Annotated in this window: 61 protein-coding genes, 1 tRNA gene and 1 other annotated feature (1 of these 63 only partly in view); of the genes, 51 read left to right on the forward strand and 11 right to left on the reverse strand. The window is 42.3% G+C overall.

The window, feature by feature from the left end:
- Nucleotides 1–9 precede the first annotated feature (9 nt).
- Nucleotides 10–83 (forward strand) — tRNA-Pro (locus HMPREF1195_RS00005).
- 97 nt (nt 84–180) lie between these two features.
- Here the strand turns inward: HMPREF1195_RS00005 and ntdP are convergent.
- Nucleotides 181–714: a nucleoside tri-diphosphate phosphatase gene (gene ntdP, locus HMPREF1195_RS00010; protein WP_003005798.1), complete on the reverse strand. Its 534-nt coding sequence runs from the start codon at nt 712–714 to the stop codon at nt 181–183.
- Between the two features lie 95 nt (nt 715–809).
- Nucleotides 810–1592 carry a recombination regulator RecX gene (gene recX / locus HMPREF1195_RS00015; protein WP_023917371.1) on the reverse strand — a complete coding sequence of 261 codons (783 nt, stop codon included), beginning with the start codon at nt 1590–1592 and terminating at the stop codon, nt 810–812.
- 37 nt (nt 1593–1629) lie between these two features.
- Here recX and rlmD point away from each other — a divergent pair, with 37 nt between their 5' ends.
- From rlmD to HMPREF1195_RS00070, 11 genes are all read left to right on the forward strand, one after another.
- Complete coding sequence (gene rlmD, locus HMPREF1195_RS00020) at nt 1630–2982, forward strand: 23S rRNA (uracil(1939)-C(5))-methyltransferase RlmD (protein ID WP_023917373.1); 1353 nt, start codon at nt 1630–1632, stop codon at nt 2980–2982.
- Between the two features lie 10 nt (nt 2983–2992).
- Nucleotides 2993–3430 (forward strand): cytidine deaminase family protein, encoded by a 438-nt coding sequence (locus HMPREF1195_RS00025; RefSeq protein WP_023917375.1) that lies wholly within the window; start codon nt 2993–2995, stop codon nt 3428–3430.
- A 17-nt stretch (nt 3431–3447) separates the two neighbouring features.
- Nucleotides 3448–3684, forward strand: coding sequence for a DUF1858 domain-containing protein (locus HMPREF1195_RS00030; protein WP_003014300.1), 237 nt, complete (start codon nt 3448–3450; stop codon nt 3682–3684).
- Nucleotides 3681–5027 (forward strand): DUF438 domain-containing protein, encoded by a 1347-nt coding sequence (locus HMPREF1195_RS00035; protein ID WP_023917377.1) that lies wholly within the window; start codon nt 3681–3683, stop codon nt 5025–5027. Before HMPREF1195_RS00030 ends, HMPREF1195_RS00035 begins: the two co-directional genes overlap by 4 nt.
- 2 nt (nt 5028–5029) lie before the next feature.
- Nucleotides 5030–5284: a DUF1912 family protein gene (locus HMPREF1195_RS00040; protein ID WP_013903179.1), complete on the forward strand. Its 255-nt coding sequence runs from the start codon at nt 5030–5032 to the stop codon at nt 5282–5284.
- A 180-nt stretch (nt 5285–5464) separates the two neighbouring features.
- Nucleotides 5465–5812 carry a helix-hairpin-helix domain-containing protein gene (locus tag HMPREF1195_RS00045; RefSeq protein WP_003011968.1) on the forward strand — a complete coding sequence of 116 codons (348 nt, stop codon included), beginning with the start codon at nt 5465–5467 and terminating at the stop codon, nt 5810–5812.
- Between the two features lie 257 nt (nt 5813–6069).
- Nucleotides 6070–6639, forward strand: coding sequence for a GNAT family N-acetyltransferase (locus HMPREF1195_RS00050; RefSeq protein ID WP_023917379.1), 570 nt, complete (start codon nt 6070–6072; stop codon nt 6637–6639).
- A 28-nt stretch (nt 6640–6667) separates the two neighbouring features.
- The gene (locus tag HMPREF1195_RS00055; protein WP_023917381.1) at nt 6668–9319 is read left to right on the forward strand and encodes a valine--tRNA ligase; all 2652 of its coding nucleotides are present in this window, start codon (nt 6668–6670) and stop codon (nt 9317–9319) included.
- Nucleotides 9320–9390: 71 nt separating this feature from the next.
- Nucleotides 9391–11238 (forward strand): DUF6119 family protein, encoded by a 1848-nt coding sequence (locus tag HMPREF1195_RS10540; RefSeq protein WP_023917383.1) that lies wholly within the window; start codon nt 9391–9393, stop codon nt 11236–11238.
- Nucleotides 11235–12455, forward strand: a complete 1221-nt coding sequence (gene dcm, locus HMPREF1195_RS00065) for a DNA cytosine methyltransferase (protein WP_023917385.1) — start codon at nt 11235–11237, stop codon at nt 12453–12455. The genes HMPREF1195_RS10540 and dcm overlap by 4 nt, the downstream gene beginning before the upstream one ends.
- 77 nt (nt 12456–12532) lie before the next feature.
- Nucleotides 12533–14107 carry a hypothetical protein gene (locus HMPREF1195_RS00070; RefSeq protein WP_023917386.1) on the forward strand — a complete coding sequence of 525 codons (1575 nt, stop codon included), beginning with the start codon at nt 12533–12535 and terminating at the stop codon, nt 14105–14107.
- A 68-nt stretch (nt 14108–14175) separates the two neighbouring features.
- Here HMPREF1195_RS00070 and HMPREF1195_RS00075 read toward each other — a convergent pair whose 3' ends face one another.
- Nucleotides 14176–14790 (reverse strand): TVP38/TMEM64 family protein, encoded by a 615-nt coding sequence (locus tag HMPREF1195_RS00075; RefSeq protein WP_023917388.1) that lies wholly within the window; start codon nt 14788–14790, stop codon nt 14176–14178.
- 182 nt (nt 14791–14972) lie between these two features.
- Here HMPREF1195_RS00075 and HMPREF1195_RS00080 point away from each other — a divergent pair, with 182 nt between their 5' ends.
- The 10 genes from HMPREF1195_RS00080 (at nt 14973) to HMPREF1195_RS00125 (ending at nt 22263) form a co-directional block, all read left to right on the forward strand.
- Nucleotides 14973–15500, forward strand: coding sequence for a YqeG family HAD IIIA-type phosphatase (locus tag HMPREF1195_RS00080; RefSeq protein ID WP_155246332.1), 528 nt, complete (start codon nt 14973–14975; stop codon nt 15498–15500).
- 2 nt (nt 15501–15502) lie between these two features.
- Nucleotides 15503–16609, forward strand: a complete 1107-nt coding sequence (yqeH, locus tag HMPREF1195_RS00085; protein ID WP_023917392.1) for a ribosome biogenesis GTPase YqeH — start codon at nt 15503–15505, stop codon at nt 16607–16609.
- A 222-nt stretch (nt 16610–16831) separates the two neighbouring features.
- Nucleotides 16832–17143 (forward strand): ribosome assembly RNA-binding protein YhbY, encoded by a 312-nt coding sequence (gene yhbY / locus HMPREF1195_RS00090; RefSeq protein WP_003005853.1) that lies wholly within the window; start codon nt 16832–16834, stop codon nt 17141–17143.
- Nucleotides 17144–17164: 21 nt separating this feature from the next.
- Complete coding sequence (locus tag HMPREF1195_RS00095; RefSeq protein ID WP_023917394.1) at nt 17165–17797, forward strand: nicotinate-nucleotide adenylyltransferase; 633 nt, start codon at nt 17165–17167, stop codon at nt 17795–17797.
- Entirely contained in the window at nt 17794–18390 is a 597-nt protein-coding gene (gene yqeK / locus HMPREF1195_RS00100) for a bis(5'-nucleosyl)-tetraphosphatase (symmetrical) YqeK (RefSeq protein ID WP_023917396.1), read from the forward strand. The genes HMPREF1195_RS00095 and yqeK overlap by 4 nt, the downstream gene beginning before the upstream one ends.
- On the forward strand, nt 18391–18891 hold the full coding sequence (locus tag HMPREF1195_RS00105; RefSeq protein WP_023917398.1) for a cysteine hydrolase family protein: 501 nt from the start codon (nt 18391–18393) through the stop codon (nt 18889–18891).
- A gap of 14 nt (nt 18892–18905) precedes the next feature.
- A complete protein-coding gene (rsfS, locus tag HMPREF1195_RS00110) occupies nt 18906–19259 on the forward strand; it encodes a ribosome silencing factor (RefSeq protein WP_023917399.1) in 354 nt (117 codons plus the stop codon).
- 322 nt (nt 19260–19581) lie between these two features.
- On the forward strand, nt 19582–20322 hold the full coding sequence (locus HMPREF1195_RS00115) for a class I SAM-dependent DNA methyltransferase (RefSeq protein WP_329601245.1): 741 nt from the start codon (nt 19582–19584) through the stop codon (nt 20320–20322).
- A gap of 6 nt (nt 20323–20328) precedes the next feature.
- Nucleotides 20329–21426, forward strand: coding sequence for a nucleotidyltransferase (locus HMPREF1195_RS00120; RefSeq protein WP_023917403.1), 1098 nt, complete (start codon nt 20329–20331; stop codon nt 21424–21426).
- 120 nt (nt 21427–21546) lie between these two features.
- A complete protein-coding gene (locus tag HMPREF1195_RS00125; protein ID WP_003005873.1) occupies nt 21547–22263 on the forward strand; it encodes a YebC/PmpR family DNA-binding transcriptional regulator in 717 nt (238 codons plus the stop codon).
- Nucleotides 22264–22314: 51 nt separating this feature from the next.
- Here the strand turns inward: HMPREF1195_RS00125 and HMPREF1195_RS00130 are convergent, their stop codons facing one another.
- Genes HMPREF1195_RS00130 through HMPREF1195_RS00145 form a run of 4 tightly spaced genes read right to left on the reverse strand, consistent with a single transcriptional unit; the run spans nt 22315 to nt 25082 of the window.
- On the reverse strand, nt 22315–22641 hold the full coding sequence (locus HMPREF1195_RS00130; RefSeq protein WP_023917406.1) for a DUF5960 family protein: 327 nt from the start codon (nt 22639–22641) through the stop codon (nt 22315–22317).
- A complete protein-coding gene (locus tag HMPREF1195_RS00135) occupies nt 22622–22993 on the reverse strand; it encodes a hypothetical protein (RefSeq protein ID WP_023917408.1) in 372 nt (123 codons plus the stop codon). Before HMPREF1195_RS00135 ends, HMPREF1195_RS00130 begins: the two co-directional genes overlap by 20 nt.
- The gene (locus tag HMPREF1195_RS00140; RefSeq protein ID WP_023917410.1) at nt 22990–24402 is read right to left on the reverse strand and encodes a Y-family DNA polymerase; all 1413 of its coding nucleotides are present in this window, start codon (nt 24400–24402) and stop codon (nt 22990–22992) included. Before HMPREF1195_RS00140 ends, HMPREF1195_RS00135 begins: the two co-directional genes overlap by 4 nt.
- A gap of 2 nt (nt 24403–24404) precedes the next feature.
- Nucleotides 24405–25082: a helix-turn-helix domain-containing protein gene (locus HMPREF1195_RS00145; RefSeq protein ID WP_023917411.1), complete on the reverse strand. Its 678-nt coding sequence runs from the start codon at nt 25080–25082 to the stop codon at nt 24405–24407.
- A gap of 159 nt (nt 25083–25241) precedes the next feature.
- Here HMPREF1195_RS00145 and asnA point away from each other — a divergent pair, with 159 nt between their 5' ends.
- The 14 genes from asnA to trpB all read left to right on the forward strand — a co-directional run bounded on the left by asnA (nt 25242) and on the right by trpB (nt 38000).
- Nucleotides 25242–26234: an aspartate--ammonia ligase gene (gene asnA / locus HMPREF1195_RS00150; RefSeq protein WP_003005888.1), complete on the forward strand. Its 993-nt coding sequence runs from the start codon at nt 25242–25244 to the stop codon at nt 26232–26234.
- Nucleotides 26235–26482: 248 nt separating this feature from the next.
- Entirely contained in the window at nt 26483–27022 is a 540-nt protein-coding gene (gene rsmD / locus HMPREF1195_RS00155) for a 16S rRNA (guanine(966)-N(2))-methyltransferase RsmD (protein WP_037599242.1), read from the forward strand.
- Nucleotides 27012–27500, forward strand: a complete 489-nt coding sequence (coaD, locus tag HMPREF1195_RS00160) for a pantetheine-phosphate adenylyltransferase (RefSeq protein WP_023917414.1) — start codon at nt 27012–27014, stop codon at nt 27498–27500. Before rsmD ends, coaD begins: the two co-directional genes overlap by 11 nt.
- Nucleotides 27484–28566 (forward strand): SepM family pheromone-processing serine protease, encoded by a 1083-nt coding sequence (locus HMPREF1195_RS00165; protein WP_023917416.1) that lies wholly within the window; start codon nt 27484–27486, stop codon nt 28564–28566. The genes coaD and HMPREF1195_RS00165 overlap by 17 nt, the downstream gene beginning before the upstream one ends.
- Nucleotides 28567–28728: 162 nt before the next feature.
- On the forward strand, nt 28729–29439 hold the full coding sequence (ccdA2, locus tag HMPREF1195_RS00170) for a thiol-disulfide oxidoreductase-associated membrane protein CcdA2 (RefSeq protein WP_023917418.1): 711 nt from the start codon (nt 28729–28731) through the stop codon (nt 29437–29439).
- Between the two features lie 26 nt (nt 29440–29465).
- A complete protein-coding gene (locus tag HMPREF1195_RS00175) occupies nt 29466–29804 on the forward strand; it encodes a hypothetical protein (RefSeq protein WP_023917420.1) in 339 nt (112 codons plus the stop codon).
- Nucleotides 29805–29860: 56 nt separating this feature from the next.
- Nucleotides 29861–30421, forward strand: coding sequence for a redoxin family protein (locus HMPREF1195_RS00180; protein ID WP_037599416.1), 561 nt, complete (start codon nt 29861–29863; stop codon nt 30419–30421).
- An 11-nt stretch (nt 30422–30432) separates the two neighbouring features.
- Nucleotides 30433–31554, forward strand: coding sequence for a peptide-methionine (R)-S-oxide reductase MsrB (msrB, locus tag HMPREF1195_RS00185; RefSeq protein WP_023917424.1), 1122 nt, complete (start codon nt 30433–30435; stop codon nt 31552–31554).
- A 58-nt stretch (nt 31555–31612) separates the two neighbouring features.
- Nucleotides 31613–32347, forward strand: a complete 735-nt coding sequence (locus HMPREF1195_RS00190) for a response regulator transcription factor (protein ID WP_023917426.1) — start codon at nt 31613–31615, stop codon at nt 32345–32347.
- Complete coding sequence (locus tag HMPREF1195_RS00195; RefSeq protein ID WP_023917428.1) at nt 32344–34056, forward strand: cache domain-containing sensor histidine kinase; 1713 nt, start codon at nt 32344–32346, stop codon at nt 34054–34056. Before HMPREF1195_RS00190 ends, HMPREF1195_RS00195 begins: the two co-directional genes overlap by 4 nt.
- Before the next feature lie 147 nt (nt 34057–34203).
- Nucleotides 34204–34779 (forward strand): YutD family protein, encoded by a 576-nt coding sequence (locus tag HMPREF1195_RS00200; protein WP_023917430.1) that lies wholly within the window; start codon nt 34204–34206, stop codon nt 34777–34779.
- Between the two features lie 6 nt (nt 34780–34785).
- Entirely contained in the window at nt 34786–35874 is a 1089-nt protein-coding gene (gene rlmN / locus HMPREF1195_RS00205; RefSeq protein WP_023917432.1) for a dual-specificity RNA methyltransferase RlmN, read from the forward strand.
- Nucleotides 35861–36388 carry a VanZ family protein gene (locus tag HMPREF1195_RS00210; RefSeq protein WP_037599244.1) on the forward strand — a complete coding sequence of 176 codons (528 nt, stop codon included), beginning with the start codon at nt 35861–35863 and terminating at the stop codon, nt 36386–36388. The genes rlmN and HMPREF1195_RS00210 overlap by 14 nt, the downstream gene beginning before the upstream one ends.
- Before the next feature lie 67 nt (nt 36389–36455).
- Nucleotides 36456–36691 (forward strand) — a binding site (T-box leader).
- A gap of 121 nt (nt 36692–36812) precedes the next feature.
- Entirely contained in the window at nt 36813–38000 is a 1188-nt protein-coding gene (gene trpB, locus HMPREF1195_RS00215) for a tryptophan synthase subunit beta (protein WP_023917437.1), read from the forward strand.
- 7 nt (nt 38001–38007) lie between these two features.
- Here trpB and HMPREF1195_RS00220 read toward each other — a convergent pair whose 3' ends face one another.
- Nucleotides 38008–38667 (reverse strand): prepilin peptidase, encoded by a 660-nt coding sequence (locus tag HMPREF1195_RS00220; protein ID WP_023917439.1) that lies wholly within the window; start codon nt 38665–38667, stop codon nt 38008–38010.
- Between the two features lie 87 nt (nt 38668–38754).
- On the opposite strand from HMPREF1195_RS00220, the gene HMPREF1195_RS00225 reads away from it, so the two are divergent.
- Complete coding sequence (locus HMPREF1195_RS00225; RefSeq protein ID WP_037599246.1) at nt 38755–38973, forward strand: YqgQ family protein; 219 nt, start codon at nt 38755–38757, stop codon at nt 38971–38973.
- Nucleotides 38973–39356, forward strand: a complete 384-nt coding sequence (locus tag HMPREF1195_RS00230; protein WP_023917445.1) for a rhodanese-like domain-containing protein — start codon at nt 38973–38975, stop codon at nt 39354–39356. The genes HMPREF1195_RS00225 and HMPREF1195_RS00230 overlap by 1 nt, the downstream gene beginning before the upstream one ends.
- Before the next feature lie 158 nt (nt 39357–39514).
- On the opposite strand, the gene HMPREF1195_RS00235 is transcribed toward HMPREF1195_RS00230, so the two are convergent.
- On the reverse strand, nt 39515–40261 hold the full coding sequence (locus HMPREF1195_RS00235) for a 16S rRNA pseudouridine(516) synthase (RefSeq protein WP_023917447.1): 747 nt from the start codon (nt 40259–40261) through the stop codon (nt 39515–39517).
- Between the two features lie 178 nt (nt 40262–40439).
- Here HMPREF1195_RS00235 and typA point away from each other — a divergent pair, with 178 nt between their 5' ends.
- From typA to ileS, 13 genes are all read left to right on the forward strand, one after another.
- Entirely contained in the window at nt 40440–42287 is a 1848-nt protein-coding gene (gene typA, locus HMPREF1195_RS00240) for a translational GTPase TypA (protein ID WP_003011633.1), read from the forward strand.
- A gap of 23 nt (nt 42288–42310) precedes the next feature.
- Complete coding sequence (locus HMPREF1195_RS00245; RefSeq protein ID WP_003017963.1) at nt 42311–42565, forward strand: DUF3165 family protein; 255 nt, start codon at nt 42311–42313, stop codon at nt 42563–42565.
- An 83-nt stretch (nt 42566–42648) separates the two neighbouring features.
- The gene (murD, locus tag HMPREF1195_RS00250) at nt 42649–43998 is read left to right on the forward strand and encodes a UDP-N-acetylmuramoyl-L-alanine--D-glutamate ligase (protein WP_023917448.1); all 1350 of its coding nucleotides are present in this window, start codon (nt 42649–42651) and stop codon (nt 43996–43998) included.
- Between the two features lies 1 nt (nt 43999).
- Nucleotides 44000–45082 carry a UDP-N-acetylglucosamine--N-acetylmuramyl-(pentapeptide) pyrophosphoryl-undecaprenol N-acetylglucosamine transferase gene (locus tag HMPREF1195_RS00255; protein WP_023917450.1) on the forward strand — a complete coding sequence of 361 codons (1083 nt, stop codon included), beginning with the start codon at nt 44000–44002 and terminating at the stop codon, nt 45080–45082.
- Nucleotides 45066–46292, forward strand: a complete 1227-nt coding sequence (locus HMPREF1195_RS00260; RefSeq protein WP_023917452.1) for a cell division protein FtsQ/DivIB — start codon at nt 45066–45068, stop codon at nt 46290–46292. The genes HMPREF1195_RS00255 and HMPREF1195_RS00260 overlap by 17 nt, the downstream gene beginning before the upstream one ends.
- A 142-nt stretch (nt 46293–46434) precedes the next feature.
- Complete coding sequence (gene ftsA, locus HMPREF1195_RS00265) at nt 46435–47823, forward strand: cell division protein FtsA (protein WP_023917454.1); 1389 nt, start codon at nt 46435–46437, stop codon at nt 47821–47823.
- 15 nt (nt 47824–47838) lie between these two features.
- Entirely contained in the window at nt 47839–49104 is a 1266-nt protein-coding gene (ftsZ, locus tag HMPREF1195_RS00270; protein ID WP_003017936.1) for a cell division protein FtsZ, read from the forward strand.
- 2 nt (nt 49105–49106) lie between these two features.
- Nucleotides 49107–49775 (forward strand): YggS family pyridoxal phosphate-dependent enzyme, encoded by a 669-nt coding sequence (locus tag HMPREF1195_RS00275; RefSeq protein ID WP_003017950.1) that lies wholly within the window; start codon nt 49107–49109, stop codon nt 49773–49775.
- A gap of 9 nt (nt 49776–49784) precedes the next feature.
- Entirely contained in the window at nt 49785–50414 is a 630-nt protein-coding gene (locus HMPREF1195_RS00280) for a cell division protein SepF (RefSeq protein WP_003005962.1), read from the forward strand.
- Nucleotide 50415: 1 nt separating this feature from the next.
- Nucleotides 50416–50679, forward strand: coding sequence for a YggT family protein (locus HMPREF1195_RS00285; RefSeq protein ID WP_023917456.1), 264 nt, complete (start codon nt 50416–50418; stop codon nt 50677–50679).
- Nucleotides 50680–50685: 6 nt separating this feature from the next.
- The gene (locus tag HMPREF1195_RS00290) at nt 50686–51477 is read left to right on the forward strand and encodes a YlmH family RNA-binding protein (protein ID WP_003017919.1); all 792 of its coding nucleotides are present in this window, start codon (nt 50686–50688) and stop codon (nt 51475–51477) included.
- A 9-nt stretch (nt 51478–51486) separates the two neighbouring features.
- Entirely contained in the window at nt 51487–52305 is an 819-nt protein-coding gene (locus HMPREF1195_RS00295; protein WP_014712981.1) for a DivIVA domain-containing protein, read from the forward strand.
- Between the two features lie 252 nt (nt 52306–52557).
- Nucleotides 52558–55350 (forward strand): isoleucine--tRNA ligase, encoded by a 2793-nt coding sequence (gene ileS / locus HMPREF1195_RS00300; RefSeq protein ID WP_023917459.1) that lies wholly within the window; start codon nt 52558–52560, stop codon nt 55348–55350.
- 242 nt (nt 55351–55592) lie between these two features.
- Here the strand turns inward: ileS and HMPREF1195_RS00305 are convergent, their stop codons facing one another.
- Both HMPREF1195_RS00305 and HMPREF1195_RS00310 read right to left on the reverse strand, forming a co-directional pair.
- On the reverse strand, nt 55593–55895 hold the full coding sequence (locus HMPREF1195_RS00305; protein WP_003012157.1) for a DUF1827 family protein: 303 nt from the start codon (nt 55893–55895) through the stop codon (nt 55593–55595).
- Nucleotides 55896–55962: 67 nt separating this feature from the next.
- Nucleotides 55963–56085, reverse strand: partial view of an NUDIX hydrolase gene (locus tag HMPREF1195_RS00310; RefSeq protein WP_023917461.1) — the 3' end only. It continues 327 nt past the right edge of the window; only the last 123 of its 450 coding nucleotides appear in the window; its start codon lies off the right edge, out of view — the gene reads right to left on this strand; it ends in the stop codon at nt 55963–55965.

A 56085-nucleotide genomic window follows, 5' to 3' on the forward strand; every position in this document is an offset into this window, starting at 1 on the left:
GCTTTAGATCGGGAAGTAGCTCAGCTTGGTAGAGTACTTGGTTTGGGACCAAGGTGTCGCAGGTTCGAATCCTGTCTTCCCGATAGTGTATCGAAAAAGTCTAATGGTTGTCATTAGACTTTTTTTGTAGTTATTTTTTTATTAATTTACAAGAAAAAAGAGCTTGCGCTCTTTCCAACTTTATTTATTTCGCAGTTCAACATAACGGTTATACCAAATTTTGATATATTCCTCAGAAAAGGGTCCTTTGTTTTGGTTTATCCAATCTACTAGAACCTTAACATTTTCCTTTAAAATAAAGTCGATGTCATCTGAATAGTGCATTTTTTCTTTATGCTGTTCATATTCTTCAACATCTAACAATTTTTTTTCACCATTGGTAAAGACTTTGACATCGAGATCATAGTCGATATATTTTAAGGCTTCTTGGTCAATGTGAAAAGGACTTGCTAGGTTACAGTAGTAAGACACACCATTGTCACGGATCATGGCGATGATGTTAAACCAATATTTTTTATGGAAATATACGATCGCTGGTTCACGTGTAATCCAACGTCTACCATCACTTTCAGTAACTAGTGTATGATCATTTACTCCAATAATTGCATTTTCGGTTATCTTTAATACCATGGTGTCACGCCATGTTCGGTGTAAACTGCCATCATGTTTATAACTTTGAATTGTAATAAAGTCGCCTTCTTTAGGTAGTTTCATAACTTACCAACTTTCTACAATCTAAGTATATCCTCTATATTGTATCATATTTTTTCAAATTTTTTCTTATTTTTCTATTTAATTTTCAATTTGGTTTATGAATCTAAGTATTCTCTTATGGCTGACGTTATATCACTATAGTCGTAGCCTTTTCTGGCTAGTGCCTGAGTCAAGCGTTGTTTGAGGTCATAGCCTTCATATTTTTTACTGTATTTACGGTATTGTTTTTCTAACTCTTTTAGAATGAGCTCATTGGTTGTTTCTTCATCTGTTTCGAGCTCGAGATTTTGGAATGCTATCTTTGCTTGATTGTAAGCAAAACCTTTTGAAATGAGTGCTTGGATGATTTTCGTTTCAATGGCTTTTAACGGATATTTTCCTTGGTATTTTTTTAGGAGTTTTATTGCGGTACGGTCGATCACTTCTGAAAAATCATAGTCTGCAAGAATTTCTTGAAGGATAGATTTTGGGACCCCTTTTTGTTGAATTTTTTGTTGTAATAAGAGAGGGCCCTTATCGCCACTGAGAAGGTTGGCCTCTATCATGTTTCTTGCATATTGACGATCATCTAACCACTTGTCTTCTTTTAGGTGTTGGACCACTTTATCAATAATGCCACTTTCAATCTCATACTTTGTCAGGTAGTCTCTGACTTCTTTTGTTGTCCGAGCTTTAAAAGAAAGATGGTAAAGGGCCAGGTTTTTACCATAGGAGTATTGAGCAAACTCTTGGATTTCCTTTAGTTCTTCTTCACTAATTTCTTTATCTTTGGAAAGGAAATATTTGACGATGGTGTCTTCTGTAATATAAAGTTTTTGATCATTGTCTAATTCCAGGAGGTAGAGTCTTTTTTTCTTTTCTAGTTTTGTAATTTTCATGTTTTTATTATACCGAAAAATGTGTTAAGATAGGGATATGAACGTTAAAGTAAAACAAAAAATTCCTTTGAAAATTAAACGAATGGGAATTAACGGAGAAGGGATTGGCTTTTATAAAAAAACACTTGTCTTTGTGCCAGGCGCTTTGAAGGGAGAAGATATCTTCTGTCAAATTACAAGTGTCAAGAAAAATTTTGCGGAAGCCAAACTCCTATCTGTGAATAAGGCGTCTAAGTTTCGTGTGACGCCCATGTGTGATATCTATGAGACCTGTGGTGGCTGTCAAATCATGCATTTGAAGTATGATAAGCAGCTGGAGTTTAAGACAGATTTATTACAACAGGCCTTGAAGAAGTTCTCACCTGAAGGATTTGAACAGTATGATATTCGGCCGACAATCGGAATGCAGGAGCCTCTTTACTATCGTGCAAAATTGCAATTTCAAACTAGGAAATTCAAGGGCCAGGTGAAGGCGGGCCTCTATGCTCAAAATTCACATTATTTGGTGGAATTAAAGGATTGTTTGGTTCAAGACCCGGTTATTCAAGCTATCGCCAACGATCTAACGGATTTATTGACCTATTATCAGATTCCGATTGCTGATGAGCGTAAAGAACTGGGTGTCAGAACCATGATGGTTCGACGGGCGCGGAAGTCTGGTCAAGTTCAGATCATTGTGGTCACTAGTCGTCAGGTTAATCTAAACAATTTGGTGCAAGACTTGGTCACGAAACACCCTGAGATTGTCACAGTTGCTGTTAACAAAAATACGTCTCGTTCCAGTGAGATTTATGGTGAACAAACGCAGATTATTTGGGGAGAAGAGGCCATTTTGGAAGGTGTTTTGGATTATGAATTCTCCCTATCTCCTCGAGCCTTTTACCAGTTGAATCCGGAACAAACTGAAGTATTGTATAGTGAGGCGGTCAAGGCTCTAGATGTTTCTTCAGAGGATCATCTAATTGATGCCTACTGTGGGGTTGGAACGATTGGGTTTGCTTTTGCTAATAGAGTGAAAAGTGTTCGGGGGATGGATATCATTCCTGAAGCGATTGAAGATGCCAAATACAATGCTAAACGGATGGGATTTGAGAATACCCACTATGAGGCTGGTACAGCCGAAGAGATCATTCCTCGCTGGTACCAAGAAGGCTATCGGGCTAATGCTGTGATCGTGGATCCACCTCGTACGGGCTTGGGTACAAAATTAATCGAGACCTTGTTGCAGTATGCACCTGAAAAGATGGTCTATGTCTCTTGTAATGTCTCTACTTTGGCACGGGATCTAGTAGCTTTGACGAAGGTTTATCAGGTTGAATACATTCAATCAGTGGATATGTTTCCCCATACTGCACGGACAGAAGCAGTTGTGAAATTAGTGAAGAAGTGAAAGAAGAAGAATGGATATTTGGGAAAAACTTTATCTTGAGGCGAAAGCTCTTTATGCGCCTCAAGAGGTTTCAGATTTTGTCTATGCTCGACATGTGGTTGCTGCTGTTGAGGCTGCAGATGGTCAGATTTTTACGGGCTTTTGTATGGAAGGAACCTGTGGCGTCTTTCATTTATGTGCCGAACGAGCAGCACTCTTCAACATGTATCAACAATCAGGCCAGACCAAGGTCAAGCGCATTATTGCTTTTCGAGACAAGCCTCCTTATGGAGAAGGCTCAGGGATGCCTTGTGGAGCCTGTCGTGAATTTCTCCTTGAGCTAAATGCAGAGAATCGTCATCTAGAATTTATGGTGGATTATGAGAGCCGCAAGACCATTACTTTAGGTGAATTGATGCCTCTTTGGTGGGGCGAAGAACGGGCTCGTCAGAGAGAAAAAAGGGAATAAGTAGAGGAAATAAATAAATGGACAATGTTATTGATGTATCAATTCCAGTTGCTCAAGTTATTGATCAACATCCGGAAGTATTGGATTTGTTGGTGGAGTTGGGCTTTAAACCCTTAGCCAATCCGATCATGCGCAATACAGTTGGGCGCAAGGTTTCCTTGAAACAAGGATCAAAATTAGAAGGTACTCCTATGGAGAAGATTGTGAGAACACTAGAGGCTAATGGCTATGAAGTAGTGGGGCTAGACCAATGAGTGATGAACGAATTCACGTCTTAAGAGATATCTTATTAGAGCTTCATCATGGAGCTTCTCCTGAGTCTGTTCAGGAGCGCTTTGATGCGACCTTTGCAGGGGTTTCTGCGATTGAGATCTCTCTTATGGAGCATGAACTAATGAATTCAGATGCAGGTGTTACTTTTGAAGATGTGATGGAGCTTTGTGATGTCCATGCCAATCTCTTTAAGAATGCTGTTCAAGGGGTCGAAGTAGCAGATACCGACCATCCAGGTCATCCGGTTCAAATCTTTAAACAGGAGAACTTAGCCCTTCGTGCAGCTATGATGCGGGTACGCCGCTTGCTAGATAATTATGAGACGACTGAGGATCCTGAGATGATTCAGGAGATTCATAAGGGCTTGTTACGTCAGCTGGGCTTGGTGGGTCAATTTGACCGGCATTACCGTCGTAAGGAAGAGTTGATGTTTCCGATTATGGAAAAATATGGGCATGATTCCCCGCCAAAAGTGATGTGGGGAGTGGATGACCAGATTCGGGAACTCTTTGCGAAAGTTTTGGATGCGGCCAAGAAATTACCGGATTCTAGTATCTTAGAAGTCAAAGAGCTCTTTGAAGCCTTTGCGCAAGAGTTTGAGGGCATGATCTTCAAGGAAGAGTCGATCCTCTTGATGATTTTGCTGGAGGCCTTTACCCAGGATGACTGGCTCTCCATTGCAGAAGAAAGTGATGCTTATGGTTATGCCATTATTCTCCCAAGTGAGAAATGGGTGCCGAAACGCGTGGACTTCAAGGAGGAAGCGTCTGAAGAGTCAGAAGGTTCAACTGAATCGATTCCTTCTTTAAAAGGCGATGAGCACCGTCAGGTCATTGAGACTCCTGAGGGGCAGTTGACGATTACTTTCACGCCTAAGAAAAAAGAAGAGAGCTTCGATCGCAAGCAACCTCAACCGTTTGGTAATGGCTATTTGTCAGTGGAGCAAGCGAATTTAATCTTGAACCAGTTACCAATGGAGATCACCTTTGTCAATAAGGATGATATTTTCCAATATTACAATGATGCTGCGCCTTTTGAGGAAATGATTTTTAAGAGGACGCCATCGCAGGTAGGACGCAATGTTGAGCTGTGTCACCCACCGAAATATTTGGATAAGGTCAAAGCCATCATGCAAGGGCTTCGTGAAGGGAAAAAAGACAAGTATGAAATGTGGTTCAAATCAGAATCGCGTGGGAAATTTGTCCATGTCACCTATGCAGCAGTGCGTGATGAAGCTGGAGACTTTCAAGGTGTCTTGGAATATGTTCAGGACATTCAACCTTATCGGGAGATCGATACGGATTTTTATAGAGGAATGGAGTAAAGATGAGTTACGAAACAGAGTTTATGAAGGAGTTTGAGGAGTGGATCAAGACCCAGGTCATGATCAATGAAATGGCTCTCGAAGAGAGTAAGAAGGTTTTTGATGAAGACCAGGATGAGCGAGCTAAAATCGCGATGATTCGCTATGAAAGCCGTTTGGATGCTTATCAGTTCTTGCAAGGGAAGTTTGAAAATTTCCATGCTGGAAAAGGATTTCATGATTTACCAGATGGCCTCTTTGGTGAAAGAAAATATTAAAAATACCTTATTGAAGGCGTTTAACTAGCTAGATTTACCTGAAAATTGAGCAATGACTTGATTTTTTAGGGGATTGTGATACAATAAAAAAGTTGAAATGACATCAACGGATTTTTGAATGGAATGATAGTGATGAAACCTTGTTGCCTTAGGAATTGATCACTGAATTTAGGAGGAAAAATGGCAAAGAAGAACGTAAACCGTGCGAAACAATACAAACATCAAAATAGACATCTTTTGAAAAAAGCTGTCGCAACTGTAACTGCAGCTGTGAAAGAAGCACCTAAAAAGGTTGAGAAAGCTACAAAAGCAGTGGCGAAAGAAGTGAAACAAGCAGCTTCTTCAGTGGAAGAATTTGCTGCAAGTTTGGAAGGTGTGGCACTTGATCGTGCGCAAACATTCTATGATGAAGGTATTCGCTCTGTTGCGGACTTCGCAAACTGGACAGAAAAAGAACTCCTTGCTTTGAAAGGAATCGGTCCAGCTACAATCAAGAAATTGAAAGAACTAGGCGTTAAATTTAAATAATCGCTTTTATGATTTCTTGCTATTTCCAGGAAAACTTGCTAAAATGAACCTGTTAGAGGTGTTTTGAGTCCCACATTTTACAGAAAGTGGCGGTGCTGAGAAGTCCACAAATGTGTCAAAACTGGTTGCTAATGGATGAAAATGAAATAAGTAAAGTTGCGGGCATTGCCCGAAATTGGGTGGTACCGCGGATCAACACATTCGTCCCTGTCAGATTAATGACAGGGACGATTTTTTGTAGAATGCGAGGGAGAAGAATGACAAGAGCTGAACTTCCAGAAAAAATCGAAACGGAGCGACTGGTCTTGCGAGTCCGAACAGTGGCGGATGCTGAGGATATCTTTGACTATGCCAGTTGTCTAGAAGTCTCTTACCCAGCAGGCTTTCCACCCGTCAAGACCTTGGAAGATGAGATTTATTACCTAGAACATATCCTTCCCGAGCGTAATCAAAAGGATAATCTCCCAGCAGGCTACGGAATTATCGTTAAAGGAACCGATACCATCATTGGCTCTGTTGACTTCAACCATCGCCACGAAGACGATGTGCTGGAGATTGGCTATACCTTGCACCCAGACTATTGGGGTCGAGGTTATGTTCCAGAAGCAGCGCGTGCCTTGATTGATTTAGCTTTTAAAGAATTGAACCTACACAAGATTGAATTGTCTTGCTTTGGTTACAACCTTCAAAGTCAACGAGTCGCCGAGAAGCTTGGTTTCACCCTTGAAGCTCGCATAAGGGATCGCAAAGATGCCCAAGGCAATCGCTGTGATGATTTGAGATATGGCTTGCTAAAGAGTGAGTGGGAAGCTCAAAGCCAACATTAAAATAGAAATAACTAGAAAGGACACACACATGTCTAAAGAACTTTCACCTAAATACAATCCAGCCGAGGTTGAGGCTGGTCGTTACCAAAAATGGCTTGACGCGGATGTTTTCAAGCCTTCAGGCGATCAAAAGGCGAAGCCTTATTCAATCGTGATTCCACCTCCAAACGTAACTGGGAAACTCCACCTTGGTCACGCTTGGGATACAACCTTACAGGATATCATCATCCGTCAAAAACGCATGCAAGGTTTTGATACGCTTTGGCTTCCAGGGATGGACCATGCTGGGATTGCCACTCAGGCTAAGGTTGAGGAGCGCTTGCGTGATGAGGGCATTACGCGTTATGACCTGGGTCGTGAGAAATTCCTCGACAAAGTCTGGGAATGGAAAGACGAATATGCCACTACCATCAAGGAACAATGGGGCAAGATGGGGCTCTCTGTAGACTACTCTCGTGAGCGTTTCACTCTTGACGAAGGTTTGTCAAAAGCCGTTCGCAAGGTCTTTGTGGACCTTTACAAGAAAGGCTGGATCTACCGTGGTGAGTTTATCATCAACTGGGACCCAGCAGCTCGCACAGCCCTTTCTGATATCGAAGTGATCCACAAGGACGTCGAAGGTGCCTTCTACCACATGAACTACATGCTAGAAGACGGCTCACGCGCCCTTGAAGTGGCGACAACTCGTCCTGAGACCATGTTTGGGGACGTTGCCGTTGCGGTCAATCCAGAAGATCCCCGCTACAGGGATTTGATTGGTCAAAACGTCATCCTTCCTATCGCTAATAAACTCATCCCAATCGTTGGGGATGAGCACGCAGATCCTGAGTTTGGTACTGGTGTCGTGAAAATCACGCCTGCCCACGATCCAAATGACTTCTTGGTTGGTCAACGTCACAACTTGCCACAAGTCAACGTCATGAACGACGACGGAACCATGAACGACTTGGCCTTCGAATTTGCAGGCATGGACCGTTTCGAAGCTCGTAAGGCAGTCGTTGCTAAGTTGGAAGAAATCGGTGCCCTCGTTAAAATCGAAAAACGTGTCCACAGTGTTGGTCACTCAGAACGTACAGGTGTTGTGGTTGAACCACGCTTGTCAACGCAATGGTTCGTCAAGATGGACCAATTGGCTAAGAACGCTATTGCCAATCAAGAAACAGACGACAAGGTAGAATTCTACCCACCTCGTTTCAACGATACCTTCCTCCAATGGATGGAAAATGTCCACGACTGGGTCATCTCACGTCAGCTCTGGTGGGGGCACCAAATCCCTGCTTGGTATAATGCTGAGGGAGAAATGTACGTCGGTGAAGAAGCTCCTGAAGGTGATGGTTGGACTCAGGACGAAGACGTCTTGGATACTTGGTTCAGTTCTGCCCTTTGGCCATTCTCTACCATGGGCTGGCCTGATGTCGATTCAGAAGATTTCAAACGTTACTTCCCAACTTCAACCTTGGTAACAGGTTACGATATCATCTTCTTCTGGGTGTCTCGTATGATCTTCCAATCATTGGAATTCACAGGACGCCAGCCATTCCAAAACGTTCTTATCCACGGTCTCATTCGTGACGAGCAAGGACGCAAGATGTCTAAATCTCTCGGTAACGGGATTGACCCAATGGATGTTATCGAGAAATATGGTGCCGATGCCCTTCGTTGGTTCCTTTCAAACGGTTCTGCACCAGGTCAAGACGTCCGCTTCTCTTACGAGAAAATGGATGCTTCATGGAACTTCATTAACAAGATCTGGAACATCTCTCGCTACATCCTCATGAACAATGAAGGTTTGACCCTTGAACAAGCAACTGCTAATGTGGAAAAAGTTGTTAACAAGGAAGCTGGAAACGTCACAGATCGCTGGATTCTCCACAACCTCAATGAAACGATCGGAAAAGTCACTGAAAACTTTGACAAGTTTGAGTTTGGTGTGGCTGGACACATCCTCTACAACTTCATCTGGGACGAGTTTGCGGACTGGTACGTTGAGTTGACCAAGGAAGTCCTTTATAGTGATAACGAAGAAGAGAAAGTCATCACACGTTCTGTTCTCCTTTATACTTTGGACAAGATCCTTCGTCTCCTTCACCCAATCATGCCTTTCGTTACAGAGGAAATCTTTGGACAAATCTCAGAAGGCTCTATCGTTACAGCGGAATACCCAACTGTTAACCCAGCCTTTGAAGACCTCGCTGCTCACACTGGTGTAGAAAGCCTTAAAGACTTGATCCGTGCTGTTCGTAATGCGCGTGCGGAAGTAAACGTAGCACCAAGCAAGCCTATCACAATTCTTGTTAAAACCAGTGATAGCGACTTGGAAACTTTCTTTAACAGCAATGTCAACTACATCAAACGCTTCACAAATCCAGAACACTTGGAAATCGCCTCAAACATCCCTGCACCTGAACTTGCTATGTCAAGCGTCATCACAGGAGCAGAAATCTACTTGCCACTCGCTGACCTCCTCAATGTCGAAGAAGAATTGGCTCGTCTCGACAAGGAACTGGCTAAATGGCAAAAAGAACTGGATATGGTAGGTAAGAAACTCTCTAACGAACGCTTCGTAGCCAATGCCAAACCAGAAGTCGTCCAAAAAGAACGCGATAAACAAGCCGACTACCAAGCGAAATACGATGCGACCGTAGCACGTATTGATGAGATGAAGAAGTTGGTGAAATAAACACAGAAACACGGCGGAATGCTGTGTTTTTTTGGTATAATAAAGTGAAATAGATTTTTGAGGAAATATTTATGGCTAAGAATACTGAAAATTATAATTTGCTTTTACATAATACAAATGATTTTGATGAGTGCTTAAAAGATGACTTTAAGGGGAGCCAGTTTCATAAGCTGGATGTAGAAAAACATAATAATTTCAAAGAAGGAAGGATATATATTGCTTCTACGGAAGAAAATACAGTAGAGTGGTTAGATACCCTAAATTTATATACTAAGGATGACTTGGAAGGGGATTTATACAAAAATAAATCTAATAAAGCTGTCTTGATGCTTAAGTTTGAGAAAAGTGATGAAAAGAAAGAATATATATTTAGTCTAGTATATGGTTATGGAAGGACTATGTTAGATGATAGATATATAGTTAAGAATTTTGGATTGAGAACAGCCATCAATCTTATTGAAGAAAGCAATATAAAGAGTTTAAACTCATTAAATATTTCCAGTGACTATATAGACATACAGAGACAAGCTCTTAGCTATGTATCTCATTCTGACTTACAGGTTAATACCAATGCAGATATTTTAAAATCTATTTCTGGTAAAGCTCCTTCTAGTAGTAATTTTTCTTCAATGAGTGGAGCGGATAATCTTCGGTTTTCTGCTAAATCAGATGTAAGTTTATCAGAATTATTGAAGGACATATTAAATGCATATAAGAGTGATAGCTATAAAGAAAAAGGTTTGGAATGGATAGACCATATTCAGACAGTTAGAGATAGCAAAATTATTGCTTCTTTAAATAAAGAGTTGATTGATCATATAAAAAATGATTCTTTAGATAATCCGGTTATTGCACCTAATAAAATCATTTCTTATCTCGACATAGAAGGTTATTTTATATCAGGTATGAATAGTAGTCATAAACTTAAGGAAAATTTTTATGACGATATCCCTTCAGATCAGTTTTGGGAGTTTCTTTCTGAAAAGATAGAAGATAAAATAATATTAGATAAATTAAAAAATTGTTCCTTATATTGTTGGACAAATGATTCTGCACAGAAAGTATCGAGTATTTATGATTCTTTATTTATAGAAATTGAACACGATAATAAAAAGTTTTTTTTAAATAATGGTGATTGGTTTAGAATAGAATCATCCTATTATTCGAAAATTACAAATAAAATTGATAGTATAAAAATATTCAGTGACCCTGTAATTCCTAGCTGTGAGATAAAATGGAGTGAAGGGGAATTTAATGAAAAATTTGTAGCATCTGCTCCTGATCGCTTTAAGCTATTTGATAAGAAAAACTTTCACTCACCGGATTATGGACATAGTAGAATTGAGCCTGCTGATATTATAACAAGAGAAAAACAATTTATTCACGTGAAAAAAGGTGGATCTTCTGCAAATCTAAGCCATTTATTTGCTCAAGGAGTTGTATCTGCTCAGTTATATAAAAATGAGATATTATTTATTAATGAAATCAATAAATTGTTTGAAGAAGGTTATTTCAAACCAGATGATGAGATTGAAGTTATATATGGAGTAATAGATAAAAGGTTTACAAAAAAAGCAAGTGAAATACTTCCATTCTTTTCAATGATTAATTTGTCTCAACACTATGATAATTTATCAAATATGGGTGTTAGATGTTGTCTTTTATTTATTGAGCAAAAAGTACCAGTATATAATAAAAAAGAAGAACAAGTATTAGACAGAGTTTTAGAGGCATTAGGTGACCACGAGAAAACAAGTAGCGAATTATTTGAATCACTGAAAGATTTTCTTATGGAAAATAAGATTGGCACAAATAATACATTTAAAAATAAATATCTTGAAAAATTTGTAAACAATGGTAATCTACAAACTAATTATGCAAGTAGAAATAGAAAATATAGAAAGCAGGTTACTACATGACAAATTCTGTAAGTTCGAACCGCTCTGAGAAGTACAACATTGCAGCCTTCTTCTCAGGTGTTGGGGGAATTGAGTTGGGATTTGAACAGACCAACGAGTTCAGAGTGGTGTATGCCAATGAATTTGATAAGTATGCGCGTCAGACTTATCGTTTAAATTATCCAAATACGCATTTGGATAGTCGTGATATTCACGCTGTTCAGCCAGAGGACATTCCATCTGAGCGCGTGGATGTGATTATGGGAGGTTTTCCTTGCCAAGCCTTTAGTATTGCGGGCTACCGTAAGGGCTTTGATGATGATCGTGGTGATCTTTTCTTCGAAATGCTTCGCATGATTGAGGGATGTAAACCTCGTGCTATCTTCATCGAAAACGTCAAGAACATGGTCGGCCATGACCATGGCAATACCTTCAAGGTTATTCGTGAAGCCTTGACGGAGAACAACTACTTCATCAAGTGGAAAGTTCTCAACGGGAAAGACTATGGGAATATCCCACAAAATCGTGAGCGGATTTACATTGTCGGCTTTGATACCAAGGAAGCCTATGACTTGTTTGAATTCCCAGAGGAAATCAAGCTGGCAACGACTTTGAGTGATGTTATTGATTTTGGTGCCAAGCCAGATGAGGCCTACTATTATCGAGAAGGCAAGCAGAATTTCTACGCTGACCTCAAGGCTAATGTGACCAGTCAAGATACGGTCTACCAGTGGCGTCGTCAATATGTCCGTGAAAATAAAAATGGCGTTGTTCCAACCTTAACAGCCAATATGGGAACAGGTGGGCACAATGTTCCTCTGATCCTGACCGATAGTGGGGAGATTCGTAAGTTAACACCGAAGGAAACCTTCAATGTACAAGGTTATCCAAAGACCTTCAAGTTGCCTGAGGGTGTTTCCAATGGTCAACTCTACAAACAAGCTGGAAATAGTGTGGTTGTGCCTGTGATTAAACGCATTGCAGAGCGGATTGCTTTTGCTCTTAATGAGAGCAATGGGCCGTCTCAACTGGGTCGCTCAGGAAAATTCGCCATTATCTATACCAAGATGAATGGCCAGTTTGAGGGACAGTCTTATGTGAAAGATTTTGTCTCCACTTATGAGGAAGCAGAGAAGAAGGTTGCCTCTTATGAGGATGGTCTTGCCATTTTATCAGATGAAGATTATTTCAGATTGGTAAAAAAACGTGGAAATTTTGAATTTTATAGCATTATTTAACGAATTATATAAGTAAGAGGACTAGTGAAAATCTAGTCTTCTTTTGATATACTTAAATAAGAAGTGAGGATTGAATGATGTGGGAACACCTAAAACAAGAACAGAAAGAGAAATACAAGACTCTCATTACCAACTTTGCTAGTCTGAGTGAGGCCTTTTCTCAAAAAGCAGAAGGTGAAGATTCTGATGATCGTGAGAGCTATGTTGCTCCGATAGTCAATTCAAAATTCCAAGAGACTGTTTTCCAAAAGGCTTTTCATGCGGTTGGTGAGGATATTGCCAATACCTCTTATGATGCTTCAGTTGTCGTTGATGAGCAACATAAGTATTTGGTTGGGATTAAATCCTTTGGTATGGACTCAGGAGATCAAAAGATTGCTCAGTTCAAGAAAAATTCACAGTATTGGAACGAGCTGTTGAGTGAAATTCAATTTCATGCTGAGATTTCACCAGACAAGGAAACGGCTGATAAAGAAAATCGTGCTCGCTATGAAATACTGGCTAGGGAGATTGCGTCTTTACGAAATCAACGGATTGAATCCTCAAAAGCTCTCATTAAGGGATTTCATTCTGATGCTAGTCATGTGGAAGCCGTCTATCATGTCTTGATGCCGACTTCGAAAGGACACAAGCCTCAGATCCATGTAGGAGAGACGACTTATCTGCCGGTTGACCTAGATAATCTCAAAATTCTAGGCTCAACGACTAAGAACAATCCGACAAATTTCCGTTTTACGGACGGCCAGCATGACTACAAGTACACGGCCGCAGATAGTCAGCTCCATATGACCTTTAGGAATAAGGAGATTGTGGTTGATACTTGGGATGTGAATTATGTCGAAGATCCCTTTTATCTCTTTGAACACCTTCACTTATTGACCTCAGAAAAAAGTGATTCGGAGATTCTTGAGACGGTGTCGTGGGTGATCACAGATAAGCGTGGAAATGTAGAAGAAAATTCTGGCTTTAATGCTTTTAATGGTGGATCAAAGTTGGCCAAGAAGGAGCGCTTGCCACGGATTTTAAAGATTCAGGACAAATTTAAAGATAGCCTCGCTCCAGAAGAACTAGCTTTTGTGACCTTCTCTTTAGAAGAAATTCTCTTGAAAAAGTGGTCTACCAAGGAAGAAAAAGCCCAGATGAAGGCTATTCGCGAGGACTTGATTCGTTTTGTACACGAGACGGGGAATGAAAAACTAATCAAAGAAATTGAACAGCTGGTGTATCGTCCAGTCAGTGAAGTGTATATTCCTCTTCCAGACTCCAAACATTTTCATGAGGAGCGTCCGGACTTTTTTGGTAAAGATATTGGAAGGTTTGAGCCAGGTACAAGTAAACTTGTACTCCCAAAAGAAGAACGGACCTTTAAGCTACGATTTTTATCATCAGGTGATGTGATTACGGCCTATATCAACCAAGAAGCTGGGAAGGCCATTCAATCAACTGATAAGCAAGAAATCCTTGGAAATTGGATTCTTCGTGGGGTCTTTCAGTTAAAAGACAGAGAGATCTTAACGGGTAAGAAATTATCTCAGTTAGAAATCAATGGTATCCGTCTTACTAAATTCAAAAACGGTGAAATCGGCATTGATTTCATCTGGATCGATGTGGACAATCCTCCTGCAGACGCGATTGGTTGGGTTGTGAAATAGAGAGTAATAAACTATTCATAGAACTACAAAAACACCACCTCCTAGTCTTTAGGGGGTGGTGTCATGCTTTAGACCATTTTCCAGAAATAATCAATGATATAGGTAAGGCCGTAGGTGTAGATGACCAGGGTGATGGGTTTGCAGAGGATGATGATGGTCATGTAGCGTTTGAAGGTCATCTTAGTCAGACCTGCCAGCATACAGATGAAGTCGGCAGGACTAACTGGCCAGATCATCATGAAGATAAAGAAGCGATCGAATCGCTTGCCTTCATTGAGCCAGCCAATGTACTTGTCATAAGTCTTCTGACTGACCATGGATTGGACGAACTTAGGTCCGTACATTCTCGCGAGGTGGAAGATAATGGCACAGCCAATCACAATGCCAATGTAATTGTAGATGGTCCCGATGATGTGGCCATAGATAAAGACACCAGCGACAGATGTCAGAGCGCCAGGAATAATAGGCACCACTGTCTGGAGGATCTGAAGAAAGATAAAGAGAGGTGGTCCGAAAATTCCAGCTTGGAGAATAAAAGCTGACAAGGTTTCTTTGGATTGAAGGATTCCAGAAAAGTAGGCCCAGATACAAAAGGCCAAGGTCCCAAGAGCTCCAATGATGGACGACCAATTAATGATGCGCTGGAGAAGAGGAGAGACCTCTTTTAAGCTTGTTTGTTTCATAAAAAATTCCGAGTTCTTTTTCTTCTACTATATCATGTTTTTGGAACTTTGTAAGGATTTTGTCTATTTTTTGAGCAGTGAAATTGACCTGATAGGAGTCTGTCGTTGTTTTAGTCGTGAAGCGAGTGCAAAATGGGTCTTTTTATGCTACAATGAAAGGAGTATAAAAAATGGAGAAAAACGTGTCAATCGAAAATTACAAACCAGATTTTGCGGTAGAAGCAGCCTATGATCTCACCGTTACAGACTTGAAAAAACAGGGTATCAAGGCGGTCCTTGTGGATTTGGATAATACCTTGATTGCTTGGAATAATCCGGATGGGACTCCTGAAATGCGCCAGTGGTTGCATGACCTTCGTGATGGAGGGATTCGGGTTATCGTGGTGTCTAATAATAGTCCCAAACGGGTCAAGCGCGCTGTTGAGCAATTTGATATTGACTATGAAGCCTGGTCGCTCAAGCCCTTTACTTTTGGGATTGATCGGGCCCTCAAACGTTTCCACTATGAGAAAAATGAAGTGGTCATGGTGGGTGATCAATTGATGACCGACATTCGAGCAGCTCATCGGGCGGGTATTCGTTCGATTTTGGTCAAGCCTTTGGTCGAGCATGACTCTATCAAGACCCAGATCAACCGGGCGCGTGAACGTCGTGTCATGAAGCAAATGGCCGAAAAATATGGTCCGATTGTATACAAAAAAGGAATTTAAGAATGGAAGAATTATTCTGTATTGGCTGTGGAGCCCCCATTCAGACAGAAAACAAAGAGGGACTAGGCTATACTCCCCAATCAGCTCTTGAAAAGGGCTTGGAAACAGGCGAAGTCTATTGCCAACGCTGTTTCCGTCTGCGTCACTACAATGAAATCACTGATGTGCATCTGACAGATGATGATTTCCTGAAATTGCTACACGAGGTAGGAGATAGCGACGCTCTCGTGGTCAATGTAGTCGATATTTTTGACTTTAATGGATCTGTCATTCCTGGCTTACCGCGCTTTGTAGCAGGAAATGATGTCCTCTTGGTCGGGAACAAAAAAGACATCTTGCCTAAGTCTGTCAAGGATAGCAAGGTGACCCATTGGTTGATGGAGCGGGCCCACGAAGAAGGGATGCGTCCTGTCGATGTGGTCCTCACCTCTGCTCAAAACAAGAGTGCGATCAAGGACTTGATGGAAAAGATTGAGCAGTACCGCAAGGGACGTGATGTCTATGTGGTGGGGGTGACTAACGTTGGGAAATCGACCCTCATCAATGCGATTATCCAAGAAATCACTGGGGATAAGGATATCATCACGACTTCTCGCTTCCCAGGAACGACACTGGACAAGATCGAAATTCCATTGGACGATGGGTCCTACATCTATGATACACCAGGGATTATCCATCGCCACCAGATGGCTCATTACTTGACAGCAAAAAATCTCAAGTATGTCAGCCCTAAAAAGGAAATCAAGCCCAAGACTTATCAGCTCAATCCAGAGCAAACCCTTTTCTTGGGTGGCTTGGGACGTTTTGACTTTATCAAGGGAGAAAAGCAAGGTTTCACTGCCTTCTTTGACAACGAACTCAAGCTTCACCGAACCAAGCTAGAAGGAGCGACGGCCTTTTATGAAAAGCATGTCGGTGGCTTACTAACTCCACCTAACAGCAAGGAAAAAGAAGAGTTCCCATCCTTGGTTTCTCATGAGTTTACCATCAAGGACAAGACAGACCTGGTCATCTCAGGACTCGGCTGGATCCGCGTCAATGGAGAAGCCAAAGTAGCCGTCTGGGCGCCAGAAGGCGTCGCCGTCGTTACCCGCAAAGCTATTATTTAAAAATTTGTAATAGAATGAATTGAAGAGCGCACGAAGTGAGCTCATAAAGAGATCGTTATTGCTGTGGTGTAGTTGTCAATCGTGAGATTGGCAAGGGCAAAATGGAGACCAAGGCTCCATTTTGAGGTGAGGAAATCCATTTTTCAAAGATGAGATCTTTGAAAAATTAGTTCCGGCCGTCCCCACCACTGAAAATAACGATCAAAAAAAGGAAGTAAGAATATGACATTAACATCCAAACAACGGGCTTTCCTCAACAGCCAAGCCCACAGCCTCAAGCCCATTATCCAAATCGGGAAGAATGGGCTCAATGACCAAATCAAAACCAGTGTGCGCCAAGCGCTTGATGCGCGCGAACTGATCAAAGTGACCCTTCTTCAAAATACGGATGAGAATATCCATGAAGTAGCCGAAATCTTGGAAGAGGAAATCGGTGTGGAAACGGTCCAAAAGATTGGTCGGATTCTCATCTTGTTTAAACAATCGAGCAAAAAAGAAAATCGTAAAATTTCAGCGAAGGTAAAAGAAATTTAGGACATCGAGGAGAGCAAACCTATGGCAATTGAACTATTGACTCCCTTTACCAAGGTAGAGTTAGAGCCAGAGATCAAAGACAAGAAACGCAAACAAGTTGGTATTTTGGGTGGAAATTTCAATCCGGTCCACAATGCCCATTTGGTCGTTGCGGATCAAGTGCGCCAACAATTAGGATTAGATAAGGTGCTCTTGATGCCTGAGTATGAGCCACCGCATGTCGATGCCAAGGGGACGATTGCAGAGCACCATCGCCTTAAGATGCTGGAATTAGCCATTGAAGGCATTGAAGGTCTGGAGATCGAGACGATTGAACTCGAGCGGAAAGGGATTTCCTATACCTACGACACCATGCTCTTGCTCAATGAACGGGATCCAGACACAGATTATTACTTCATCATTGGTGCAGATATGGTGGATTATTTACCAAAATGGCACCGCATCGATGAATTGGTGGAGATTGTGCAATTTGTCGGGGTACAGCGACCACGCTATAAGGCAGGGACTTCTTATCCGGTGATCTGGGTGGATGTTCCTCTCATGGACATCTCCTCTAGTATGGTGCGTGATTTTGTAGCCAAGGATCGGACGCCGAATTTTATGTTGCCAAAACCAGTCTTGGACTACATCAAGAAAGAAGGATTGTATCAATGACCTATGAAAACTATCTAGGCTTTTCTCGTGAGGTCTTGCTTGAAAAAATGCGCCAAATCCTGCCAGAAAAGCGGCTTACTCACTGTTTAGGGGTTGAGAAGGCTGCGCGTGACTTGGCCAAACGCTATGGGGCTGACGAAGAGCAGGCTGGCCTAGCAGGTTTGTTACATGACTACGCCAAGAAATTATCGGATCAGGAATTTCTGGACTTGATCGATCGCTATGAGCTGGATCCAGCATTAAAAAACTGGGGTAACAATGTCTGGCATGGGATGGTCGGGATTTACAAGATCCAAGAAGACCTCGGACTGACAGATCCAGCCATTCTTCGCAGTATTGAGATTCACACCGTGGGGAGTGATCAGATGTCAACCTTAGACAAGATTGTCTATGTGGCTGATTACATTGAGCACAACCGGGCCTTTCCAGGGGTAGAGCAAGCACGTGATATCGCTCAAGTTTCTTTGGATCGTGCCGTGGCCTATGAGACGGCTCGCACGGTCGAACACCTAGCCCACCAAGGATTGCCCATTTATCCCCAAACACTTGAAACCTATAACGTCTTTGTGAAGTATTTGAAAGAGGAGCAGTGAGTGAAGACAGCTTTTATCATTATTGATGTACAAAATATCCTAGTTGAAACAGGCTTTGAGACAGAAAAGCTCTTAGAGAAGATCGCTTATTTGCAAGAGCAGGCTAGAAAACAGCAGATTGAAATCATCTACATGCAGCATATTGAAACGCCAGAGGCTTTTACCTCGGAAGATTGGCAATTATCGCCCCTGTTGAAGAGGCAGGCAGATGAGAAGGTGTTTCAGAAGCGATACAATAGCATATTTAAAGAGACAGGATTAAAAGAATACTTGGATCAACAAGGGATTGAACAACTGGTCCTGTGTGGTATGCAGACAGAATATTGTGTCGATACATCCGTCAAAGTGGGGTTTGAATACGGCTACAAGCTGGTCATTCCAGAAGGAGCTGTCACAACCTTTGATGGAGAGGATATTCCGGCAGAAACGCTTAATGAATTTTATGAAAATATTTGGGCAGAACGTTTTGCGGATGTCTTAGATTACAAATCAATTTTTTAAGGAAAGAGGATTACATGAAAGAAAAAGAACTACTTGAATTAGTTGTCAAAGCAGCAGATGAAAAGCGTGCAGAAGACATTGTGGCTTTGGATGTTCAAAGCTTGACCAGCGTGACAGACTACTTTGTCATCGCAAGCTCTATGAACAGCCGCCAATTGGAGGCGATCGCTGAAAATATTCGCGAGAAGGTCGTTGAAGCTGGTGGCAATGCCAGTCACGTCGAAGGTGATTCAGCTGGAGGTTGGGTCCTTCTTGACTTAGGTGGTGTGGTGGTCCATGTCTTCTCACAGGAAATGCGTGCCCACTATAACCTAGAAAAGCTATGGCACGAAGCAAGTGCTGTCGATCTTTCAGCAGCCTTAGCATAAGCAGGTAAACTCAGTTGGCAGCAACTGAGTTTTGTTGGTTAAATTGAAATTCTATGGAAAGAAAGGATGGGGCCTCGTGTTTGGTTGTTTTCTTAATTTAACACGAGCTAAAAGCTGTGAGAAAAAGAGTAACTTCCTTTGTATCTGAGGATACGGCAGAAAGTTTCCTATTTTCTCTTTGCTTTTAAGGCTCTTTGTATCTTAGAAAGGATTTGAACCCGTCCTGTAATCCTCGGAAAATAGATAGCTCTCCTTGGAGCTTAGCTCCATCGTCGTGCTCCTAATTTTCTATCGGATTATGGGCGGACTTGGTATCATGAATATGGCGACTTATGAAACGTTTGCGGCGGTCTATGATGCGGTCATGGATGACAGTCTGTATGACTTATGGACGGATTTTTCTCTCCGGTATCTCCCAAAGACAAAAGATAAGAAAAAATTACTGGAATTGGCTTGTGGGACAGGGATCCAGTCTGTCCGCTTTTCCCAAGCTGGTTTTGATGTGACAGGATTAGACCTGAGTGCGGACATGCTGAAAATTGCTGAAAAAAGAGCTGCTTCAGCCAAGCAGAAGATTGATTTTATCGAGGGCAATATGCTGGACCTTTCGCAAGCAGGCACTTATGATTTCGTGACCTGCTACTCGGATTCTATCTGCTATATGCAAGACGAGGTAGAAGTAGGGGATGTCTTCAGAGAAGTCTACAATGCCCTCAATGAAGGCGGAGTCTTTATTTTTGATGTCCATTCGACCTACCAGACAGATGAGGTCTTCCCAGGATATTCTTACCACGAAAACGCAGAAGACTTTGCCATGCTCTGGGATACCTATGAGGATGCGGCCCCTCACTCGATCGTCCATGAGCTGACCTTCTTTGTCCAAGAAGAGGATGGCTCCTTTAGTCGGCACGATGAAGTTCATGAGGAACGCACCTATGAAGTTTTAACCTATGACATCTTATTGGAGCAGGCTGGCTTTAAATCTTTCAAATTGTACGCTGATTTTGAAGATAAGGAGCCAACAAAGACCAGCAAACGTTGGTTTTTTGTAGCACAGAAGTAGGACATCATGACAGTTACAGGTATTATTGCAGAATTTAATCCCTTTCACAATGGTCACAAGTACCTGCTGGAACAGGCAGAGGGGCTGAAGATTGTGGCCATGTCTGGGAATTTTGTTCAACGTGGCGAACCTGCCATTGTAGACAAATGGATTCGCGCGCAGATGGCTTTGGAAAATGGAGCGGATCTGGTGGTCGAGCTCCCCTTTCTTGTGGCTGTTCAGTCGGCTGATCATTTTGCCAAGGGAGCGGTAGAAATCTTGTCCCGTCTAGGAATCGACCAATTGACCTTTGGGACAGAAGCGGTCTTAGATTACCAAGCGATTGCGACTGTTTATTCGGAGAAAGAAGCAGAAATGGAAGCTTTCCTGCGAAGTCTTCCAGAAGATTTATCCTATCCACAAAAGACCCAAAAAATGTGGGAAACCATTGCTGGAGTGGAGTTTACAGGAGATACTCCCAACCATATCCTGGGCTTGGCCTATGCCAAGGCTTGTGCTGGGAAGAGGATTGCGCTCAAGGCTATCCAACGGCAAGGAGCAGGCTACCATTCAGAAGAAAAAGAGGTGGATTATGCTTCTGCCACTAGTCTACGCCTGCACAAGGAAGATCAGGACTTTGTCGCTAGATTCATGCCTAATAGCCAACTCTTTCAGTCGGCTCCACAGGTATCTTGGGAGAATTATGACCAACTGCTCCGTTATCAAATCCTAACCCGTCCGGATTTGACACAGATTTTTCAGGTCAATGAGGAACTGGCCAATCGGATAAAGGATGCGGTTCGAAGTGCTAGCTCTGTGGAAGACCTGGTGGAGAAAGTCGCAACCAAGCGCTATACCAAGGCGCGCGTGCGCCGCATCTTGACCTACATCTTGGTAGGGGCGATGGATCAAGCTCTTCCCGATGCCATTCATGTCTTAGGATTTTCCGCAAAGGGACAAGCTCACCTCAAAGGCTTGAAAAAATCAGTAGAAATCGTGACTCGAATCGGTAAGGAACCTTGGGATGACTTGACCCAGCAAGCCGATCAGGTGTATCAGCTAGGCCATCCCCAATTGCCAGAACAGATCTGGGGTCGAGTGCCCGTGAGAGTGGAAGATCAATAAAGGGTGAATAGCCGAGCAACTCCAATTGGAAGGATACGCAAAAAACTCTTCCAAGTCTTGTGATTTGTGATATAATATAAAAGATTGAAAATAATTTGAAAAAATTTAAGGAGAATCCTCATGGGACGTAAATGGGCCAATATTGTTGCCAAAAAAACTGCCAAAGATGGTGCCAACTCAAAAGTATATGCCAAATTTGGTGTGGAGATCTATGTAGCTGCTAAAAAGGGTGAACCAGATCCAGAACTAAATACTGCTTTGAGATTCGTTATTGACCGTGCGAAACAAGCGCAAGTGCCAAAACACGTGATTGATAAAGCGATCGATAAGGCAAAAGGAAACACTGACGAAACCTTTACAGAAGGACGTTACGAAGGATTTGGACCAAATGGTTCGATGTTGATCGTTGATACTTTGACTTCAAACGTTAACCGTACAGCTGCCAATGTCCGTGCTGCTTTTGGTAAAAACGGTGGGAACATGGGAGCTTCAGGTTCTGTATCTTACCTCTTTGACAACAAAGGTGTTATCGTCTTTGCTGGTGATGATGCCGATGCCATTTTTGAGCTTTTGCTTGAAGCAGATGTGGATGTAGATGATGTCGAAGCAGAAGAAGGAACGATCACAGTCTACACTGCTCCAACTGATCTTCACAAAGCAATCGTTGCTTTGCGTGAATCAGGTGTCGAAGAATTCCAAGTAACAGAATTGGAAATGATTCCTCAATCAGAAGTTGAGTTGTCAGGTGAAGATTTGGAAACATTTGAAAAACTTTACAGCGTTCTTGAAGATGACGAAGACGTACAAAAAATCTACACAAACGTAGATGGATTCTAATCACTCATAAGAACTGTAGTGAATCCCATAAATCAAGAAAAGGATAGCTTCTCAGATCAAGCTATCCTTTTTCTCTGCCTGATGAGCATCTATCTTTTGTAAGTGATGTCCTGTATAAGCGTAAATACGGGTCAGGGGTGATTGGGAGAGTGTGGAAACCTTAAAATAGAAATAATGGTCTCGATGATCCCGACTTTTAGTATGGTGAAGACGAAAGTAGTTTCGCTGGCCTGCTGCCATAGAGTGGAGAATATCGTCTTCTAAAAAGACGAGAGGCGTAGAAGTAGCGGCCCACTTGTAAAAGTCCATCTCAAATTGGTGGTAATTCTCCGAAAAATAATCAAATTGTAATTCGTGTTTAGTCTGAATAGGTTTCATAGGCTGTTTCCTCAGATTCAATAAAAATGATAGAGTCTACGAGGAGACGGTGGTAGTGGCCATCGCTTTTGAGAAGAGCCTCAGAAGCAGATAAGGTGTGAATCGAACCTGTGTAGGTTGCAAATTGATTCCCCTCTAGAGTTGTGATCGAGATCGTCGTTTGTTGTTGAAAGGCCTGTTCCAGGAGCTGGATCTGTTCAGCAAGTGGAAGAACCGTGAGCTGACTGCGGTCAATTTCTTTTGTATGCAGGGCAGTTGTGTGCTCGGATAAAAAGAAGCCAGCCCATTTGGCCATACCACGATCTTGAAATTCGCGGGCGGATTGATAAGGGAGATAAGAACGGTCGATCATGTTAATCCATCTAAGCCTCCTGCGGAATGTCCGCCTGTTAGTTTACTGCGTGCAATGGCGCGTGAGTTTTCTAGTAATGAGGAGCCTTTCTGAAGAGAGGTAAAGCCAAATTGGTCCCGAATGCGGTCAATGGTCTGCTGGAGTTTCTCCTCTTTTTCCAAGGATACTGGGTCATCAAAGAGAGAAAAGAGTTGAAGAGACTCCTCGACAAGTTCTCCATAAAAAACGCCGATCTGGCGAATGGCTCCGCCTTCGTACTTGGAGCGAAAGAGCCGCAGAACCGTGTCGGATAAAACCTTGGTGGATTGGGTGGGTTCAATCTTTTGCTGGCAGTGAATGGACGGAAGCCCCTCGATTTTGGAGTAGGAGGCATGAATGGAGACCAGTTGGGTCTTCTTTTTTTTCCGTCGTAAGCGAATAGCCACCTGTTCAGCCATCTCCCGAAATACCAGTTCAATGTCAGTTTGTAGATGGTAGTCATAGGGCAAGATTTGAGAGTTACCAATGCCTCGCGATTTCGGACGATAAGGTTTGTGGACATTGCTTTCATCAATGCCATGAGCATGGAACCACAGTTGAAGGCCTATGACTCCGAATTCTTTCTTTAAGAGATCTGGATGAGCCTGAGCCAGTTCGGCAATCGACGTGATCCCGATCTTTTGCAATCGCTTTTCAGTACGACGTCCAATGCCCCAAAAATCAGTGAGATGGGGCAGTTTCCAGACCTTACTTTCTACATCTTCATAAGACCAATTGGAGCGCATATTTCGGCAATGCTTGGCTTCATTGTCCAAGGCTAGCTTGGCAAGAAGGGGATTGGCATTGCTGAGGCCGATGGTAGAGTAGATGCCAGTTTCCTGCCAGATCCTTTTTTGGATTCTGGCAGAAAGGAGATCCAGTTTCTCCTTTCTAGAGAGGGAGGGATCTGGAATAAAATAATTTAAGGAAGAGGTCAGATCGATAAAACCTTCGTCAATCGAGTAAGGGAAAATATCATCTGGTGCTGCAAATTCTTGAAAGACTTTTTGAATCTCCATATTGACCTGAATGTAAGCATTCATCCGTGGAGGCACAATCAGGGTCCTCTTGGCCCAGGATTCAATGGATGCAATAAAGGCTGGATCTGTTGGCAATCCTTGTTTTTTGGCGGCGTAGCTATTAAATTTTCTGGTTTTGAGGTCAAAAGGTAGGTCGTAGCTACGGCTGACATTTTTCTTGCCAAAGACTTGTTTGAAAACGGGAGAGCTCGCCAAAATCAGGCCAGCAGAATTGTCGCTTCGACTCATGACGCAAAGGGAAGTCGTCAAGGGGTTGAGCCCCAGACGGACACATTCACAGCTAGCATAAAAACTTTTCATATCCACAAAAGCAATATCAGAATGAGGCTCACGTGAATAATCAAATAGCATATTTAAACCTCGAGTGGAAGAAAATGCCCGACCACAATGCCGACGATTTTGGGCTCGTCTTCATAGGGAGCAAATAAATCATCGTAGTCAGGGTTGATGGATTCTAAGCGCAAGCCTTCCGCTTCCCGATAGACTTTCTTGATGTAGGTTTTTCCATTCCAGATGATGGCATAGACCGCCCCATCGTAATCAAATCCAGTTTGCTTCATGAGGGCAACAGAGCCATTGGGGTAGAGAGGTTCCATCGAATTTCCGGATACCCAAGAAGCAAAGTCATGCTGGATCTCTTGGTCAAAATAGACGGTTTCATAGTCCGTTTCGTTGTCATAAAAGGTGTGTCCCAAACCGGCTGCCAGCTCAATCGAAAGAACCTTATAAGCTGTCAAGGAGACAACTTTTTGCTGCTGTTCCAATAACTGGCTGGCCAACTGGTCGACTTTCATTTGATGAGGTGGGGTTAATAAAGGGTAGGTGTAGAGTGCGGAGTCTTTGTTAATAAAGTAGTCCTCTTTAACGGAGAGGCGCTTGGCCAACCTCCTGAGATTTTTTTCGTGTGGCTCCGCTAAGCCATTCTCCCAACTGGAGTATGTCTTGCGAGAAATCTTGAGATCCTCGTAGACATCTGCTTGGGTCAAGCCTTTTTCCAGGCGTCTTTCTTTTAGTTTTTTTGCATCAAACATGTCGCTTCTCCTATGTAACGTTTTAAAAGTTACATATAGTTTATCAAAAATGAATCCTTTTTGCAAGAGAAAAATTCAGTTGAAAACGAATGAAAAGACTTGATTTTGATTGAAAAAGGAGTATAATCAATTCTAAAATGTCTATAAATGAGGAACTATATGAAAAAAAGTTTTATCCACCAACAAAAAGAAATTTCGTTTGTTAAAACGACGTTTACGCAGTATTTAAAAGATAAATTGGATATCATTGAAGTCCAAGGGCCAATTTTGAGTAAGGTAGGAGACGGGATGCAGGATAACCTTTCTGGGATTGAACATCCGGTATCTGTAAAGGTCCTTCAAATTCCTGATGAGACTTATGAAGTCGTGCATTCACTCGCAAAATGGAAACGCCATACCTTGGCACGTTTTGGTTTTGGCGAAGGAGAAGGTCTCTTTGTCCATATGAAGGCTCTTCGTCCAGATGAAGATTCGCTAGACGCTATCCACTCTGTTTATGTAGACCAATGGGACTGGGAAAAAGTCATCCCAAATGGTCAACGCAATATCGCCTACCTCAAAGAAACGGTTGAAAAAATCTACAAGGCGATTCGTTTAACAGAACTAGCAGTAGAAGCGCGCTATGACATTGAGTCAGTTCTTCCAAAACAAATTACCTTCGTTCACACAGAAGAGTTGGTGGAACGCTATCCAGATTTAACTCCAAAAGAGCGTGAAAATGCCATTGCCAAAGAATTCGGAGCCGTTTTCTTGATCGGGATTGGTGGAGAGCTTGCAGATGGCAAACCACACGATGGCCGTGCACCTGACTACGATGACTGGACAACAGAGTCTGAAAATGGCTATAAGGGCTTGAATGGTGATATCCTAGTCTGGAATGACGTTCTAGGTTCAGCCTTTGAGTTGTCTTCAATGGGGATCCGTGTCGATGAAGATACGCTTCGCCGTCAAGTTGCGATTACAGGGGACGAGGATCGTCTCCAATTAGAGTGGCACAAGGCTTTGTTAAATGGTCTCTTCCCACTCACGATTGGTGGAGGGATCGGACAATCTCGTTTGGCTATGTTCTTACTTCGTAAGAAACATATCGGTGAAGTCCAAACCAGTGTCTGGCCTCAATCTGTCCGCGATGAATATGAAAATATCCTATAAGGAAAGAAAGAGAGTGGGACAGAAATCGGTAATTCGATAGAATTCGATTTCGTCGTCCCACCTCCGCACAGTTGAGTAGGGCTGTAAAAGCTGATGAAATCAGCGTAGTAGAGCCCACTCAACCACTGCGTCTTACTCGACAATCCAAAAATAATTGAGAGGCTAGGACTTTTGTCCCAGCCTCTTTTAATTGTTGCTTGACCATATCAAATCGCAATTTTCTGATTTTTTTTGGTATAATGGTCCCTATGAAAATAGTATCTGGAACCTATGGGGGACGTCCCCTCAAAACACTTGAAGGAAAAACAACCAGGCCGACTTCTGATAAGGTCAGAGGGGCCATGTTCAATATGATTGGTCCTTACTTTGATGGTGGAAGAGTGCTGGATCTCTATGCAGGAAGCGGTGGGCTCTCTATCGAAGCCGTTTCTCGAGGCATGTCAGAGGCCGTTCTAGTGGAAAGAGATCGTAGAGCGCAGGAGATTGTAGCCGCCAATATTGCCATGACCAAGGAAAAGGAACGGTTTCAACTGCTAAAAATGGAGGCCAAGCAGGCCTTAGGGCTTTTAACGGGCACCTTTGACTTAGTTTTCTTGGATCCTCCTTATGCTAAGGAAGAGATTGTTCGCGATATCGAAACCTTGTGCGAGCGTCAACTCTTGTCAGAGGACGTCATGATTGTGTGCGAAACCGATAAACACGTAGAACTTCCTGAGGAAATCGGACAAGTGGGAATCTGGAAAGAAAAAATCTATGGAATTAGTAAGGTAACAGTATATGTCAGATAGAAGTGGATTGTTTACAGGATCGTTTGATCCGATTACCATTGGGCATGTGCAATTGATCGAGCGAGCTAGTCGCTTGTTTGACCGTGTCTATGTAGGAATTTTTTATAATTCGGAAAAAGTCGGACTCTTTTCTATTGAGCAGCGCGTGCGCATGGTAGAAGGGGCCTTGGCTCATTTGGAAAATGTTGAAATTGTGACGTCAACTCAAGAGTTGGCTGTGACAGTGGCGCGCAATCTTGGGGTCATCACCTTGATCCGGGGCTTGCGCAATGCACAGGATCTGGTATACGAAGCCAATATGGATTATTTTAATCACCAGTTGGCGCCTGAATTGGAGACGGTTTATCTCTATGCCCAGCCTCCTTACCAGGCCATTAGTTCAACGCGTATTCGAGAGTTGCTGGCTTTTCAGCAGGATATCTCACCTTATGTACCAAATAGTGTAATGGAGGAAATCAAAGATGACACAAGCGAATAAACCAAGCTTGCCTACAAAAAAGAAAAAAGGACGATTGAAAGAATACCGATGGCCGATTGCAGGCGTTCTTTTCTTGTTCCTCTTGCTAGCTGCCTTTGTGATTCGTCTTCCCTATTATATTGAGATGCCAGGAACGGCAGAAGACATTCGATCGGTCATGACAGTCGATGGAAAAGCGGATACCAAGTCAGGATCCTATGACTTTGTAACCGTGGCAGTGAAAGAAGCGACCCCGGCTGATTTGATCTATGCTTGGGCGACACCTTTTACAGATATCTACTCTGCCAAGGATATGACAGGTGGTAGTTCGAGCCAAGAATTTACACGGATTAACCAATTCTATATGGAAACCTCGCAAAATATGGCCATCTACCAAGGGTTAAAGACAGCTGGAAAAGAAACCCAGATGGACTTTCTTGGTGTTTATGTTATGCAGGTAGCAGATGACTCGACTTTTAAGGGAATCTTGAACATTGCGGATACCGTCACCGGTGTGAATGGCAAGACCTTTAAGAGTTCCAAAGAATTGATTGACTATGTCGGTTCTCAAAAAATTGGCGACCCTGTTTCAGTGACCTATATTGAGGATGGACAAACCAAGACCGCAGACGGAAAGATCATCAAATTGTCTAACGGGAAAAACGGAATCGGGATTAGCCTGATCGACCGGACTGAAGCCAAAGGAGATGTTCCTGTCCAGTTTGCGACTCAAGGGATTGGTGGACCAAGTGCCGGCATGATGTTTAGCCTAGCTATCTACACCCAAGTGGCTGATCCAGATCTTCGTCAGGGACGCCATATTGCAGGGACAGGAACCATTAACCAAGATGGAACGGTTGGCGACATCGGTGGGATTGACAAGAAAGTCGTCGCAGCCGATAAAGAAGGAGCAGAAATTTTCTTTGCCCCTAATAATCCTGTTTCCAAAGAAGAAAAGAAAGCCAATCCCAAGGCCAAATCAAACTATGAAACAGCGAAAGAAGCAGCGAAACAAATTCATTCGAAGATGAAAATTGTCCCCGTCAAAACCCTTCAAGACGCTATTGATTATTTGAAGAAGAATTAGAAGTATCTTGTTAGATCAGTCTCGTACTTGAAAGTACGAGGTAGAGTTGGCAGATAGGAAGATTCACCTTCTAATCAAATTCAAGTTTTTGCTTATCAATCTCTCTATTTTTAGAGGGATTTTTTCTTTATACTGGTATCAGAAAGAAAGGGAGGTAGTGAAATGATTCAAACCAGTTTGTTTTCCATTTCAGTATTCTTAGCGGGAGTTCTATCCTTTTTCTCCCCATGTATTTTGCCACTGATGCCAGTCTATGTAGGGATTCTATTGGATTCTGAACGTGTGAAAACTGTTCGGATTTTTGGAAGAGATATTTCTTGGTACGGCTTGGTGAAGACTCTTTGTTTTATCGCAGGTCTATCAACTGTTTTCCTGATTCTAGGATACGGTGCAGGGGCCCTTGGCCAGGTGCTTTATGCTCCATGGTTTCGCTATCTGCTAGGAGGGATTGTGATCCTATTAGGGATTCACCAAATGGAAGTGATCAATCTGAGACAACTCCAAAAGCAAAAGACCATCCAACTCAATAAGAATCGGGAGCGCAATGAATTCTTCAATGCTTTTCTGATAGGGGTCACCTTCAGTTTTGGTTGGACCCCTTGTGTCGGACCAGTTCTGAGTTCTGTTCTAGCCATTGCCGCTTCTGGAGGAGATGGTGCTTTGCAAGGCGCTCTCCTGATGCTGGTCTATACATTAGGATTGGCGCTCCCCTTCTTAGTCTTGGCTCTAGCTTCTAGCTGGGTTCTACAACATTTTGCTAAACTCAAGCCCCATATGGGAACCTTGAAAAAAATTGGTGGTGCCCTCATCGTCTTGATGGGCATCTTGCTGATGCTAGGAAATCTTAATAGCCTCGCATCCCTGTTTCACTAATCTTGAATGATTAAAGGAGAAAAATCATGAAAAAAATTCTTGCACTTTCTATTGCTACACTTAGCATCGTCACTTTAGCAGCTTGTTCTGGACAGAAATCAGATTCAGATATGAAAAAAACGGACGATAGTAGTATGATGAAGAAGGACGATATGAAGAAGGACGATATGAAGAAGGATGACATGAAGGATTCATCCATGTCCGATGATAAAATGAAAAAAGAAGACATGAAAGATTCATCTATGATGTCTGACAGCAGTTCGGAAATGAAGGACGATATGAAAAAAGATGAGATGAAATCTAGCGATTCAGAAATGAAAAATGAAAAGAGTGAATCATCTGATATGAAATCAGACAAGGAATGAAAGAAGGGAGAGGTCATCTGAGGATGACTTTCTCCTTGTTTAAAGAGGTAATAATGATGAAGAAATTAGCTTTAGTAGCTGCAGGATTTTTGTGTACTGGACTTTTGGGGGCTTGTTCGAGTCAAGGAATGGCTACTTCCAATAAGGACATGAGCCAACAAACAGCCAAAGCTGGGGCTAGGCAACCATCTGGCAAGAAAGTGAAGGATTTTAGCTTGCAAGGAGTGGATGGCAAGACCTACCGCTTATCTGATTACAAAGGGAAGAAAGTTTACCTCAAATTTTGGGCTTCCTGGTGCTCTATTTGCCTGTCGACATTAGAGGATACCAATGAGTTGGCAAAAGAAGAGGCAGGTAAGGATTACGTGGTTTTATCTGTTGTAGCTCCAACCTTTAATGGCGAAAAATCAGCAGCAGATTTCAAAAACTGGTACCAGTCTTTGGATTACAAGGATTTCCCAGTCTTGCTAGATAGTAAAGGGGAACTGCTCAAAGAATATGGGATTCGTTCTTATCCATCGGCACTTTTTATCAATAGTGATGGGACTTTATCGAAGAGTCATATTGGCTATATGAATAAAGAGGATATCCTCAAGACCTTAGAGAACATGCAGTAAGGAGATAGACAATGGAAACAAAGTGGAAAGTGTTTGCTATCCTTCTCGTTGGCTTACTATCGATTGGTTTCTTTTTCTTTAGTAAGGGAGCAAACGGAATGGATCGATCAGAAACAAGTACGGAGAGTATCAAAAAAGCATCGATGAGTCAGACTCCAGTAGCCAAAAAGGAAACAAAGGAAAAGGTTGATCCAAAGGATCAGCGTGAAATTTATTTGGCTGGTGGTTGCTTCTGGGGTGTGGAAGAGTATTTTTCCCGTGTTCCGGGTGTCATTGATGCCGAATCAGGTTATGCCAATGGAAAAGGGGATACCACCAAGTATGAATTAGTCCCTCAAACAGGCCATGCTGAAACAGTTCATATCACTTACAATGTCAAGCAGGTATCTCTGAAAGAATTGCTCCTGCATTATTTCCGGATTATCGACCCAACGTCGAAGAATCGTCAAGGAAATGATCAAGGGACTCAATACCGAACAGGTGTCTATTATGTCTCTCAAGAGGATCTTCCAACTATTAACCAAGTCTTTGAAGAGGTAGCAAAAAAATACGACAAACCGTTAGCAGTGGAAAAAGAGCCACTGACCAATTTCATCAAGGCTGAGGACTACCACCAGGATTATCTAAAGAAACATCCGAATGGGTACTGCCATATCGATGTCAATCAGGCTTCTTATCCTGTTATTGATGCTAGTCGCTACTCCAAGCCAAGCGATGAGGAAATCAAAAAGAAGTTATCTCCCGAAGAGTATGCGGTGACACAAAAAAATGATACTGAACGTGCCTTCTCCAATCGTTACTGGGATCAGTTTGATGCCGGTATTTATGTAGATGTCGTGACCGGTGAGCCCCTCTTTTCCTCTAAGGATAAATTTGATTCTGGTTGTGGTTGGCCAAGCTTTAGCCGACCGATCAGTCCGGATGTGGCAACCTACAAGGAAGATAAGAGTTTCAATATGACTCGGACAGAGGTTCGGAGTCGAGTAGGAAATTCCCATCTAGGCCACGTCTTTACTGATGGACCTAAGGAAAAAGGCGGCCTTCGCTATTGCATCAATAGCTTGTCAATCAAATTCATCCCTAAAGCAGAGATGGTGGAAAAGGGCTACGGTTATTTATTGGACTATGTCTGAGACATTTGGAACTACAATTTGCTATAATAAGCCTAGCAAAAATAAGTAGGTGAAAGACATGTATGCGATCATGATTGTGGAAGATGAAGAGCTTATCCGGCAGGGACTGACTTCCTTAGTGGATTATGAACAGTTTGGAATGACCGTCATCAACCAGGCAGAAAATGGCCGTGAGGCCTGGGAGAAGTTTCAAGATCAACCAGCCGATATCCTTCTAACCGATATTAATATGCCACAAATGAATGGCTTGGATCTGGCCCGTCTCGTCAAAGAGCAGTCTCCGTCTTGTCATATCATTTTTTTGACAGGTTATGATGACTTTGAGTTTGCGAGGAAAGCCATCAAGTTAGGTGCAGATGATTATTTGCTGAAGCCTTTTTCAAAAGATGATATCGAAGAGATGTTAGCAAAGGTGAAAGGAAAACTCGATCAAGAGCGAAAAAAGGCGCAAGTCGAAGATTTGGTCAGTCATGGTTATTCAACAGACTTAGAAGAAGCCATTCATGCTCGTTTAGCAGATTCCCAGTTAACCCTGAAGGATTTGGCCTATCAACTTGGTTTCAGTCCCTCTTATCTAAGTGTATTGATCAAGAAAAAATTGGGACTTCCCTTTCAAGAATACCTTATCCAGGAGCGAATGAAGAAGGCTCGGCTCTTGCTTCTCACGACAGATTTAAAGATTTATGAGATCGCCGATCAGGTTGGTTTTGAAGATATGAACTATTTTTCTCAACGCTTTAAGCAGGTTGTTGGGGTGACGCCAAGGCAGTACAAAAAAGGAGAGCATGAATGAAACGATATCCCTTGCTGATTCAGCTGGTCCTCTACTTTTTTCTCTTCATTCTCCTACTTTTTGGTCTCATCGGTAGCCTTTACTATCAAACGAGTTCAGGGGCGATCCGCCAGCTAACGGAGCGGACGACAAGAAATAGTATCGACCAAAGTAGTCAGTTTATCACGTCTTATCTAAAAAAATTAAAGCAGACCACAACAGTGCTTAGTAAGGAACAGGCTGTTCGCCAATTTGCCCAAGATAGAAGTGCGGATCAAGAAACGGTTCAGCACTTGATGCGAACGATGATTGAAACGGATCCGGACCTGGTCTCAGCGGTCTTGGTGACCAAGGACGGACGTCTGGTAGCGACAGATACCAAAATCAGCATGCAGACTTCTTCAGATATGATGAATGAAAGTTGGTATCAAGAGGCGATTAAGGAAAGAGCCATGCCGGTCTTGACGCCAGCTCGAAAGGAATCCTTGACCTCGGAAAAAGAAAAATGGGTGGTTTCTATTACCCAAGAAGTGGTCGATCAGACTGGTCAAAATCTCGGAGTAGTACGCTTGGATATTGGCTACGATAGCCTTCAGGCTTACTTGGATCACCTTCAACTAGGGAAACAAGGCTTTAGTTTTATCATTAATCAAAAGCATGAGTTTGTCTACCATCCTAAAAAAGCGGTCTATTCCTCCAGCCAAGAGATGCAGGCCATGCAGCCCTATATTGCTGTGACAGATGGTTATGCTAAAGGAGGACAGAATTTTATCTATCAGGTTCCGATTCCAGATAGTGATTGGACCTTGATTGGAGTAGCTTCACTTGAAGGACTTCAGATGCTTCAGTCGCAACTCCTATACTCTTTCATTGGCCTAGGATTACTAGCTTTGATCATGTGTTTGATAGGGATCGGCTTTGTTCTGCGTTTGTGGATCAAACCCTTACGAGACCTTCAGACCATCATTTTGAGGATTGGAGCAGGAGAAGCTCACGTGAGGGCTGTAGCCAAAGGATCTCCAGAATTGGTGGACCTCGCTCAAGCTTTTAATGCCATGTTGGACCAAATCGATAACCTCATGCAACAGGTTAAGGAAGAGGAGCAAAACGCGCGGCGTTATGAGTTGCGGGCACTTTCGGCTCAGATTAATCCGCATTTCCTCTACAATACTTTGGATACGATTGTCTGGATGGCAGAGTTTAATGATAGTCGGCGCGTGGTCAACATCACTAAGTCTCTGGCTCAATATTTTCGACTGGCTCTCAACCAAGGCCAGGAACAAATCCTGCTGAGAGATGAAATTGACCATGTCCGCCAGTATCTTTTCATTCAGAAGCAACGTTATGGAGAAAAGCTCAACTATGAAATTCTAGAAGATAAACGGTTGAGCGACTATCAGCTCCCCAAATTAGTGCTTCAACCCTTAGTGGAAAATGCGATTTACCATGGTATTAAGGAGATCGATCGGCCTGGTCTCATTCGAGTGACAACTGAAGTCAGTGGAGACTACGCTTGCGTATCGATTTTTGACAATGGACGAGGGTTTGACCGATCAGAATCAACAGCCCAAACCCTTCTTCGTTTAGGAGGTGTTGGCTTGAAAAATGTGGACCAACGATTGCGTCTTCAATTTGGCGAAGCCTATCATATGGAGATCGATTCTAAAGCCGATAGCTATACCAAAATTACTCTATTTTTACCCCTTTCATCATCTGATGAACATGTATAGAGACAAAGATTGCCTTCTTTGTCTCTTTTTCCTTTTGGAAACTTTCAATGTTGAATTTCAACTCTTTTCTAGTCAAATCTGACGCAAGTCATCAAATTTATGATAGAATAAAGTGTTACAGTAAATAGATTTTGATGAAGGAACACTATGCGAAAAGAGATTGACCCTGAATTATATAATTACAATAAATTTCCTGGACCTGTGTTTCGTCAGGTAGGAGACCAGATCCTTTCAGAAAACCTCACTTTTGAGTTGTTAAAAAATGAGAAGGAAGCATTTGATGCGACCGTTTTTGGTCAACGATTTTCTGAGATTTTAACTAAATTTGATTACATTGTTGGTGATTGGAGCAATGAGCAGTTGCGCTTGCGTGGCTTCTATAAGGAAGAACGCAATGTTGCAACGATGGATAAACTAAGTCGCTTAGACGATTATTTGTTAGAATATTGTAGCTATGGTTGTGCTTATTTTGTCCTTGAAAATAAGGAGCCTCATCGTGCTTCCTTTGATAAGAAATCACCGGTCAAAAAAGCTCAATCAGAAGAGAGAGAGCCTAAGAAGCGTTCGCGCAATCGTAAACAAAAAGATCGTTTCCAAAAACGAGAACGCGACAAGGGACAGTCAACGAATAACTCGAAAAAAACAAGACCGTCTGCTGAAACTAAAAAAACAACGAAGACGAACAACAAACGTCATTTTGTGATTCGTCAAAAAGAGGAGTAAGAGAAAATGAAACCATCCATTTATAGTTTGACACGCCAAGAGATGATTGATTGGGCAGAAGAAAACGGCGAAAAGAAATTCCGTGCAGCCCAAATCTGGGAATGGCTCTATCGTAAACGTGTCCAGTCTTTCGAAGAAATGACCAACCTTTCTAAGGACTTAATTGCGAAGTTAAATGATCAATTCGTTGTCAACCCACTCAAACAACGGATCGTGCAAGAGTCAGCAGATGGAACGGTCAAGTACCTCTTTGAATTGCCAGACGGCATGTTGATTGAAACCGTCTTGATGCGTCAGCACTATGGTTTATCTGTTTGTGTAACGACTCAGGTCGGATGCAATATCGGTTGTACCTTCTGTGCTTCAGGTTTGATCAAAAAACAACGCGATTTGAACAATGGGGAAATCGTGTCTCAAATCATGTTGGTCCAAAAATACTTTGACGAACGGGGTCAAGATGAACGGGTCAGCCATATCGTTGTCATGGGGATCGGAGAACCATTTGACAACTATAACAACGTCTTGAAATTTATCCGGACCGTCAACGATGATAAAGGTCTAGCGATTGGGGCTCGTCATATTACCGTATCAACTTCTGGTTTGGCCCATAAAATTCGCGACTTTGCAAATGAAGGTGTGCAGATCAATTTGGCGGTATCTCTACATGCTCCAAACAACGACTTGCGCTCTAGCATCATGAAGATCAACCGGGCTTTCCCAATTGAAAAATTGTTTGCAGCGATTGAATACTATATCGAAACCACGAACCGTCGGGTGACCTTTGAGTACATCATGTTGAATGAAGTCAATGATGGGGTTGAGCAAGCCTTAGAGTTGGCAGAATTGCTCAAGAATATCAAGAAATTGTCTTATGTTAACTTGATTCCTTATAATCCTGTCAGTGAGCATGACCAATATAGCCGGAGTCCAAAAGAACGGGTTATGGCCTTCTATGATACCTTGAAAAAACAAGGTGTCAACTGTGTGGTGCGTCAAGAGCACGGTACAGATATTGATGCTGCCTGTGGCCAATTGCGTTCAAATACGATGAAACGAGATCGGGAGAAAGCGATTGTTGAACATGCGCAACCTTAAACAAGGGCTGATGGATCAAACAGAACTAACAAAGAGAGGAAGAAGGCTGTTACAGAGTGGCAGCTTCTTCTATTTTATCCTCTTGTGCCTGATGTGCTTTTTGCCTCAACAGCCAGAGCCGGGTATGGAAACACCGGGAATTCAACATTTTGGTCGCATCGTCGTCCTACTGGTTCCACTGAATTCGTTGATGAATTTTGGCCAGATCACCAGTGTCATCCAACTCATTAAGGTTATTCTACAAAACGTAGCCAATGTCTTTTTGTTAAGCCCGCTGGTCTTTCAACTTCTCTGGCTATGGCCCTGGTTGAGGAGTCGCAAAAGGGTCTTGTTCTTCGGCTTTGCCATGAGCTTGTGGATTGAATCTAGCCAAGTTCTCTTAGATCTTTTGTTTGATGCCAATCGTGTCTTTGAGCTAGATGATTTGTGGACCAATACCTTAGGGGCTTACTTGGCTTATCTAGTATTTCAGTATCTCCGAGCACGATTGCTAGCAGAAGATGGAAAAATATAAAATCCGAACATTTTAGCGCCTTTTTAAAATTTTTGTTGACAAAATCAGAAGCGGGAGCTATAATAGCTTCAAGACATCAGAAAAGTAGAGATTTTTCTCACTTCCAGGGAGCTTGTGGTGATTGCGAACAAGCAGTGGTAAATCTTGAAATGGGCTGATGCGTTTATGATGATGAATTTGAAACAATAAAAATTCGGTGAGCACACCTTATCGTGCACCCTGTTGTTAGACAGGTCAGAGATGTAGGAGAAAGACTATCTTCCTACAATGGAGGTGGCACCGCGGTATCGAATCGTCCTCACACAGATTTTTCTGTGTGAGGTTTTTTGTATCTCAAAGGAACCCAGTGAGACTGCAGCTCAAAGGGCCAGCGAGAGAAAAGGATCATAAACAGGATTGAAGATATAGAAAAGAGGACACAATCATGACAGAAACAAAAGGCTATTTCGGACAATTTGGTGGATCTTTCGTACCAGAACCCATTCAAAACTTGCTCAATCAATTAGAGGAAACCTTTGAACAGTATAAAAATGACCCAGAATTTATTGCAGAATACAAACATTATTTGAAAGACTATTCTGGACGCGAAACACCACTCTACTTTGCAGAAAGTTTAACAGAGCATTTAGGTGGGGCAAAAATTTATTTGAAGCGCGAAGACTTGAATCACCTAGGTTCGCACAAATTGAATAACGTCTTGGGGCAAATTCTCTTGGCTAAGCGCATGGGCAAAACACGCGTGATTGCTGAAACAGGAGCTGGTCAACACGGTGTAGCTACAGCAGCTGCGGCAGCTAAATTTGGTATGGCCTGTGATGTCTACATGGGGGCAGAAGACGTGGAGCGTCAACGTCTCAATGTCTTCCGCATGGAAATGATGGGGGCAACCGTTCATGCGGTTGAAACAGGAACCAAGACCTTGAAAGACGCCGTTGATGCTGCGTTTGGAGCATGGATGGCAGACCTCGATGCCTTTTACGTTTTGGGTTCTGCTGTTGGACCTCACCCTTACCCAACCATTGTGCATGAATTCCAAAAAGTGATCAGCGAAGAGTCTAAACGTCAAATCTTGGAAAAAGAAGGTCGTTTGCCAGACTATGTGATTGCCTGTGTTGGTGGTGGCTCCAATGCCATCGGTGCCTTTTCTGAATATGTCGCAGAAGAGGAAGTCGGTTTGGTTGGGGTAGAAGCTGCTGGTCATGGCTTGGATACCGATCAGCACGCCGCTACCATGACCAAAGGGACTGTAGGAGTTGTCGATGGCATGAAGACTTATGCTGTCTTTGGCGAAGATGGAAAAGTAGCGCCAGTTTACTCGATTTCTGCTGGTTTGGATTACCCAGGGGTTGGTCCAGAGCATGCTTTCTTTAAAGATTCTGGTCGTGTAGAATATGTAGCAGCGACAGATGATGAAGCGGTTCAAGCTCTTCTTCTTCTCAGTAAGACAGAAGGGATCCTTCCAGCCATTGAAAGCTCACACGCGATTGCAGAAGCGGTCAAACGTGCTCCACAATTGGATAAAGACAAGATCATCATCATCAACGTTTCTGGACGTGGGGATAAGGACGTGGCTGCTATTGCCGATTATTTGGAAGCAAAAGCTGCAAAATAAGAAGAACTTATCTAAAAAACATCGTATAAAGAAGTAAAACGTGATAACTGAGAAAGAGACAGGGAACAAAGGGAATCCGGTCTCTTTCTTTTTTGAGGACAAAGAAGAGAATGCCTAAGATGGATGAGATCTGGATGAGAAGGAGGATCTTGGTAGAAGAAAAGCTGAGTGAGAAGGTGGCGAGTAAGAGAAAATCTCCCGCCCCCATTCCAATAAAGAAAAAGTGGGCACCGATCGCAAGGAGTAAAAAGACCAGCATGAGGAGATTACTACCGGATAAAAAGAGGACTAAGGCATGGAGACAACACCAGATGGCCAAGGGGTATTCCATAAAGCGTAGGTCATAGATGGCTAAAACAGCAGATCCGAGTAACGTCAGAAGTTGAGGCAGAGAAAGAAAACCATTGGCACAGGCTAAGAAGATCAGGCCACTCCAGATCTCAAAAAGGCAGTACCAAAATGGGTAGGTCTGATGACAATAGCGACAGCGAAAACGATGCAGTAGTTGCGAGATAATGGGGATGAGATCCCAAACTCCAAGGACGTGCTGGCAGTGATCGCAATGACTGCGAGGAGTGAGAATGGATTGGTTTGGGAAGCGATCGACCACTAGTCCCAAAAAAGAGGCGAAACAAGTACCGATGGTAAAAAAATAAAAGTTGATCATACTTATTTATTCGTAAACAAATCGAAAAATGTCATCATTTACTTGAAAATCTTGTAAAGCCTTTCTAAATTTGATACAATAATGAACATGAAAAACCTGTATGATGTTCAACAATTTTTAAAACGTTTTGGAATCATCATTTACGTAGGGAAGCGCCTCTATGACATCGAATTGATGAAAATTGAGCTTCAACGTCTTTATGATGCAGGCTTGATGGAGCGGCTCGATTATTTAGAAGCTGAAACTGTTTTAAGAAGAGAGCACAAACAAGAATTAGAATTTTTGAAAAAGAGTGAGGTAGAGTGATGGGAAATATCATTTTTTGGTTGGTTGTTTTAGGAGTAGTTGGGTGGATGGCCTTTAATTATTTCCGCATCCGTAAAGCTGCTAAATTTGTGGACAATGCTGCTTTTGAAGAGTTGATTCGTAAAGGGCAGTTGATTGACTTGCGAGAGCCAGTTGAGTTTCATGCAAAGCATATTTTAGGAGCGCGCAACATTCCTTCTACTCAGTTGAAGTTGAGCCTTGCGGCCTTGCGCAAAGACAAACCGATTTTGCTCTATGAGAATAGCCGTAGTTCTCGTGTGACCAATGCGGCCCTCTATCTCAAGAAACAGGGCTATACAGACATTTATGTCTTGTCTTATGGTCTTGATTCTTGGAATGGGAAAGTGAAAAAAGACGCCTAATAAAAGAGAGTGGGATAGAAATCGGTCATTCGTTAGAATTCGATTTCGTCGTCCCACCTCCGCACAGTTGAGTAGGGCTGTAAAAACTGATGAAATCAGCGTAGTAGAGCCCACTCAACCACTGCGTCTTACTCGACAATCCAAAAACAATTAAGAGGCTAGGACTTTTGTCCTAGCCTCTTAATTGTTTTTTCAAGGAAATCTTTGACCCAAGTGAGCTCTACCTCATTCAAAGGCCGGCTTTCGCCAGGTGCTAACTGAGGATTCAAGGTGAAGGGACCAAAAGACAAGCGTTTTAAGGTCATTACTTTGACTCCAATGGCCAAAAACATCTTTTTTACTTGGTGGTATTTTCCTTCTGAGATTCGGACCTGGGCCTTGCTGTAGCTGGGGTGGCTTTCTAGAATGGTCAAGGAAGCAGGTTTGCAGATAGGGCCGTCCGTGAATGAAATCCCATTCTGAAATTGTTCGATGTGGGCTGCATAGAGCGGACCATTGACTTCTACCTCATAGACCTTCTCCACATGGTATTGAGGATGGAGCAGTTGAAAGCCTAGGGGACCATTATCTGTGATGAGGAGTAAGCCACTCGTATCACGATCGAGGCGACCAAGAGGATAGAGGTCTGGGTACTCTTGCTGAGGGTCCACTAGATCGATCACCGTTGGATGGTGGGCGTCTCTTTTAGCGGTAACTGCCCCGATAGGTTTATGGAGCATGAAGTAGTGGTGACGCGGTTCTTGAATGATCCAATCCTCTATTTGGATCTGTTGGAGTCCAGGGTCGACGTTTTGCGACAGTTTTTTAGCTGGTAGGTGATCGACCAAGATTTGCCTTCGGGCTAGAAGTTGTTTGATGTCTTTGCGAGCGTACTGATGGTCTGCCATCAATTGATCTAATCTCATGGGAGCCTCTTTTTCTGAAATTCTTATCATCAGTGTATCATGAAAAGAAAAGGAAATCGAGTCGGAGAAAAGAAATGAAGATGAAAACATTTACAACTAGCTGAACTGTGTTTTTTAGATAGGACTGTGGTATAATTGTTCAGTTAGAAATATTATTTAAAATTTTATAGAGGAAATCATGACAAAATTAAGAGAAGATATTCGTAACGTTGCGATCATTGCCCACGTTGACCATGGTAAAACAACCTTGGTAGACGAATTGTTGAAACAATCGCACACCTTGGATGAACGTAAAGAATTGCAAGAACGTGCAATGGACTCAAACGATCTTGAAAAAGAACGTGGAATTACCATTCTTGCTAAAAATACAGCCGTTGCTTATAACGGAACTCGGATCAATATCATGGACACACCAGGACACGCGGACTTTGGTGGAGAAGTGGAACGGATCATGAAAATGGTTGATGGGGTTGTATTGGTCGTTGATGCCTACGAAGGAACCATGCCTCAGACGCGTTTCGTATTGAAAAAAGCCTTGGAACAAGACCTTGTTCCGATCGTTGTAGTCAACAAAATCGACAAACCATCTGCTCGTCCAGAAGAAGTTGTAGATGAAGTTCTTGAACTGTTCATCGAATTGGGTGCGGATGACGACCAATTGGAATTCCCAGTTGTTTATGCATCAGCGATCAATGGAACCTCTTCACTTTCAGATGATCCAGCTGATCAAGAGCACACAATGGCACCAATCTTTGATACCATCATTGATCATATCCCAGCTCCAGTTGATAACTCAGATGAGCCCCTTCAATTCCAAGTATCCCTGCTTGATTACAACGACTTCGTTGGACGTATCGGTATCGGACGTGTCTTCCGTGGCACTGTAAAAGTTGGGGACCAAGTAACCCTTTCTAAATTGGATGGAACGACTAAGAACTTCCGTGTTACCAAACTCTTTGGTTTCTTTGGTTTGGAACGTCGTGAGATTCAAGAAGCTAAAGCTGGTGACTTGATCGCTATCTCTGGTATGGAAGATATCTTCGTTGGAGAAACCATCACACCGACAGATGCAGTTGAAGCTCTTCCAATCCTTCACATCGATGAACCAACGCTTCAAATGACTTTCTTGGTCAACAACTCACCATTTGCTGGTCGCGAAGGAAAATGGGTAACCTCTCGTAAAGTCGAAGAACGCTTGCAAGCAGAATTGCAAACAGACGTCTCTCTTCGTGTTGACCCAACTGATTCACCTGATAAATGGACAGTTTCAGGACGCGGGGAATTGCACTTGTCTATCTTGATCGAAACCATGCGTCGTGAAGGATACGAATTGCAAGTATCTCGTCCAGAAGTTATCATCAAGGAAATTGATGGTGTCAAATGTGAACCATTTGAGCGCGTGCAAATCGATACACCAGAAGAATACCAAGGATCTGTTATCCAAAGCCTTTCTGAACGTAAAGGTGAAATGTTAGATATGATCGCAACTGGTAACGGTCAAACTCGTTTGGTCTTCCTTGTTCCAGCGCGTGGTTTGATTGGATACTCAACAGAGTTCTTGTCAATGACACGTGGTTACGGAATCATGAACCACACCTTTGACCAGTACTTGCCAGTGATTCCAGGAGAAATCGGTGGACGTCACCGTGGTGCTCTTGTCTCAATCGATAACGGAAAAGCAACCACTTACTCTATCATGTCTATCGAAGAACGTGGTACGATCTTTGTCAATCCAGGTACAGAAGTTTACGAAGGAATGATCATTGGGGAAAACTCTCGTGAGAACGACTTGACTGTAAACATTACGAAAGCAAAACAAATGACCAACGTTCGTTCAGCTACTAAAGACCAAACAGCGGTTATCAAGACTCCTCGTATCTTGACCTTGGAAGAATCTCTTGAGTTCTTGAACGACGATGAGTACATGGAAGTAACACCTGAATCTATCCGTTTGCGGAAACAAATCTTGAACAAAGCAGAACGCGAAAAAGCAAATAAAAAGAAAAAATCAGCAGCTGCTGAATAATACGAAAAGAAAGGGGAAACAAAATGGTCTATTTTATCTTAGGGATTTTGATTCTCCTTTTTTATCTTTTTATGACCCCAAAGAGTATCCGTGGCACGTTAGATAGTGTGGTATTGGTTATTTTGATCGTCTCGATTATCGTTCTCACTTGCCTTGCTATTTTTCAAATTTTTCAATTACCATCTGAATTTTTTGTCGGTGCCTTTCTCGCCTCTATTGGTTATCTAGCTTTAGTGGATATTTCAAAAATGACAACCAAACAGAAAAATAAACGATGACGTGATTTTTAAAGCCCTTTGGGCTTTTTAATTTTGCTAAAAAAAGGTAAAATAGAGAGTGATAAAAATGGAGCGAAGAAATCATGAAATTTGTGAAACAATTTGAAAATAAAAAGGTTCTTGTATTAGGTTTGGCCAAGTCAGGCGAGTCAGCTGCCCGTTTGTTGGAGCGCTTAGGAGCGATTGTGACCGTCAATGATGGCAAACCTTTTGAAGAAAATCCAGCAGCACAAAGTTTACTGGAAGAAGGGATTAAAGTTGTGACAGGAGGCCACCCTCTGGAGTTGTTGGATGAAGACTTTGCGGTCATGGTCAAAAATCCAGGAATCCCTTATACGAATCCGATGGTCGAAAAAGCGCTTGAAAAGGGTATTCCAGTCCTTACTGAAGTAGAATTGGCTTATCTTATTTCGGATGCGCCAATTATTGGGATTACAGGATCAAACGGAAAAACGACGACGACAACCATGATCGGGGAAGTCTTGACGGCTGCTGGTCAAGGTGGTCTATTGTCTGGGAATATTGGTTTTCCAGCCAGTCAAGTCGCACAAACAGCGACAGAAAAGGAAGTTCTGGTCATGGAATTATCTTCTTTCCAATTGATGGGAATTGAAGCCTTCCATCCAGAGATTGCAGTGATTACCAACCTCATGCCAACCCATATCGATTATCATGGTTCTTTTGAAAATTATGTAGCTGCTAAATGGAATCTTCAAAAGAATATGACAGAAAAAGATGTTATTGTATTGAACTTCAATCAAGACTTGGCTAAGGAACTCGCTACAAAAACCAAGGCAAGGGTCCTTCCATTTTCTACAATCGAAAAGGTGGACGGTGCTTATTTGGAAGATGGACTTCTCAAGTTTAAGGGAGAAGTTGTTATGCGAGCAGATGAACTGGGAGTTCCAGGTAGCCACAATGTAGAGAATGCCTTGGCAACGATTGCTGTTGCAAAAGTCCGAGGAGTGGATAACCAAGTCATTAAAGAAACCTTATCGGCCTTTGGGGGAGTGAAACACCGTCTTCAATATGTGGATGAAATTCAAGGTGTCAAATTCTATAATGATAGTAAATCGACCAATATTTTAGCAACACAAAAAGCTCTTTCTGGTTTTGATAACAACAAGGTGATCTTGATTGCAGGGGGGCTCGATCGTGGCAATGAATTTGATGAATTGGTGCCTCACATTACTGGCCTAAAGGAAATGGTGATTCTAGGGGAATCGGCTCCTCGAGTGAAACGCGCAGCCGATAAAGCAGGCGTCCCTTATGTCGATGCGGCAGATGTAGCAGATGCTACAAAGAAAGCCTTTGACTTGGCTAGCCCTGGAGATGTTGTGCTACTAAGTCCTGCTAATGCCAGCTGGGATATGTATCCGAATTTTGAAGTGCGTGGGGATGAATTCCTTGCTACAGTAAAAGGGTTGAAATAAGATGAAAAAAATAATGTTTACTGGTGGGGGAACCGTGGGACATGTGACCCTTAATCTCCTCTTGATTCCAAAATTTATCGAAGATGGATGGGAAGTCCATTATATTGGGGACAAAAAAGGAATCGAATACCAAGAGATCAAAAAGTCTGGATTAGAGGTACGATTCCATTCGATTGCAACAGGGAAATTGCGTCGCTATTTCTCTTTCCAAAATATGATGGATGTTTTCAAGGTAGCATGGGGAACGCTTCAATCCATAGCAATCCTACTTCGTGTGCGTCCACAAGTTCTCTTCTCAAAAGGTGGATTTGTATCGGTGCCACCGGTGATCGCAGCCCGTCTCACTCGTGTACCAGTCTATATCCATGAGTCTGATCTTTCTATGGGATTGGCCAATAAAATTGCTTATAAATTTGCTACCAAGATGTACACGACCTTCGAGCAAGCTCATGGTTTGACAAAGAGTGCACATATCGGTGCGGTGACCAAGGTCACAGATCCTATTTCTCCAACTTCAGAAGTTTTAGAAGAAAAAACAAAAGGATTCAGAAAAGAGTTGCCGACCCTTTTATTTGTCGGAGGATCAGCAGGTGCGCGTGTCTTTAATGAATTTGTGACAGAGCATCAAGCAGAGCTCTTGCAACAATACAATATCATCAATTTAACGGGCGATTCAACATTGAATCAGGCTGAGGGTGGCTTGTATCGAGTAGATTATGTAACCGATCAGTATTTGCCCATGCTCCAGAAGGCCGATTTAGTGGTGACTAGAGGTGGGGCCAATACCTTGTTTGAACTCTTGGCCATGAATAAACTCCACCTGATTGTACCGCTAGGAAAAGAAGCCAGCCGTGGCGATCAGATTGAAAATGCCCAGTATTTTGTGGATAAAGGTTATGCAGAGCAATTGCAGGAAGATCAATTGACGCTCGAAAACTTTAATGAAACCATTCAAGAAATGTTGAAGCAAAGCCAAGTCTACCACCAAGCAATGGAAAAATCGACTGAACTCCTTTCACTAGCCGATTTTTATGGCCTGCTTCAAAAAGATATCAGTAAGGGAAAAGATGACGGACGACAATAAAAAAACACCAACGGATGACAAAATTACAGAATTGTCAGCCTGGCAAAAAAGAAATAAAGAATATTTAGAAAAAAAAGCCTTAGAAAAAACGGAAGAGTCTAAAGCTGTGGAAACTGAAAGAGAAGAAGCAAAAGAAAACGAAGATCTTTCAGAAAAAGAAATAGCTTCTGTCTCAGAGGAAGAAACAGACGAAATAAAAGAGTCTGAAGAGGAAAATGAATCTGAAGTCGAAGAGGATCCAGAAACGGATGGGGAAGGTTCAGATGGAGAAAAATACGATCCAGCTATAGAGGAGCTAGATCGTTTAGAGAAGCAAGTGAAAAAGCCTTCATTTTTTGAACGCTTGAAGACGAAAAAATCGAAGAAGGAACCGGCAGTGGCAAAACGTCATATCTATCGTGCCCTTCCTGTTTTAGGGATTAGCTCGTTGGTTGCACTTCTTTCTATTTATTTCTTAAGTCCTTTATCTACACAAAAAGTGATTGAATTTTCTGGAAACAAATTGGTTGACCAGCAACAATTGTATAAAAAAAGCCAGATCAAAGAAGAAGATTATACTCTGACGACCTTTATTCATAAGTCGATTTATGAACAGAATATGAAAGCAGCTAGCCCGTGGATCAAAGAAATACATATGAATTATCACTTTCCAGTGACCTTTAAGGTCAATGTGACAGAACATAAAGTGGTTGCTTATTATGTTACGGGAGAAGATCACTACCCAGTATTAGAAAACGGTGAGGTCGTTGAAATAGTCACTCCAACGTCTGAATTACCGTCTTCTTATATTAGTTTGAAGTTTTCAGATCGGGAATTGATTAGACAATTTGTAAAAGAAATGTCGTCCATTTCCTCTTCAATCACCAATGGTATTGTTTCTGTTGATTTGACACCTAGTAAGGTAACGAAGGATCTGGTAACTATTACCATGAAAAATGAAAATAAAATCTTGGTTCCTATTTCGCAAATTAACCGAAAACTTTCTTACTACAAGGCTATCAGTAAACAATTGGATGATGCTTCAACTATTGATATGGAAGCAGGGATTTTCAGCTATAGCGAACAATCGATCGCGGATGCGAAAGAGCAGGCTGAAAAAGAGAAGGCCGAAAAGGAGAAAGCTGAAGCTTCCGAAAACCAAGGAGAACATTCTGAGGAATCAACGCAAGAGTCAAATACAGAGGAACGGAATCCTTCAGGAAATGACTAAAGCCCATAAATTATCTCAAATAATTAAAGAAAAAATGTCCATTATATGCTTCTTTGTGATATAATGAAGTTTGGATAGTTCTAACCAAAAGGGCTATAAATAGATGTAAAGTGAAAAAAAATAAAGAGAGAGGACTGGTGTAATGGCTAGAGACGGCTTTTTTACAGGTTTAGATATCGGTACTAGTTCAATAAAAGTATTGGTGGCAGAACATGTCAACGGAGAAATGAATGTAATTGGAGTCAGCAATGCAAAAAGTGCTGGCGTCAAAGATGGAATTATAGTAGATATCGAAGCTGCTTCAACTGCAATTAAAAATGCAATCAGCCAAGCTGAAGAAAAAGCAGGGATTTCAATCAATCTAGTCAATGTTGGGTTGCCTGCAAACTTACTACAAATCGAAGCAACTCAAGGAATGATTCCAGTCACAAGTGATTCGAAAGAAATCACAGATGCAGATGTTGAAAATGTTGTCAAATCTGCACTCACAAAAAGTATGACACCGGATCGTGAGGTAATCACCTTCATTCCTGAAGAATTCACAGTAGATGGTTTCCAAGGAATTCGCGATCCACGTGGAATGATGGGAATCCGACTTGAAATGCGTGGACTTCTTTATACAGGGCCACGTACCATTTTGCACAATTTGCGTAAAACAGTTGAACGTGCAGGCTTACAAGTTGAAAACATCATTATTTCACCACTTGCTATGATCAAAACAGTCTTGAACGAAGGTGAACGTGAATTCGGAGCAACAGTGATTGATCTGGGTGGTGGCCAAACAACAGTAGCATCTGTTCGTAGCCAAGAACTTCAATTTACAAATATTTACCAAGAAGGTGGCGATTACGTTACCAAAGATATTTCTAAGGTATTGAAGACTTCTCAAAAATTGGCAGAAGGCTTGAAGTTCAACTACGGTGAAGCCTATGTTCCATCTGCTGGAAACGAAGTATTCCATGTAGAAGTCATTGGTGAAGTAGAGCCAGTTGAAGTTACAGAGAAGTACTTAGCTGAAATCATTTCGGCACGTATCAAACACATTTTTGAGCAAATCAAACAAGACCTTGAGAGAAGACATTTATTGGATCTTCCTGGAGGTATTGTGATTATCGGTGGAGGTGCGATCCTTCCTGGTGTTGAAGAATTGGCTCAAGAAGTCTTTGGTGTAAATGTAAAATTATTTGTTCCAAATCAAATTGGAATTCGCAATCCAGCCTTTGCCCACGTGATTAGTTTGTCTGAATATGCAGGCAATTTGACAGATGTGGACATTCTTGCTCAGGCTGCTGTGCATGGAGACCAACGTCTTCGCCAGCAACCAATTCAATTTGATCGACCAGCTCAACCTCAAGCACAACCGCAACCTGCTATTCCAGCACAACCGGTAGTACCAGCTTACAGTGCTGAAAAGATCGAATCTCCAGTAGCTGCACCAGAAATTCCTGCAGCGAATAGTGATAGCAATCAAGAACAAAAAGCTACATTCACAGACCGAATGAAAAATTTAATCGGTAATATGTTTGATTAAGGAGTGTAAGTATTTATGACATTTTCATTTGACACAGCAGCGGCACAAGGTGCAGTAATTAAAGTAATCGGTGTCGGTGGCGGTGGCGGTAACGCCATCAATCGTATGATTGACGAAGGCGTTGCCGGTGTAGAATTCATCGCAGCTAATACAGATGTTCAAGCACTTTCAAGTGCAAAAGCTGAAACAGTTATCCAATTGGGTCCAAAATTGACTCGTGGATTGGGTGCTGGAGGTCAACCTGAAGTTGGTCGTAAGGCGGCTGAAGAAAGCGAAGAAGTGTTAACAGAGGCTTTGCAAGGTGCAGACATGGTCTTCATTACTGCAGGGATGGGTGGAGGATCTGGTACAGGTGCTGCACCAGTCATCGCTCGTATTGCCAAAGCTGTAGGTGCTTTGACAGTAGCGGTTGTCACTCGTCCATTCGGGTTTGAAGGTTCAAAACGTGGCAACTTCGCTATTGAAGGGATTAATGAACTTCGCGAACATGTTGACACATTGTTGATTATTTCTAATAACAACTTACTTGAAATTGTGGACAAGAAGACACCGCTTCTTGAAGCTTTGAGTGAAGCAGACAACGTTCTTCGTCAAGGTGTTCAAGGGATCACTGACTTGATCACAAGTCCTGGATTGATTAACCTTGACTTTGCAGACGTGAAGACCGTTATGGAAAACAAAGGGAATGCCCTCATGGGTATTGGTGTTGGTAGCGGTGAAGAACGCGTTATCGAAGCGGCTCGTAAAGCCATTTACTCTCCACTTCTTGAAACTACAATTGATGGTGCAGAAGACGTGATCGTCAACGTAACAGGTGGTTTGGATATGACATTGATCGAAGCTGAAGAAGCTTCAGAAATTGTAAACCAAGCTGCAGGTCACGGAGTGAACATCTGGTTGGGTACATCTATCGATGAAACCCTTAAAGATGAAATCCGCGTGACGGTTGTTGCAACTGGTGTCCGTCAAGACAAGGTAGAACGCGTCAGCGGAATTGCTTCCTCACAACGTCCTTATAAAACAGGACCACGGGAACAACGCCCACAAACTGCACCATTTGACCGTGAATTTGATTTGAAACAAGATGTTGAATTGCCAACAACTCCAAGTCGTCCAGCGGTAGAACCAAACCGTGGCTCAGCTTTTGGTGATTGGGATATCCGTCGTGAGAATATCGTTCGCCAAACTGAACCAACATCAACTCATCAAGTTGATCGTTACGTAGATTCATCTTCAGATGATGATGAATTGGAAACACCACCATTCTTCCGGAATCGTTAATCATGAATCTGGTAGAGAATGCTGATCTTGTTCGGCAACAAGTAGAAACTGCAAGAAACAAAGCTAACCGTCAAGATCAAGTCAATGTGATAGCTGTCACCAAGTATGTGGATGTTGCCACAACAGAAGCACTGGTGAAAACAGGGATTCAGCATATCGGTGAAAATCGTGTCGATAAATTCCTAGAAAAGTATCAAGCTCTAAAAGAGTATGAGCTTACTTGGCACTTGATTGGGAGTCTCCAACGGAGGAAAGTAAAAGATGTAATCAATTTCGTCGATTACTTTCATGCCTTGGATTCGGTGAAGCTGGCTCAAGAAATTCAAAAACGAGCAGAACACCCGATCAAGTGTTTCCTCCAAGTGAACATTTCTGGTGAAGAAAGTAAGCATGGATTTGCACCCGATGAACTGGATGATGTTTTAGCGGAAATTGCACAGCTGGACAAAATTGAAATTGTTGGTTTAATGACGATGGCTCCTTTTGAGGCTAGTCAAGAAGAGTTGCAGGATATTTTTTCAAAAACTCACCAACTTCAGAAACAACTAGAAAAGAAACAATTAAAAAATATGCCTTTTTCAGAACTAAGTATGGGTATGAGTCGTGACTTTGAAGTAGCCATTGCGAACGGAGCGACTTATGTAAGAATTGGGACATCATTTTTTAAATAGGAAAGAACTATGTCATTAAAAGATAAATTTAACAACTTTATTGACTACTTCACAGAAGACGGTGAAGAAGTAGAAGTTCGCGAGGCAAAAGCAGCTGGGGCGGAAACACAACCAGTTCCACAGCCACAGCCGACTCCTCAAGTGACTTCTCCACGTCCACAGATTAGTCAAAGAGAACCAGTAAAACCAAAACCGACTCCTGTCGCACCTGTTACGACTCCAGTGTCTACAGCGGCAGTGAAGGAACCTGTTTCAACAACGAAAAATACATCTGAAAATATTACTCGCTTGCATGAACGTCAACGTGAATTGGCTGCTAATCGTGCGAATACAGATGAAAAGATTACCATTGATGTACGCTATCCCCGCAAATACGAGGAAGCGACTGAAATTGTTGATCTATTACTATCTAATGAGAGTATCTTGATTGACTTCCAATATATGACAGAAGTACAAGCACGTCGTTGTCTAGATTATTTGGATGGGGCTCGTTATGTTTTAGCAGGAAATCTTCGTCGTGTTGCAAGTACGATGTACTTGTTGACTCCAATTAATGTAGTCGTTAACATTGAAGATATCCGCCTTCCAAATGATGTGGAAGTGACAGAATTTGACTATGATATGAAACGTAATCGTTAAGATGATTATCTTTCAATACCTATCAAATATCATTCAAATCTATTCCATCATACTTGTGATCTATGCCTTACTATTTTGGTTCCCTGGGGCACCTCAGAGTACTCTTGGACAAATGGTTCACCGCCTAGTTGAACCATTTTTGAGCCTTTTTAGAAAGTTACCCTTGCAGTTTGGAGGCTTTGATTTTACAGTTCTTGTAGCGCTACTGGTTTTGAATGTATTAAACCAGTTGTTGGGGCAACTATTTCTACAATTGATTGGTTAGTATACGATGGGACAGAAAGAGATTTACCAACATTTCAATCGTGAAGATCACGAATTTATTGATCGTTGTATTGAATTGTCTGAAAGAGTGATGGAACGCTATTCTGTTGAGGTGACGGGTTTTTTAAACCCTCATCAGGTCACTATTTTACGAAATGTTGCGGCAAGCTATCAGTTACAGGTATTTGCTTCTAGTGATGAGCAGAATATGGAGTATGCTAAGGTCATTGTGGCTCCGGATTATTATCAATTGGATCCAAATGACTTTGATCTGGCCTTATTGGAAATGGTCTATGCTTCAAAATTTCATCACTTGAGTCATTCTCAGGTACTGGGGACCATTGTTCACCAATTAGGAGTGGAGCGCAAGTCCTTTGGAGATATTCTGACGAGTGATGGAAAGATCCAAGTGTTTGTTGAACAGCGTTTTGTTCACTATTTTATGGATCACATCCAGAAAATTTCTCGGGTACCTGTTAGGCTTAGGGAAGTTCCTCTATCAGAACAAATGATCGTAGAGGAAGAAAGCCAGCAACGAGATATTCTCGTGTCGAGTTTTCGGCTAGACAAGGTGATTGCTGGGACCTTCAAGCTTTCGCGTTCACAGGCTAGTCAGTTGATTAGTTCTGGTTTGGTGAAAGTTAACTATGCGACAACTTCCAATATTAGCTATGCTGTAGGTCTGAATGATTTAGTCAGTGTCCGACGCTTTGGGCGTCTTAAAATTGTTTCTGAAAATGGTATTTCAAAGAGTGGAAAATACAAATTAACTGTTGAAGTACTCTTAAGTAAAAAATGAGGAGGAGTTATGGCTCTTACTGCTTTAGAAATTAAAGATAAAACTTTTGGCGTTAAATTTAGAGGGTATGATGCGAATGAAGTAGAAGAATTCCTTGATATCGTTGTGCGTGATTATGAGGATCTTGTTCGTTTGAATCATGATCAAGAAACAAAAATTCATGCCCTTGAAGAACGCTTAAACTATTTTGATGAAATGAAAGATTCATTGAGTCAGTCAGTTTTGATTGCACAAGATACTGCTGAACGTGTGAAACAAGCTGCTAATGAGCGCTCAGAAAACATTGTTCGTCAAGCAGAGCAAGATGCACAACATTTAGTTGATGAGGCTAAACAAAAAGCAAATGAAATTCTTCGTCACGCAACGGATAATGCCAAGAAAGTTGCAGTTGAAACGGAAGAATTGAAAAACAAGACACGTGTCTTCCATCAACGTTTGAAATCAACGATCGAAAGCCAATTGAGTATTATCGATACACCTGAATGGGATGAAATTCTTCGTCCAACTGCTATGTATATTCAAACAAGTGATGAAGCTTTCCGTGAAATTGTTGAAAAAGCTTTGGGTGAATCAGTGCACCATCATCCAGAAAATGAGAATATCGATTTGACTCGTCAATTCTCACCAGCTGAAATCGAAGAATTGCAAAAGCGCATCGAAGCAGCTAATTTAGAATTGGGTGCAACGCAAGCGTTTGAAGGTTTGAATGAAAAAGTTCAATCCGCTTTAGAAGAAGCAGAGCACGCTCGTCATGAAAATGAGGCGGTTGTTGAGGAGCCGGTTCAACCAGAAGACGAAACGAATCGTGAATCTGTCAATATTTTATAATTTTGTAAAAACAGGTCCATTAATGATAGGTCTAGCGAGCAGATGATGGTGGAAGGTCTGCACTCCCTCTTAATGGATGATCCTTTTACAGTATTCGTTCTGAACCCTTGAGTAAGAACGGACGTTTCCCTCGTTACGGGATGAGAGGAGAAGGTCGCTTGCGACTTCTCGAACAAAGGTGGTACCACGAGCAATCGTCCTTTTTAGGATGCTCGTGTTTTTTTATAGCTTTTAAATCAATAAGGAGACACAATGAAACTCAAAGAAACATTGAATCTTGGAAAAACAGCTTTTCCAATGCGGGCTGGGCTTCCAACGAAAGAACCTGTTTGGCAAAAAGAATGGGAAGATGCAAAATTGTATCAACGCCGTCAAGAGTTGAATGAAGGGAAACCGCATTTTACACTTCATGATGGCCCTCCGTATGCCAACGGAAATATTCACGTGGGACATGCCATGAACAAGATCTCAAAAGATATCATTGTTCGTTCCAAATCTATGTCAGGATTTTACGCCCCTTATATTCCAGGTTGGGATACCCATGGTTTGCCAATTGAGCAAGTCTTGGCTAAACAAGGTGTGAAACGCAAAGAAATGGACTTGGTTGAGTATTTGAAACTCTGCCGTGAATACGCTCTTTCTCAAGTAGATAAACAACGCGAAGACTTCAAACGCTTGGGTGTTTCAGGTGATTGGGATCATCCTTATGTGACCTTAACGCCTGACTATGAAGCGGCGCAAATCCGCGTCTTTGGCGAAATGGCCAATAAAGGTTATATCTACCGTGGGGCTAAGCCAGTTTACTGGTCTTGGTCTTCTGAATCAGCTCTTGCTGAAGCAGAGATTGAATACCATGATTTGGTATCAACGTCTCTTTACTATGCTAACAAAGTTAAAGATGGTAAGGGTGTCCTAGATACAGATACCTACATCGTTGTCTGGACAACAACTCCATTTACTGTTACAGCTTCTCGTGGATTGACGGTAGGTGCAGAGTTTGATTATGTCGTAGTGAAGCCTGCTGGATCTGACCGCAAGTACGTCGTAGCCTCTGAACTCTTGCCAAGCCTTTCTGAAAAATTTGGTTGGGAAAATGCTGAAGTTCTTGCGACTTACCAAGGGAAAGAATTGAACCATATCGTTACAGAACACCCATGGGATCCTGAAGTTGATGAATTGGTGATCCTTGGTGAGCATGTAACCCTTGATTCAGGTACTGGTATCGTCCATACCGCTCCTGGTTTTGGTGAGGATGACTACAATGTAGGGATTGCCAATGGCCTCGAAGTTGCTGTTACTGTTAACGAACGTGGAATCATGATGGAGAATGCTGGACCTGACTTTGCAGGTCAGTTCTATGACAAGGTTGTTCCAACTGTCATCGAAAAACTTGGTGATTTGCTCCTTGCTCAAGAAGAAATCTCTCACTCCTACCCATTTGACTGGCGGACGAAAAAACCAATCATCTGGCGTGCAGTTCCACAATGGTTCGCTTCTGTATCAAAATTCCGTCAAGATATCTTGGACGAAATTGAAAAAGTGAAATTCCACTCAGAATGGGGGAAAGTGCGTCTTTACAACATGATTCGTGACCGTGGTGACTGGGTGATCTCTCGTCAACGTGCCTGGGGTGTGCCTCTTCCAATCTTCTATGCAGAAGATGGAACACCAATCATGACGGCTGAAACCATCGAACATGTAGCGCAACTCTTTGAAGAACATGGTTCGATCATCTGGTGGCAGCGTGAAGCGAAAGACCTCTTGCCAGAAGGATTTACGCATCCGGGTTCACCAAATGGCGAATTTACAAAAGAAACAGATATCATGGACGTCTGGTTTGACTCAGGTTCATCATGGAATGGGGTTGTGGTTAACCGTCCTGAGTTGACTTATCCAGCGGATCTCTACCTAGAAGGTTCAGACCAATACCGTGGTTGGTTCAACTCATCTCTTATCACTTCTGTGGCGAACCATGGTGTCGCACCATACAAACAAATCTTGTCTCAAGGTTTCGCTTTGGATGGGAAAGGTGAGAAGATGTCTAAATCTCTTGGAAATACCATTGCTCCAAGTGATGTTGAAAAGCAATTTGGTGCCGAAATCTTGCGTCTCTGGGTAACCAGTGTAGATTCAAGCAATGACGTGCGTATCTCAATGGATATCTTGAGCCAAGTGTCTGAGACTTACCGTAAGATCCGGAATACTCTTCGTTTCTTGATTGCCAATACTTCAGACTTTAACCCAGCTGAGGATGCAGTTGCTTATGATGAGCTTCGTTCAGTGGACAAGTACATGACGATTCGCTTTAACCAGCTTGTTAAGACCATCCGTGACGCTTATGAAAACTTTGAGTTCTTGACGATCTACAAGGCGCTAGTGAACTTTATCAACGTTGATTTGTCAGCCTTCTACCTTGATTTTGCCAAGGATGTTGTTTACATCGAAGGAGCTAAATCCCTCGAACGCCGTCAAATGCAAACAGTCTTCTATGATATTTTGGTGAAAATCACTAAGCTTTTGACACCAATCCTTCCTCACACTGCTGAAGAAATCTGGTCATATCTTGAGTTTGAGGCAGAAGACTTCGTTCAATTATCAGAATTACCAGAAGCTCAGACTTTTGCCAACCAAGAAGAAATCTTAGATACATGGTCAGCCTTCATGGACTTCCGTGGACAAGCTCAAAAAGCCTTGGAAGAAGCGCGGAATGAGAAAGTGATTGGTAAATCACTTGAAGCTCATTTGACTGTTTATCCAAATGAAGTTGTGAAAACACTTCTTGGAGCTGTTGATAGCAATGTTGCTCAACTCTTGATTGTTTCCGAGTTGACCATCGAAGAAGGACCAGCTCCAGAAGGTGCAGTGACCTTTGAAGATGTAGCCTTCACAGTTGAACGTGCCGCTGGTGAAGTTTGTGACCGTTGCCGTCGCATCGATCCAACAACGGCTGAACGCCACTACCACGCAACCATCTGTGATCACTGTGTAAGCATCGTCGAAGAGAACTTTGCGGACGCAGTCGCAGAAGGATTTGAAGCTAAATAAAAGCCATTAAGAGAGTAGGACAGAAATCGGTAATTCGTTTGAATTCGATTTCGTCGTCCCACCTCCGCGGGCTGTAAAAGCTGATGAAATCAGCGTAGTAGAGCCCACTCAACCACTGCGTCTTGCTCGACAATCCAAAAATAATTGAGAGGCTAGGACTTTTGTCCCAGCCTCTTTTTAATGGCTAGAATGGTGTATAGATTCATGTATCAAGGAAATAAAAAAAGTAAGGCAAATTGGCCTTACTTTGTAATTGGAAAGGAAATTTCAATTAGTTTATCGGAGTAGAGGGTTTTAATAGCGGATTGGTCAATAATTTGAAGATCAATCTTACGTTTTAAAAAGAACTCACGAATTTTTTCTACTTCAGTTTCACGAATAGCTCGGTGTTTGTTGCTGATCAACAATTCATAGTGTGTTGGGGCTTGTGTAAAAACAACGTCTGTATTGCCCGCGGAATAAACCTCAACAAGCAAGGCGTCAGTGCTAGCAAGTTGGCTTTTGACCAGTGCAGCATGACTATTTGTGGTATTAATGAGCTTCATATGAGTTCCTCCTAACCTCTATCTTCATTTATTATAGCACTTTTTTATTTTTTGTGAAAGAATTCCTTTATCTTTTGTGGGTATTTTTCCACTGTTCAATGCCCCATTTATGACTGCCACGTTTGAGTTTTTCAATAGCTTCTTCTACAGGAAACCAAGCAAGATTGTTAAAATCTTCCAGTGGTTTTTG

Source organism: Streptococcus parasanguinis CC87K (assembly GCF_000507765.1).
Classification (GTDB): Bacteria; Bacillota; Bacilli; order Lactobacillales; family Streptococcaceae; genus Streptococcus; species Streptococcus parasanguinis_J.

What these genes read in the sequence shown, in the direction of transcription:
- ntdP (WP_003005798.1), bottom strand. Translation starts at nt 714, where the DNA reads ATGAAACTACCTAAAGAAGGCGACTTTATTACAATTCAAAGTTATAAA.
- recX (WP_023917371.1), bottom strand. Translation starts at nt 1,592, where the DNA reads ATGAAAATTACAAAACTAGAAAAGAAAAAAAGACTCTACCTCCTGGAA.
- rlmD (WP_023917373.1), top strand. Translation starts at nt 1,630, where the DNA reads ATGAACGTTAAAGTAAAACAAAAAATTCCTTTGAAAATTAAACGAATG.
- HMPREF1195_RS00025 (WP_023917375.1), top strand. Translation starts at nt 2,993, where the DNA reads ATGGATATTTGGGAAAAACTTTATCTTGAGGCGAAAGCTCTTTATGCG.
- HMPREF1195_RS00030 (WP_003014300.1), top strand. Translation starts at nt 3,448, where the DNA reads ATGGACAATGTTATTGATGTATCAATTCCAGTTGCTCAAGTTATTGAT.
- HMPREF1195_RS00035 (WP_023917377.1), top strand. Translation starts at nt 3,681, where the DNA reads ATGAGTGATGAACGAATTCACGTCTTAAGAGATATCTTATTAGAGCTT.
- HMPREF1195_RS00040 (WP_013903179.1), top strand. Translation starts at nt 5,030, where the DNA reads ATGAGTTACGAAACAGAGTTTATGAAGGAGTTTGAGGAGTGGATCAAG.
- HMPREF1195_RS00045 (WP_003011968.1), top strand. Translation starts at nt 5,465, where the DNA reads ATGGCAAAGAAGAACGTAAACCGTGCGAAACAATACAAACATCAAAAT.
- HMPREF1195_RS00050 (WP_023917379.1), top strand. Translation starts at nt 6,070, where the DNA reads ATGACAAGAGCTGAACTTCCAGAAAAAATCGAAACGGAGCGACTGGTC.
- HMPREF1195_RS00055 (WP_023917381.1), top strand. Translation starts at nt 6,668, where the DNA reads ATGTCTAAAGAACTTTCACCTAAATACAATCCAGCCGAGGTTGAGGCT.
- HMPREF1195_RS10540 (WP_023917383.1), top strand. Translation starts at nt 9,391, where the DNA reads ATGGCTAAGAATACTGAAAATTATAATTTGCTTTTACATAATACAAAT.
- dcm (WP_023917385.1), top strand. Translation starts at nt 11,235, where the DNA reads ATGACAAATTCTGTAAGTTCGAACCGCTCTGAGAAGTACAACATTGCA.
- HMPREF1195_RS00070 (WP_023917386.1), top strand. Translation starts at nt 12,533, where the DNA reads ATGTGGGAACACCTAAAACAAGAACAGAAAGAGAAATACAAGACTCTC.
- HMPREF1195_RS00075 (WP_023917388.1), bottom strand. Translation starts at nt 14,790, where the DNA reads ATGAAACAAACAAGCTTAAAAGAGGTCTCTCCTCTTCTCCAGCGCATC.
- yqeH (WP_023917392.1), top strand. Translation starts at nt 15,503, where the DNA reads ATGGAAGAATTATTCTGTATTGGCTGTGGAGCCCCCATTCAGACAGAA.
- yhbY (WP_003005853.1), top strand. Translation starts at nt 16,832, where the DNA reads ATGACATTAACATCCAAACAACGGGCTTTCCTCAACAGCCAAGCCCAC.
- HMPREF1195_RS00095 (WP_023917394.1), top strand. Translation starts at nt 17,165, where the DNA reads ATGGCAATTGAACTATTGACTCCCTTTACCAAGGTAGAGTTAGAGCCA.
- yqeK (WP_023917396.1), top strand. Translation starts at nt 17,794, where the DNA reads ATGACCTATGAAAACTATCTAGGCTTTTCTCGTGAGGTCTTGCTTGAA.
- rsfS (WP_023917399.1), top strand. Translation starts at nt 18,906, where the DNA reads ATGAAAGAAAAAGAACTACTTGAATTAGTTGTCAAAGCAGCAGATGAA.
- HMPREF1195_RS00115 (WP_329601245.1), top strand. Translation starts at nt 19,582, where the DNA reads ATGGCGACTTATGAAACGTTTGCGGCGGTCTATGATGCGGTCATGGAT.
- HMPREF1195_RS00120 (WP_023917403.1), top strand. Translation starts at nt 20,329, where the DNA reads ATGACAGTTACAGGTATTATTGCAGAATTTAATCCCTTTCACAATGGT.
- HMPREF1195_RS00125 (WP_003005873.1), top strand. Translation starts at nt 21,547, where the DNA reads ATGGGACGTAAATGGGCCAATATTGTTGCCAAAAAAACTGCCAAAGAT.
- HMPREF1195_RS00130 (WP_023917406.1), bottom strand. Translation starts at nt 22,641, where the DNA reads ATGAAACCTATTCAGACTAAACACGAATTACAATTTGATTATTTTTCG.
- HMPREF1195_RS00135 (WP_023917408.1), bottom strand. Translation starts at nt 22,993, where the DNA reads ATGATCGACCGTTCTTATCTCCCTTATCAATCCGCCCGCGAATTTCAA.
- HMPREF1195_RS00140 (WP_023917410.1), bottom strand. Translation starts at nt 24,402, where the DNA reads ATGCTATTTGATTATTCACGTGAGCCTCATTCTGATATTGCTTTTGTG.
- HMPREF1195_RS00145 (WP_023917411.1), bottom strand. Translation starts at nt 25,082, where the DNA reads ATGTTTGATGCAAAAAAACTAAAAGAAAGACGCCTGGAAAAAGGCTTG.
- asnA (WP_003005888.1), top strand. Translation starts at nt 25,242, where the DNA reads ATGAAAAAAAGTTTTATCCACCAACAAAAAGAAATTTCGTTTGTTAAA.
- rsmD (WP_037599242.1), top strand. Translation starts at nt 26,483, where the DNA reads ATGAAAATAGTATCTGGAACCTATGGGGGACGTCCCCTCAAAACACTT.
- coaD (WP_023917414.1), top strand. Translation starts at nt 27,012, where the DNA reads ATGTCAGATAGAAGTGGATTGTTTACAGGATCGTTTGATCCGATTACC.
- HMPREF1195_RS00165 (WP_023917416.1), top strand. Translation starts at nt 27,484, where the DNA reads ATGACACAAGCGAATAAACCAAGCTTGCCTACAAAAAAGAAAAAAGGA.
- ccdA2 (WP_023917418.1), top strand. Translation starts at nt 28,729, where the DNA reads ATGATTCAAACCAGTTTGTTTTCCATTTCAGTATTCTTAGCGGGAGTT.
- HMPREF1195_RS00175 (WP_023917420.1), top strand. Translation starts at nt 29,466, where the DNA reads ATGAAAAAAATTCTTGCACTTTCTATTGCTACACTTAGCATCGTCACT.
- HMPREF1195_RS00180 (WP_037599416.1), top strand. Translation starts at nt 29,861, where the DNA reads ATGAAGAAATTAGCTTTAGTAGCTGCAGGATTTTTGTGTACTGGACTT.
- msrB (WP_023917424.1), top strand. Translation starts at nt 30,433, where the DNA reads ATGGAAACAAAGTGGAAAGTGTTTGCTATCCTTCTCGTTGGCTTACTA.
- HMPREF1195_RS00190 (WP_023917426.1), top strand. Translation starts at nt 31,613, where the DNA reads ATGTATGCGATCATGATTGTGGAAGATGAAGAGCTTATCCGGCAGGGA.
- HMPREF1195_RS00195 (WP_023917428.1), top strand. Translation starts at nt 32,344, where the DNA reads ATGAAACGATATCCCTTGCTGATTCAGCTGGTCCTCTACTTTTTTCTC.
- HMPREF1195_RS00200 (WP_023917430.1), top strand. Translation starts at nt 34,204, where the DNA reads ATGCGAAAAGAGATTGACCCTGAATTATATAATTACAATAAATTTCCT.
- rlmN (WP_023917432.1), top strand. Translation starts at nt 34,786, where the DNA reads ATGAAACCATCCATTTATAGTTTGACACGCCAAGAGATGATTGATTGG.
- HMPREF1195_RS00210 (WP_037599244.1), top strand. Translation starts at nt 35,861, where the DNA reads ATGCGCAACCTTAAACAAGGGCTGATGGATCAAACAGAACTAACAAAG.
- trpB (WP_023917437.1), top strand. Translation starts at nt 36,813, where the DNA reads ATGACAGAAACAAAAGGCTATTTCGGACAATTTGGTGGATCTTTCGTA.
- HMPREF1195_RS00220 (WP_023917439.1), bottom strand. Translation starts at nt 38,667, where the DNA reads ATGATCAACTTTTATTTTTTTACCATCGGTACTTGTTTCGCCTCTTTT.
- HMPREF1195_RS00225 (WP_037599246.1), top strand. Translation starts at nt 38,755, where the DNA reads ATGAAAAACCTGTATGATGTTCAACAATTTTTAAAACGTTTTGGAATC.
- HMPREF1195_RS00230 (WP_023917445.1), top strand. Translation starts at nt 38,973, where the DNA reads ATGGGAAATATCATTTTTTGGTTGGTTGTTTTAGGAGTAGTTGGGTGG.
- HMPREF1195_RS00235 (WP_023917447.1), bottom strand. Translation starts at nt 40,261, where the DNA reads ATGAGATTAGATCAATTGATGGCAGACCATCAGTACGCTCGCAAAGAC.
- typA (WP_003011633.1), top strand. Translation starts at nt 40,440, where the DNA reads ATGACAAAATTAAGAGAAGATATTCGTAACGTTGCGATCATTGCCCAC.
- HMPREF1195_RS00245 (WP_003017963.1), top strand. Translation starts at nt 42,311, where the DNA reads ATGGTCTATTTTATCTTAGGGATTTTGATTCTCCTTTTTTATCTTTTT.
- murD (WP_023917448.1), top strand. Translation starts at nt 42,649, where the DNA reads ATGAAATTTGTGAAACAATTTGAAAATAAAAAGGTTCTTGTATTAGGT.
- HMPREF1195_RS00255 (WP_023917450.1), top strand. Translation starts at nt 44,000, where the DNA reads ATGAAAAAAATAATGTTTACTGGTGGGGGAACCGTGGGACATGTGACC.
- HMPREF1195_RS00260 (WP_023917452.1), top strand. Translation starts at nt 45,066, where the DNA reads ATGACGGACGACAATAAAAAAACACCAACGGATGACAAAATTACAGAA.
- ftsA (WP_023917454.1), top strand. Translation starts at nt 46,435, where the DNA reads ATGGCTAGAGACGGCTTTTTTACAGGTTTAGATATCGGTACTAGTTCA.
- ftsZ (WP_003017936.1), top strand. Translation starts at nt 47,839, where the DNA reads ATGACATTTTCATTTGACACAGCAGCGGCACAAGGTGCAGTAATTAAA.
- HMPREF1195_RS00275 (WP_003017950.1), top strand. Translation starts at nt 49,107, where the DNA reads ATGAATCTGGTAGAGAATGCTGATCTTGTTCGGCAACAAGTAGAAACT.
- HMPREF1195_RS00280 (WP_003005962.1), top strand. Translation starts at nt 49,785, where the DNA reads ATGTCATTAAAAGATAAATTTAACAACTTTATTGACTACTTCACAGAA.
- HMPREF1195_RS00285 (WP_023917456.1), top strand. Translation starts at nt 50,416, where the DNA reads ATGATTATCTTTCAATACCTATCAAATATCATTCAAATCTATTCCATC.
- HMPREF1195_RS00290 (WP_003017919.1), top strand. Translation starts at nt 50,686, where the DNA reads ATGGGACAGAAAGAGATTTACCAACATTTCAATCGTGAAGATCACGAA.
- HMPREF1195_RS00295 (WP_014712981.1), top strand. Translation starts at nt 51,487, where the DNA reads ATGGCTCTTACTGCTTTAGAAATTAAAGATAAAACTTTTGGCGTTAAA.
- ileS (WP_023917459.1), top strand. Translation starts at nt 52,558, where the DNA reads ATGAAACTCAAAGAAACATTGAATCTTGGAAAAACAGCTTTTCCAATG.
- HMPREF1195_RS00305 (WP_003012157.1), bottom strand. Translation starts at nt 55,895, where the DNA reads ATGAAGCTCATTAATACCACAAATAGTCATGCTGCACTGGTCAAAAGC.